The 57,671-nt window shown below is 46.6% G+C and carries 47 protein-coding genes and 1 pseudogene; 20 read left to right on the top strand and 28 right to left on the bottom strand.

Annotated elements, in window-relative coordinates:
* Window positions 1–272: 272 nt before the first annotated feature.
* The gene (locus tag QZW47_RS20935) at window positions 273–497 is read left to right on the top strand and encodes a hypothetical protein (RefSeq protein WP_293130775.1); all 225 of its coding nucleotides are present in this window, start codon (window positions 273–275) and stop codon (window positions 495–497) included.
* 48 nt (window positions 498–545) lie between these two features.
* Here QZW47_RS20935 and QZW47_RS20930 read toward each other — a convergent pair whose 3' ends face one another.
* The 9 genes from QZW47_RS20930 to QZW47_RS20890 all read right to left on the bottom strand — a co-directional run bounded on the left by QZW47_RS20930 (window position 546) and on the right by QZW47_RS20890 (window position 13,247).
* A complete protein-coding gene (locus QZW47_RS20930) occupies window positions 546–1,628 on the bottom strand; it encodes an AI-2E family transporter (RefSeq protein ID WP_293130773.1) in 1,083 nt (360 codons plus the stop codon).
* A 365-nt stretch (window positions 1,629–1,993) separates the two neighbouring features.
* Entirely contained in the window at window positions 1,994–3,052 is a 1,059-nt protein-coding gene (locus tag QZW47_RS20925) for a D-alanine--D-alanine ligase family protein (protein WP_293130770.1), read from the bottom strand.
* Between the two features lie 138 nt (window positions 3,053–3,190).
* Window positions 3,191–3,616, bottom strand: a complete 426-nt coding sequence (locus QZW47_RS20920) for a hypothetical protein (protein ID WP_293130767.1) — start codon at window positions 3,614–3,616, stop codon at window positions 3,191–3,193.
* A 396-nt stretch (window positions 3,617–4,012) separates the two neighbouring features.
* Window positions 4,013–5,365, bottom strand: a complete 1,353-nt coding sequence (gene miaB / locus QZW47_RS20915; RefSeq protein ID WP_293130764.1) for a tRNA (N6-isopentenyl adenosine(37)-C2)-methylthiotransferase MiaB — start codon at window positions 5,363–5,365, stop codon at window positions 4,013–4,015.
* Window positions 5,366–5,977: 612 nt separating this feature from the next.
* Entirely contained in the window at window positions 5,978–7,129 is a 1,152-nt protein-coding gene (locus QZW47_RS20910; RefSeq protein WP_293130761.1) for a DNA cytosine methyltransferase, read from the bottom strand.
* Between the two features lie 138 nt (window positions 7,130–7,267).
* A complete protein-coding gene (locus QZW47_RS20905) occupies window positions 7,268–7,696 on the bottom strand; it encodes a hypothetical protein (protein ID WP_293130758.1) in 429 nt (142 codons plus the stop codon).
* A 172-nt stretch (window positions 7,697–7,868) separates the two neighbouring features.
* Complete coding sequence (locus QZW47_RS20900) at window positions 7,869–9,872, bottom strand: FHA domain-containing protein (protein WP_293130755.1); 2,004 nt, start codon at window positions 9,870–9,872, stop codon at window positions 7,869–7,871.
* Between the two features lie 470 nt (window positions 9,873–10,342).
* A complete protein-coding gene (locus QZW47_RS20895) occupies window positions 10,343–12,631 on the bottom strand; it encodes a CHAT domain-containing tetratricopeptide repeat protein (protein WP_293130752.1) in 2,289 nt (762 codons plus the stop codon).
* A 91-nt stretch (window positions 12,632–12,722) separates the two neighbouring features.
* Window positions 12,723–13,247: an FHA domain-containing protein gene (locus QZW47_RS20890; RefSeq protein WP_293130749.1), complete on the bottom strand. Its 525-nt coding sequence runs from the start codon at window positions 13,245–13,247 to the stop codon at window positions 12,723–12,725.
* 461 nt (window positions 13,248–13,708) lie between these two features.
* Here QZW47_RS20890 and QZW47_RS20885 point away from each other — a divergent pair, with 461 nt between their 5' ends.
* Entirely contained in the window at window positions 13,709–13,936 is a 228-nt protein-coding gene (locus QZW47_RS20885; RefSeq protein WP_293130746.1) for a hypothetical protein, read from the top strand.
* On the opposite strand, the gene QZW47_RS20880 is transcribed toward QZW47_RS20885, so the two are convergent.
* Complete coding sequence (locus QZW47_RS20880; protein WP_293130743.1) at window positions 13,933–14,163, bottom strand: KGG domain-containing protein; 231 nt, start codon at window positions 14,161–14,163, stop codon at window positions 13,933–13,935. The genes QZW47_RS20885 and QZW47_RS20880 overlap by 4 nt on opposite strands.
* A 456-nt stretch (window positions 14,164–14,619) precedes the next feature.
* Window positions 14,620–15,273 carry a deoxyribonuclease V gene (gene nfi / locus QZW47_RS20875; protein WP_293130740.1) on the bottom strand — a complete coding sequence of 218 codons (654 nt, stop codon included), beginning with the start codon at window positions 15,271–15,273 and terminating at the stop codon, window positions 14,620–14,622.
* Window positions 15,274–16,060: 787 nt separating this feature from the next.
* Between nfi and QZW47_RS20870 the strand changes: the two genes are divergently transcribed.
* From QZW47_RS20870 to QZW47_RS20860, 3 genes are all read left to right on the top strand, one after another.
* A complete protein-coding gene (locus tag QZW47_RS20870; RefSeq protein WP_293130737.1) occupies window positions 16,061–16,894 on the top strand; it encodes a prohibitin family protein in 834 nt (277 codons plus the stop codon).
* Between the two features lie 270 nt (window positions 16,895–17,164).
* Complete coding sequence (locus QZW47_RS20865) at window positions 17,165–20,170, top strand: EAL domain-containing protein (protein ID WP_293130734.1); 3,006 nt, start codon at window positions 17,165–17,167, stop codon at window positions 20,168–20,170.
* Window positions 20,171–20,458: 288 nt separating this feature from the next.
* Window positions 20,459–21,208: a Uma2 family endonuclease gene (locus QZW47_RS20860; RefSeq protein WP_293130731.1), complete on the top strand. Its 750-nt coding sequence runs from the start codon at window positions 20,459–20,461 to the stop codon at window positions 21,206–21,208.
* A 59-nt stretch (window positions 21,209–21,267) separates the two neighbouring features.
* Here QZW47_RS20860 and QZW47_RS20855 read toward each other — a convergent pair whose 3' ends face one another.
* Genes QZW47_RS20855 through QZW47_RS20845 form a run of 3 tightly spaced genes read right to left on the bottom strand, consistent with a single transcriptional unit; the run spans window position 21,268 to window position 25,311 of the window.
* Window positions 21,268–22,752, bottom strand: a complete 1,485-nt coding sequence (locus tag QZW47_RS20855; RefSeq protein ID WP_293130729.1) for a DUF1802 family protein — start codon at window positions 22,750–22,752, stop codon at window positions 21,268–21,270.
* Between the two features lies 1 nt (window position 22,753).
* Entirely contained in the window at window positions 22,754–24,574 is a 1,821-nt protein-coding gene (locus QZW47_RS20850; protein WP_293130726.1) for a hypothetical protein, read from the bottom strand.
* 17 nt (window positions 24,575–24,591) lie between these two features.
* A complete protein-coding gene (locus tag QZW47_RS20845; protein WP_293130723.1) occupies window positions 24,592–25,311 on the bottom strand; it encodes a hypothetical protein in 720 nt (239 codons plus the stop codon).
* 419 nt (window positions 25,312–25,730) lie between these two features.
* Here QZW47_RS20845 and QZW47_RS20840 point away from each other — a divergent pair, with 419 nt between their 5' ends.
* Window positions 25,731–26,210, top strand: a complete 480-nt coding sequence (locus QZW47_RS20840) for a rhodanese-like domain-containing protein (protein WP_293130720.1) — start codon at window positions 25,731–25,733, stop codon at window positions 26,208–26,210.
* Between the two features lie 183 nt (window positions 26,211–26,393).
* Here QZW47_RS20840 and QZW47_RS20835 read toward each other — a convergent pair whose 3' ends face one another.
* From QZW47_RS20835 to QZW47_RS20815, 5 genes are all read right to left on the bottom strand, one after another.
* Window positions 26,394–26,816, bottom strand: a complete 423-nt coding sequence (locus QZW47_RS20835; protein WP_293130717.1) for an NUDIX domain-containing protein — start codon at window positions 26,814–26,816, stop codon at window positions 26,394–26,396.
* A gap of 184 nt (window positions 26,817–27,000) precedes the next feature.
* Complete coding sequence (locus QZW47_RS20830; RefSeq protein WP_293130714.1) at window positions 27,001–27,732, bottom strand: peptidase; 732 nt, start codon at window positions 27,730–27,732, stop codon at window positions 27,001–27,003.
* A gap of 111 nt (window positions 27,733–27,843) precedes the next feature.
* Entirely contained in the window at window positions 27,844–28,083 is a 240-nt protein-coding gene (gene secG, locus QZW47_RS20825; RefSeq protein ID WP_293130711.1) for a preprotein translocase subunit SecG, read from the bottom strand.
* 328 nt (window positions 28,084–28,411) lie between these two features.
* Complete coding sequence (gene gpmI / locus QZW47_RS20820; protein ID WP_293130708.1) at window positions 28,412–30,010, bottom strand: 2,3-bisphosphoglycerate-independent phosphoglycerate mutase; 1,599 nt, start codon at window positions 30,008–30,010, stop codon at window positions 28,412–28,414.
* 433 nt (window positions 30,011–30,443) lie between these two features.
* The gene (locus QZW47_RS20815) at window positions 30,444–31,094 is read right to left on the bottom strand and encodes a retropepsin-like aspartic protease (RefSeq protein WP_293130705.1); all 651 of its coding nucleotides are present in this window, start codon (window positions 31,092–31,094) and stop codon (window positions 30,444–30,446) included.
* Between the two features lie 224 nt (window positions 31,095–31,318).
* Between QZW47_RS20815 and QZW47_RS20810 the strand changes: the two genes are divergently transcribed.
* The 5 genes from QZW47_RS20810 to cax all read left to right on the top strand — a co-directional run bounded on the left by QZW47_RS20810 (window position 31,319) and on the right by cax (window position 36,419).
* Complete coding sequence (locus QZW47_RS20810; RefSeq protein ID WP_293130702.1) at window positions 31,319–32,854, top strand: hypothetical protein; 1,536 nt, start codon at window positions 31,319–31,321, stop codon at window positions 32,852–32,854.
* A 44-nt stretch (window positions 32,855–32,898) separates the two neighbouring features.
* Window positions 32,899–33,636 carry an MORN motif-containing protein gene (locus tag QZW47_RS20805; RefSeq protein ID WP_293130699.1) on the top strand — a complete coding sequence of 246 codons (738 nt, stop codon included), beginning with the start codon at window positions 32,899–32,901 and terminating at the stop codon, window positions 33,634–33,636.
* Between the two features lie 48 nt (window positions 33,637–33,684).
* On the top strand, window positions 33,685–34,308 hold the full coding sequence (locus tag QZW47_RS20800; protein ID WP_293130697.1) for a DUF6391 domain-containing protein: 624 nt from the start codon (window positions 33,685–33,687) through the stop codon (window positions 34,306–34,308).
* 332 nt (window positions 34,309–34,640) lie between these two features.
* Window positions 34,641–35,099 (top strand): hypothetical protein, encoded by a 459-nt coding sequence (locus tag QZW47_RS20795; protein WP_293130695.1) that lies wholly within the window; start codon window positions 34,641–34,643, stop codon window positions 35,097–35,099.
* A 228-nt stretch (window positions 35,100–35,327) separates the two neighbouring features.
* Complete coding sequence (gene cax / locus QZW47_RS20790; protein ID WP_293130692.1) at window positions 35,328–36,419, top strand: calcium/proton exchanger; 1,092 nt, start codon at window positions 35,328–35,330, stop codon at window positions 36,417–36,419.
* Between the two features lie 490 nt (window positions 36,420–36,909).
* On the opposite strand, the gene QZW47_RS20785 is transcribed toward cax, so the two are convergent.
* Entirely contained in the window at window positions 36,910–38,571 is a 1,662-nt protein-coding gene (locus tag QZW47_RS20785; protein WP_293130690.1) for a DUF655 domain-containing protein, read from the bottom strand.
* A 191-nt stretch (window positions 38,572–38,762) separates the two neighbouring features.
* On the opposite strand from QZW47_RS20785, the gene QZW47_RS20780 reads away from it, so the two are divergent.
* Both QZW47_RS20780 and QZW47_RS20775 read left to right on the top strand, forming a co-directional pair.
* A complete protein-coding gene (locus tag QZW47_RS20780) occupies window positions 38,763–39,167 on the top strand; it encodes a hypothetical protein (protein WP_293130688.1) in 405 nt (134 codons plus the stop codon).
* 96 nt (window positions 39,168–39,263) lie between these two features.
* Window positions 39,264–40,454 carry a cysteine desulfurase family protein gene (locus tag QZW47_RS20775; protein ID WP_293130686.1) on the top strand — a complete coding sequence of 397 codons (1,191 nt, stop codon included), beginning with the start codon at window positions 39,264–39,266 and terminating at the stop codon, window positions 40,452–40,454.
* Here QZW47_RS20775 and QZW47_RS20770 read toward each other — a convergent pair.
* Window positions 40,451–40,651 carry a hypothetical protein gene (locus QZW47_RS20770; protein WP_293130684.1) on the bottom strand — a complete coding sequence of 67 codons (201 nt, stop codon included), beginning with the start codon at window positions 40,649–40,651 and terminating at the stop codon, window positions 40,451–40,453. The two genes, QZW47_RS20775 and QZW47_RS20770, sit on opposite strands and share 4 nt — an antisense overlap.
* An 84-nt stretch (window positions 40,652–40,735) precedes the next feature.
* On the opposite strand from QZW47_RS20770, the gene QZW47_RS20765 reads away from it, so the two are divergent.
* A complete protein-coding gene (locus QZW47_RS20765; protein ID WP_293130682.1) occupies window positions 40,736–41,752 on the top strand; it encodes a tetratricopeptide repeat protein in 1,017 nt (338 codons plus the stop codon).
* 65 nt (window positions 41,753–41,817) lie between these two features.
* Here QZW47_RS20765 and QZW47_RS20760 read toward each other — a convergent pair whose 3' ends face one another.
* Entirely contained in the window at window positions 41,818–42,036 is a 219-nt protein-coding gene (locus QZW47_RS20760) for a hypothetical protein (RefSeq protein WP_293130680.1), read from the bottom strand.
* A gap of 84 nt (window positions 42,037–42,120) precedes the next feature.
* Between QZW47_RS20760 and QZW47_RS20755 the strand changes: the two genes are divergently transcribed.
* From QZW47_RS20755 to QZW47_RS20745, 3 genes are all read left to right on the top strand, one after another.
* A complete protein-coding gene (locus QZW47_RS20755; RefSeq protein ID WP_293130678.1) occupies window positions 42,121–45,351 on the top strand; it encodes a CHAT domain-containing protein in 3,231 nt (1,076 codons plus the stop codon).
* Window positions 45,352–45,639: 288 nt separating this feature from the next.
* On the top strand, window positions 45,640–45,993 hold the full coding sequence (locus QZW47_RS20750; protein ID WP_293130676.1) for a hypothetical protein: 354 nt from the start codon (window positions 45,640–45,642) through the stop codon (window positions 45,991–45,993).
* Window positions 45,980–47,470: a hypothetical protein gene (locus QZW47_RS20745; protein WP_293130674.1), complete on the top strand. Its 1,491-nt coding sequence runs from the start codon at window positions 45,980–45,982 to the stop codon at window positions 47,468–47,470. The genes QZW47_RS20750 and QZW47_RS20745 overlap by 14 nt, the downstream gene beginning before the upstream one ends.
* Window positions 47,471–47,585: 115 nt before the next feature.
* On the opposite strand, the gene thiL is transcribed toward QZW47_RS20745, so the two are convergent.
* From thiL to QZW47_RS20725, 4 genes are all read right to left on the bottom strand, one after another.
* Window positions 47,586–48,833 (bottom strand): thiamine-phosphate kinase, encoded by a 1,248-nt coding sequence (gene thiL, locus QZW47_RS20740; protein ID WP_293130673.1) that lies wholly within the window; start codon window positions 48,831–48,833, stop codon window positions 47,586–47,588.
* A 442-nt stretch (window positions 48,834–49,275) separates the two neighbouring features.
* Window positions 49,276–50,997: a DUF3466 family protein gene (locus tag QZW47_RS20735; RefSeq protein WP_293130671.1), complete on the bottom strand. Its 1,722-nt coding sequence runs from the start codon at window positions 50,995–50,997 to the stop codon at window positions 49,276–49,278.
* Window positions 50,998–51,151: 154 nt separating this feature from the next.
* Entirely contained in the window at window positions 51,152–51,466 is a 315-nt protein-coding gene (locus tag QZW47_RS20730; protein ID WP_293130669.1) for a hypothetical protein, read from the bottom strand.
* Between the two features lie 460 nt (window positions 51,467–51,926).
* Window positions 51,927–53,051 carry a peptidylprolyl isomerase gene (locus QZW47_RS20725; RefSeq protein WP_293130667.1) on the bottom strand — a complete coding sequence of 375 codons (1,125 nt, stop codon included), beginning with the start codon at window positions 53,049–53,051 and terminating at the stop codon, window positions 51,927–51,929.
* Between the two features lie 376 nt (window positions 53,052–53,427).
* Between QZW47_RS20725 and efp the strand changes: the two genes are divergently transcribed.
* From efp to QZW47_RS20710, 3 genes are all read left to right on the top strand, one after another.
* The gene (gene efp / locus QZW47_RS20720) at window positions 53,428–53,985 is read left to right on the top strand and encodes an elongation factor P (RefSeq protein WP_293130665.1); all 558 of its coding nucleotides are present in this window, start codon (window positions 53,428–53,430) and stop codon (window positions 53,983–53,985) included.
* Window positions 53,986–54,181: 196 nt separating this feature from the next.
* Window positions 54,182–54,742 (top strand): acetyl-CoA carboxylase biotin carboxyl carrier protein, encoded by a 561-nt coding sequence (accB, locus tag QZW47_RS20715; RefSeq protein ID WP_293130663.1) that lies wholly within the window; start codon window positions 54,182–54,184, stop codon window positions 54,740–54,742.
* Between the two features lie 30 nt (window positions 54,743–54,772).
* Window positions 54,773–55,165 (top strand): metalloregulator ArsR/SmtB family transcription factor, encoded by a 393-nt coding sequence (locus QZW47_RS20710; protein ID WP_293130661.1) that lies wholly within the window; start codon window positions 54,773–54,775, stop codon window positions 55,163–55,165.
* Between the two features lie 870 nt (window positions 55,166–56,035).
* On the opposite strand, the gene QZW47_RS20705 is transcribed toward QZW47_RS20710, so the two are convergent.
* The gene (locus QZW47_RS20705) at window positions 56,036–56,821 is read right to left on the bottom strand and encodes a GerMN domain-containing protein (RefSeq protein ID WP_293130659.1); all 786 of its coding nucleotides are present in this window, start codon (window positions 56,819–56,821) and stop codon (window positions 56,036–56,038) included.
* Between the two features lie 600 nt (window positions 56,822–57,421).
* Window positions 57,422–57,671 (bottom strand): annotated as a pseudogene (locus QZW47_RS20700) (photosystem II q(b) protein); the annotation flags it as partial.

Here is a 57,671-nt window from a genome sequence, read left to right as displayed (position 1 = left end):
GATAATATAAACTACGTCAGGCTCCCCGGATATTCCGCATTTCCACGCTCAATTTTCACAGCATGGACATCCCGACTCCACAACCCCACCTTCAGCCTGATTTTTCGCCTCACCAGCAGCAGTCCCAAGCTGTAGCGATCGAGCGTGTAAAAACGAATTTTGGCGCCACGAGAACTCCCGCACCAAGGAAAAATCTAACGAAGATTACATGATAGAAATATCTGGTACTATTAGCATCGCCTGCTCTGAAACCTCAATCAGAGTCATCTACTATGAATTTTAATTTTGGCAAGTCTTTTGTAGCAACTGCCCTCGCCCTCGGTGCACTGTTATCCGGCATTGTAGGCACTGCGGGAATGCCAGCAGCAGAAGCCGCTACCAGCAAACCCGCAACTAAGACAGTAGAAGCCGCTAGCACTAAGCCCAGAGCTAAAGTAGCAACCAAAAAACCTGTAAAGCCTAGAGCTAAAGTAGCTGCTAAAGCTAAGTCCAAGTAGACACAAAAAACTCCGTTTAAATCTGAGATTTAAACGGAGTTGACAATTTTATAATTCAGCCGGTTCAATGGAACTAATAGCATCCATTTCCATCGACTTGTTCTTGGAAGTTTCCCAAGTATCAACAGTATTTTTAATAAAACCAGCCATCGGTACAGCAACTAACAAACCTGCTATTCCCGCCACCTTCACCCCAATTAACAGCGACACTAAAATCCACACGGGATTGAGACCGATAAAACCCCCTAACAATCGAGGAGCCACCCCGCTTTCAATTACTTGCTCGATGACTGTAGCGACAGCTAAAAGCGTGACTCCGAGCCAAAAATTGTTTAATGTGATCAGCAAACTGACAACGCAAATGCTGAAAGGCGCTCCGAAGGGAATCATTGTCATTACCCCCACACCCAAACCGAACAGCAATCCGAAAGGAACTCGCAAAATTAAAAAAGCCACAGTCATTGACAATCCCATTAAACCGGCCAAAGTTGCTTGGCCGACGAAGTAGTTGTGGAAGCTTCGCGCTAGCAACTGCCGCAATTGCAGGCTCAGTTTGGAGGGAAACCACTTAAACAATCCTTCCCACAGCCGATCGCCGTGCAAGAGCAAGTAAAATGTCAGGACTATGGTGAGCAGAAAATTCACCAGACTGTCGGCCGCACCCAAGCCAAATTTGAGAATTTCACCCGTGAGAGACTGCAATTGAGTTGAAAGTCGATCGCTCAATTGCGTAGTCAAACCGCTAACATCAATGGGGAGACGGCGATTTTCCGCCCACTTGTGGAATGCTTCAATCTGCTCTGTACCAGAAACTATCCAACTCGGTAGTCGCGTGGCGAGTTCAGTAATTTGGTTCAACAGAATCGGAGCCAGAGTGACACCCAAAACCACCAAGATCAGCAAAGTTAAGAATAATACCGCCAACACCGCGCGATCGCGCTTCAAACCGTATCTGCGGAGAAAGCGTACTGGATAATCTAGCAAAAAAGAGAACACTGTCGCGACTACCAAAACGGTAATCAGCGCGCGAAAATATTCAAATACTAGGAGGGCTAACCAGCAGTTGAGTACCGCTAGAGGAAATAACAGTCCGTAAGTCCACCAAGGCGGCAGTTTAGTCAAACGTCTCATCTAAGTTAACCCACTTAAAACTTGAGATGCCAGATATAAGATTGAGGCTGCTATTTGCCCTTCTGGGCTCCCGATTATACGGTGCATTTAATTATACCTGTTTCAAAAACAAGGCAAATCTAGGTCAGCTCCCAACGCCCTGGCTAAGTCAGTCATCCCCAATCGCAAATCTCAAATCTGAAATCGAAAATGGTCTGATACCAGGCTGCTAAAAAGTCCCAGTTGCTCTACCAGCAGGAGAAATAAGGCTGCTGGCAGGCAGTACCTGCCACAACCATGTTATATCGTTTCCGCTGGTATGGATATATTACCTGCGGAATAACTTATTTTTTGCCCTTGGACGCAAACAGTTAGCGGCTGCTGATTCAAGCTTTTTCCCCGTGTCGTTCCACAGCTAATTGAATTAAACGGTCTGCTAATTCCGGAAAAGAAATACCGTCATGCGCCCACATTTGGGGATACATACTGGTAGCTGTAAAGCCGGGGAAAGTGTTGATTTCGTTAATCAAAACTTCTCCAGTTGATTCAACGTAGAAAAAGTCTACTCGCCCTAAACCTGCTGCATCAATAGCCAAAAATGCTCGCACAGCCATTTCTTGGATTTGGGAGACGATCGCACTGCTGACTTGTGCCGGAATAGAACATTCGGATTGTCCCTGAGTATATTTAGTTTCGTAGTCGTAGAAATCGCTTTGAAAACTAATTTCTCCCACCGTTGAAGCTTTCGGGTTGTCGTTGCCCAAAACCGCACATTCTAACTCTCTAGCAACCACACCCGCTTCCACAATGATCCGCCTGTCGTAGCTGGCGGCGCTGTCGAGAGCGGCTTCTAACTCAGCGCGCGATCGAGCTTTAGAAATGCCCACAGACGAACCTAAATTCGCTGGCTTAATAAAGCAAGGATAGCCCAACTCGGCTTCAATTTTGTCGCACAGTTTGGGAAAAATGCAAGGATTCGACCAGATTTCAGAACGGTTGACAGCGATGTATTTTACCTGCGGCAAACCTGCTTGAGCAAAAGCCATTTTCATCACAATTTTATCCATTCCCAGGGCCGAACCCAAAACCCCAGAACCGACAAAAGGAACTTGCAATAATTTCAGTAACCCTTGCACAGTACCGTCTTCGCCGTTGGGGCCGTGCAAAACTGGGAACCAAACATCTACTCCATTAAAATTAGGAAACTGCCAAGCTTCTCCTGTTTGCGACTCTATTTCCAGGGGTTTTCCTGTTGCTAAAACTTGTTGCGGTGTCGCGCCCGACAGCCAGCGGCCGTCTTTTTGGATGTAAAACGGCAGAACTTCGTATTTAGAGGCATTTTCGTCAGCAGCAAGGGCGCGGGCGATCGCCCGCGCGGAACTAATCGAGACTTCATGTTCGCCCGATCGCCCCCCGAACAGCAGCCCGATCCGCATCTTCGTCATTTTTCAATACTCCCGGTACTTTTTGACAAATATACACGCAGTTAGCGCAGCTACAACAGGAAGTATCCGACACCAAACCAGAATTGGCGATCGACAAACAAGCTCGAAAACCGCCACAACTAACGCATCAGATCGGGGCTACTGGGGCTGGATTGGTTTCACAAAACTGCTCTTAGCCGGAACAAAACAATTACTCGGCCCGCCATTACCCTCAGTTTTTTCAATAAAAAACCAAGGTTGATGTTGCGAATCGTACAAAACCCCCAATCCGCTGGGGCCGAGATAGATTTCAAAATTCTGCCCCGGTTTCAAAGTACCAACCACAGGCCAACTAGCAATATTTAAATTAATCTTGCTTCCCGGGTCTTCTATTTCCTCAATAGAATGCGGGCCCATGCGACAGTTGAGACCGTTGGGGTCAGTATCTACCACTTCCCAATATAGGTGGGAGGTTCTGGAATACTCTCCGCGATCGTTTGGCTGCGGCAATTCAGCTTGCTCATCTATTAACCCAGTTGTTTGGGGAATTGACTGTTGTGTATCGAAGTCAGAACTTTCTGTCATGGATTTAAACACTCTTTTGTTAATAAAAATTGTATCGAATTTAACCGCCAACCACAAACCTCAGATCGCCTCCAGCAACTTATACGCAATGCGTCAAGGTTCGTAGTGAGGACTTTAGTCCGCATCCATCCAAGACTCAAATCCCCACTAAAAACTAATCAGTAAAGGTTCGTAGTGAGGACTTTAGTCCGCATCCATCCAAGACTAAAATCCCGACTAAAAACTAATCAGTAAAGGTTCGTAGTGAGGACTTTAGTCCGCATCCATCCCAGACTAAAATCCCGACTAAAAACTAATCAGTAAAGGTTCGTAGTGAGGACTTTAGTCCGCATCCATCCAAGACTAAAATCCCGACTAAAAACTAATCTCGAACTGTCAACTGCCAACTGTCAACTGTCAACTGTCAACTGAAACCATTTCTCCAGTCAAACTAAAAGCGCGAATATCAGTAATTTTAACACGCACAATTTTTCCTGCCAATTGTGCAATATCGCCCTTAAAAAATGTCAGGCGATTGCCGCGAGTGCGCCCCATCACCTGAGTTGGATCTTTCAGATTTTGGACTTCCACCAAAACCTCCTCAGTGCGATCGAAATAGCGCTGCGATCGCTCCATAGCGGTTGTCGTCACCACATGATTGATGCGTTGCAGGCGATCGGCCTTCACCTCCTCACTCAACTGATTTTCCCACAAAGCAGCAGGCGTCCCCGGGCGAGGCGAATAAGCAGCAGTATTCACCAAATCAAAACCCACATCTTCGATCAACTTCAAAGTCTTCTCAAACTGAGCCTCCGTTTCCCCCGGGAAACCCACAATCGCATCAGCCGTAATCGAAGCATCCGGCATATAACGGCGAATCATATCCACAATTCGCAGATATTTCTCCTGAGTATAACCCCGAGACATCGCCTTCAAAATCTCATTATCACCCGACTGAAAAGGCACATGAAAATGTTCGCAAACCTGCGGTAACTCCGCACAAGCCTTAATCAATCGTTCATTAAAATAGCGCGGGTGGCTAGTAGCAAACCGCAGGCGATCGACACCAGGAACATCCCGCAAAAAATAAAGCAAATCAGTCAAAGTATGCTGATTGCTGCCATCCGGTTTTGTCCCCGGCAAATCGCGCCCGTAAGCATCAATATTCTGCCCCAACAAAGTCACTTCCTTGTAACCTTGACGGCCCAAATCCTCCATTTCAGCGCGAATAGCCTCCGGCATTCGTGACTGTTCAACCCCGCGAACATTCGGCACAACACAATAAGTGCAGCGTTCGTTGCAGCCATAAATTACATTTACCCAAGCAGTCACCTTGCTGTCGCGGCGAGGCTTAGTAATATCCTCCATAATCTCCACAGCTTCCGTCGCTACAACTTGATTTCCCTGAAAAACTTGTTCCAGCAAATCTTCAAGTCGGTTAGCGTGTTGCGGGCCCATTACTAAATCTAATTCCGGCACTCTACGCAACAGCGCTTCACCTTCCTGCTGCGCCACGCATCCAGCTACAACCAAAGTCAAACCAGGTTCTTGGCGCTTGCGATGAGCTTGCCTTCCGAGGTTAGAATAAACTCTTTGTTCAGCATTGTCGCGAATCGTGCAAGTATTGTAGAGAATCAAACTAGCGTCATTCGGGTCTTCCGAGAATTCAAAGCCCATATTTTCCAGAATGCCAGCCATCCGTTCCGAATCGGCTTTATTCATCTGGCATCCGAAAGTAGTGATGTGATAGCGGCGGGGTTTAACGGTCATGGCGAATTGCAGGAAAATAAAAAATCTAGGTTTTCAACCTTATGGCGTATTATATAATAAATTTTAACCTTTTCACCAATCTGTAGGGTGTGTGAGGCGCGGCGATTAACTTGCGTCACTGAAAATCAATCTTAAACCGTGCCTCACGCACCAAAAATATAATTACTCAACCACAATATTGTGTCTTCAAAAATACAATATTGTGGTTGAGCCACAGCCTGGGAAGCCAAATAATGAACTCCATTACCACAGTTTTAAACATATATTTTTATTAATTAATTTAAAAAACAACTTTCACCAACCTGTAGGGTGCGTGAAGAGTGGAAATTAATACCATGGCTAAAAATTATTGCTACAATAATAATATATTTTGGGGTTTGTTTACAACACCTAGAAGCTGGTGGTGCGTCGCTATGAGATTGTCGATTTTGATGTAGAGATTTATCGCAGGCGACACACCCTACGCCTCAACCGTTGGTGAATTTTTATTTGGCTCAGTTTATTTGAAAAAGGCATTCCACCAATCTGTATGGTGTGTGAGGCGCGGCGATTAACTTGCGTCACAGACAATCAATCTTAAACCGCGCCTCACGCACCAAAAATATAATTAACTCAACGACCATATTGTCTATGCAAAAATATAAAAATTGTTTGAGCAATACCTTTAGATGCCAAATAAGGAACTCCATTACCCACAGTTTTAAACATATTAGTCAGTGTCATATTATTCGGCAGCGCAAACTCTTTTGGTAGTGACTGGATAGCTAGTGCTTCTGCAACCGAAAGCCTGCGAACTTTGTAAGGATGCAAGTGAACTTCGTTATTCCCATAACAAGCAGTCGGCGAATACCGCCAGCGGTGCAAACGCTTAAAAGATTTTTTTGAATCATCTCCTTCATCGACCTCTGCAAACCTTTTAATACCTGCTCTAGGTTGAAAATAATGTTCAGCATTGGGATGATTGAGAACATCATTTTTTTGGAACCAAAACTCAACTGTTAATTCTGGAGTAATGCCATCGGGACAAGGCAAGAAACCATCTTGTACAAAAGCATTTCTTTTAGACCAAGGATGACAAAAAACGTCTGATTTAGGATGTAATAGCTGGGTTTCCCAGGGAAATAAACTTTCAGGTAACATTGGGCTAGTTTTATCTATGGAAATACCCAGATTTGTGACAAGATTTTTGCTAAAGCCAATCAAAATAATTCGGTCTCTATCTTGTGGGACGCCGTATTCGATCGCATTTATTAAACGTTCCACAAAAAAATATCCCGCATCAGCCAACTTATGCTTGAGTTCGTCATAAAAAGCTTTATGCTTTTTTGTTCTCCACAAACCTTTGACATTTTCAAACAAAAAGAAATCCGGCTGCTGTTGACAAATCAATTCAATGTACGAAGCTGAAAGTTTGCCTTTATCTCCTTCCTGACCTCGGTTTTTGCCGCCAATAGAAAAGTCAGGACAAGGCGGCCCCGCGATAAATCCCACAATATCGTGATGCTGGCGGGCATCCTGCATTAATTCCCGCAGCCGAGAAGCTGGTTTTCCCCCTACAAGTTGAGTGATATCTGCTTCCTCTGCTTCGCAGTATCCATATTCTGGTAACGGCAAATTCAGACACTGCCGAGAGTAGCGGTATGCTTGCATGAAAGGTGGGAAAATTTCATTGACATACGCTACATTAAAGCCGCTTAATTCAAAACCGAGGTCGAGGAATCCTGAACCGGAAAAAAAGGAGAATATACAGGGAGAACGGTACATTGAATGATGCCAGGAATTTTAAACTAAAGTTATTATAAATTGTTTGCGGTACACAATGCACACTTTCTTTGCATACTTTATATCATTTATTAAAAGCATTAGCCTTGCGCCGGACACTCCACCGTGCCGTTTCCCTACTTAAAACCATTGGCCGCCTCGGAAACGCCAGTAGGGAAAGAAAATCCGCATCAGTGTTTGTGATGCCAGATAAATAGTCAGCCACACTAAACTGTAATGTAATGCAAAAGCTCCCACGTCAAAATCTTCTGTCGGTATCCCGGGCAAACCGATAATTTCAATCAAAAATAACATAAATAGTGCTTCCCAAATCCCGGCGATTAATTGAAAGGCACCGGGCCAATCTCGATCCCAGCGAAACTGCTGGATGTAAATATATAAGACATCCCAAGCGATGCCAAAAATTGCTACATATCCTAAAATCCAGAAAAATATTGCCCCGGATTTCGAGGTAATTAAACCCATGAAAAAGGGGATGGTTACTAAAACGCCTATGGTTGCAAATAATAGTAACCGAGTTTGCCAGCGACCATATAAGGTAGGAGTCATTCGATTTTAGATTTTGGATTTTAGATTTTAAATTGGGGATTTTGGATTTTGAATTGGGGACTTAGGATTTAGGATTTGGGGTTGTAGATAGAAGCGGAAGTTATAAGATTTTGAGGACTTTAGTCCTCACTACGAACGAATTTTATCGCTCTTTTCTTCTTCCTTGTTGAAATTAGCCGGGAGATTTATTTAAAATCCACTTTAACCATTGCACGAACGATCGCCAAATGCTCAATTTCCCAACACCCGGAGCTCCATTGGCTGCCAGACTTTCAACGGAACGCAGGGCCGCGTATTGCAAGCCCAAAAAGCTGTCTACGGGCGCGTAAGGCCCCCCCAAAGTAATCGCGCCCGCCGTGTACACCCGCCCTTCTCCATTGTTGGGGGAAGCATTGCGTAATTCGGGCACTTCAAAATCGTTGTTAACGCTCAAACGCCCCAAATTATTGAGGGGGAGATTGTATTGAATTACCAAATCCTCTAGGAGAGGGCTGGTTTTTACCTTAGCGTCCAAACCCGTAGCGTCAATGATAAAATCAGCTTCTAGCTTAATTTGCCCCTTGAGTTCCTTCTCCCGAATGTAAGTCACCGTGCGGTTTTGACTGTCGCGCTCGACTCGCTCGACTTCGCCGAAGGTGATTTGATACCATCCTTGACTTAAACCTTGTTTGACAATCCGCCGCCAGTCGCTGCGCTGGGCGGTGGTAGTACCGCCCCAGTCTGCTAGCAACTGCGGGCGCAATTCCGGTTTTGCTGTTTCCAAAAGTGCGCGCAGTTCCCCGCCCCAGCAGGCTTTGGGCCAGTTGAAAGGTTGAAATTCATAGTGATTTTCGACGTTTCTCTGAGCCCGATCGAATTTGTTACCTTGGGGTTTGGGCGATCGCATCAAATGCAATACTTGAATGTTGGCATTTCGCTGTCGCGCTTCATAAATTCGCTGCACCACCCGCGAAGCTACAATTCCCCGCCCTCTAATTAACACGGTGCCGCCCCTGGCCTCCAATTTTTCATAAACGCCGTCGTGGCTTTCGTAAGCGTTGACAACTGACTCAAAATCCTGGGTTGTTTCGCGGTAGGCTTGCAAGTCGGGCAAAAATTGAATGGCGGGATAGCCGGTGGCTAAGTGTACGTATTTGGCGATTAAAAAAGCTCGATCGCGCTCGTTGGCATTCGATCGAGAATACGCGATCGCGTACCTGCCGTCATCTGTCTGGCGAATCGCCCGCACTCTCCCGTAGCGAAACATCTGATTCCACCCGATACGCACAGTTTCCCTGTCAATCGAATCAAACACATTGTCGGCGTGCGGCGTATAGGTTTCGGCAAAAGTCGGTTCGGCAAATACCTGCCACATCAACTTCAGCGATATTCCCAGTCGCCCTTTGAGCAATTCTTGCCAAGCTTCCCGCAGAGCGTAGGGAGGCCAGCCCCAAATGTTGTCCGGACACGAGTCAGAATTCGATCGCAGGCGCTCTCGCAGCGGAATTTGAGAATTCAGGCACAAACGGCGGTAGCGCGCGTAGGGCTGCTCTTCCATACCCAAAACCGCAATTCGATCGGCTTTCACGCCGCAAATTCTCAGCAAATCCACCCAAATCAAGCTGCCCAAACCGCCGCCAACAGCAGCCCAATCAACTTCTTCTGCAACAGGGAATCCCATAGATTGGAGCGATCGCATTGTCACTTGATTTGCCTGCAAAAATGCGATCGGCGGAAATTCTTCCCTACTATTTGTTTGAGGAAGCGACACAATTTGCGGCCCCAACGCGGGGTCTGGCCCATTGGTTTGCGGGTTAAAGAAAATGTGAGAATTCACAGATGGGCTTTCTGTGGAATTAACAGTAAATGAAATGGCGATCGTGTAGGGGCCGATTTGTAGCATATCGCCGTTGGCCAGCACGCATCGGGTTTGGCGGGTGCCGTTGACAAAAGTACCGTTACGGCTGCCCGTGTCAGTGACTACAATCTTGTCGCCTTCGGTGGCAATCACAGCATGAAACCGAGAAACTTGACTGCTTTTGAGGGGAATTCGAGAAACTCGTCGCCCGTCGATCGTGGCGGGCATACCTTCAAAAATTCGTCCCAAAGCAATCGGCAATTCGAGTATCGGAGAGCGACAATCCCCCGTCTTTGTATCTTTCCAAGTCAGTCGCAGGTGCAAGGTTTGAGGATTCATGTCAGTTGTCAGTTGTCAGTTGTCATTAGTTATTAGTTATTAGTTATTAGTTATTAGTTATTAGTTATTAGTCATTTGTTATTTGTCATTAGTCATTTGTCAGCTCGCGCGAAGAGCGTAGTCGAAGGGTATTCATTTTTTATTTGTCATTTTTTATTTGTCATTTTTTATTTGTCATCAGGAATAAGGAATAAAAGCAATGATTTGAGCAACTAAGAACATCCTAAGCGTCGGGCGTGGCTGTTAGATAGGTTATTCGATTTAACGATTTTATGCAGCATCCCGATTTTGTCAAAAGCGTTTTTAATGTGAAAGTATTTTCCTCGTTAAATTGCGAAAAACTCGCCAATTGCTGATACCAGTCCCCAAAAACGATGCAACTTTAAGGATGCAACTTTAGGGAAGCTCCAAACCATTATGCAGTAAGTCATTCCCAATCTAAAATCTAAAATCTAAAATCTAAAATCCTATTAATCTGATTCTCCCATTAGAGTAAATGCCGCCCAGTTGCTAGAGTTAGGATATTCCTTCGCCACTGTGAGCATGGCTTGGCCCAGTGCTTGCGCCTTGTCGGGATTTGCCTGCATTTGGCGATAAAACTCCATCATTAACAAACTGGTAGGCTCATCTGGAACATACCAAAGCGAGACAACAACACTCGTAGCACCCGCAGTCATCAGAGATCGAGACAATCCCATCACGCCGTCGCCAGTAATCCTACCTCTACCAGTATTGCAGGCACTCAGTACCACTAATTCAGCTTGCAGTCGCAAATCTATGATTTCGCTGTCCGTCAGCAAACCGTCATCCGTTGGAGATGCAGCCAGGGCGATCGCCCCCGGTACTTGATTCTCTGTCAATTCATTGAGCAAGCCGTGAGTTGCCAAGTGAATAATTTTAGCATCCAGCATCAGTTGCTTAACCAAGGTTTCAGTCGCTTGTTTGCCAATTAGGGGTTTGGTGTTGAGAATTTGCGCGATCGCGATCGCTTCTGTTTCCGATCCCGGAAGTGGCGCTAACTGCCGCGGCGGATGGCCAATCAAAGGCATTTCTGGATTTCCTACTATCAATATGTCTTTTTCTGGCGACGGTAATTGATTGTTTTCTCGCCTGCGCTGTCTCAGTGTTCGAGTTAACTGCAATATTTGAATTGCTGGCGCTGTCAAAATAGTATGTTTGGTGATTAAATATTTTCCCTCTGCATCTTGCAAAGCAGGAAAGGGAACCAAAAACAGAGATTGATGGGGAATAAAAATAATTTTTGCTTTGGGATTTGCCGGCAATACATCAGCAATCGGTTCAATCAACAGTCGATACATTTGCTGCAAACAATTTTTACCCCGACAGCGAGTAGAAGTGCTGTTAGTAGCGTTAGTTTCTGCGCCCGCAGCTTCGCGGGTGCCGCGCACGAACTCTGTCAGAATAGTCTCAGATTGTGGTGTTCCCCTATCAACAGCAGCCGCAACTCTCGTCACTTCAGAAATTTCTCCCAAACCTGCATCTATATTAGCGAAGTTGCTGCGGCGAAAAACCATCTTACCAGTAGGCTGAATCACCCAAATATATAATTCGCGACTGCTAATTACAGAATACTCAATTAATGTCGCATTTTGTGCTTTCGCAATTTCCTTGATTTGACTGACAGTCGGCGGTTCAACATTTAGTTGATTCTGGAGATTTTCCGACTGCTTTTTAGTTAATAACTCTACAAAAGCTCTCGCCCTTCCCCGTTCGGCAATTTCTAGGGCGCGATCGGTTTTCTGCTGAGCAACTAAGGCTGTTTGCAGAAAACCATAGGTATCCACTTGCTTGTCAAAATTGCTAACGCGATCGGCGTCAATCATGCCCACTCGCAGCGCATCCCAAATGGCGATCGCCTCCAAGAGGATTTTTTCTGCTCGATCGTACTTACCCAAAAGATTGTAAACTAGACCGATATTGTTGAGAATTGTCCCTTCAATTCCTCGATCGCCCGCGGCTTTGGCAGCAATCAAAGCTTGCTGGTAATACTCCAAAGCTTTAGGATACTTTTGCTGATTTTCATAAACAAAGCCCAGGTTGTTGAGGATAACACTTTCACCAATTTTATTGCCGGCATTTTGAGCCATGACCAAAGCTTCTTCGTAGAGCTTGACAGCTTGAGAATCTAAATTTAACCTTCTGTAAACTCCCGCCAGATTGCTGAGAGAATTTTCCCATCTCTCAAGCTCTCCTAATTCCCTGTAAATGGCTATAGCTTGCTCGTAATTTTTTAAAGCTTGGGCATATTGACCCAAACTGCCGTAAACTGACGCCGTGCCGTTGAGGGTGATGCCTTCTCCTTTTTTGTCGCCTATTTTTTGGCGAATAGCTAAAGCTTGTTTGTAATAAATTAAAGCTTTTTCGTAGTCTTCTAAACGGTCGTAAACTGTGGCGATGCTATTTAAAGTTCGACCTGCACCTGCGCGATCGCCGATTTGCTGGTAAACTTCTAAAAGTTCTTGAAATGTTTCTAAAGCTTCTCGATATTTACGCTGATTTAACTGCTTAACACCCAGTTCATTTAATAGGAATGCTTGCATTTTTAAGTTGGGCGCAGTTGGTGCTTGTGCCTGAGCCGATGGGATGTCACGATAAATTTTATTCACAGCTAAAGGAGCAGTAAAAAAAAATAACGCCGCAGCAACAGCCCAACGCGCGCGGCTAGCAGTTTTGCAGGTGCGATACAGCCGTTGTTTTTGGGTAAATATGAATTTTTTTACCCCCATAATTTTGTTCATTAGCCATCACTCTTAATCAACCTGAAACTATTGTTTTTACTGCTGGTTGTTGGTGCCTTTTTTCTGAGTCTTTTTGCTAATCAGTAAATTTTTATAGTACCACGCTCGCGGCCGCTGCCAGAGAAGTGCCGCACCACGGACACCCCGCACTCAACTCCGCGTAAGGCGAAATTCGGCTGCACTTGGGACACTGCAAACCGTAGGCTGAAGGCTGCGTCGGCGGGGAAGAACTTTCAGCAGCAGGCGCCGAAAGCAAAACAGTCAGGGGGCTCGCCACCGCAGCCGCCAATACTTCCACCACCTCGATTTCTACCTGGCCTAAATGAATGCGGCTTCCCGAATTCAATTTTGCTTCTCCTTGGGCGATAATTTTTCCGTCTAGCAGGGGCGGGTTGCTGGGGCGCAAATTTCGCACAGCATACTCCTGCAATTCTTGATTAAAAAATATTTCGACGTGCAGCCCAGATACGCTCGAATCGGAAAATACTACATCGCACTTCGCCGGATCTCGCCCGAGTCTCAGGGTACCGGGATTTTTGGTCGGCTGTCCGTGTTGAATCGTTCGAGTTTGACGTACCCCAGCCTCTGTCCATGCTAAAGTGAGCTGGTTTGTCATGATGCTATAGTTTGCTGAAAATATAAAAAAATCTTAACTGATTTAAATCTAGGACTCAATATTTGGGGACAGTCTTTGAGACTTGCATTGTCTGAGTCCTTTTTCTAAAGTAGTGTTATACAATCACCCCCCCCAACCCCCCCGATGCTTTGGGGGGGCTAAGAGTTCATCTCTAGCAAATCTTTATAAAATTGGTATGAGTCCTTTTAATCAAATTTCCCAGGCTGCTACGATCGACCTCCCACAACCAAAAATTGTGGATGGGCGCTTTCGGAGTCCCTGCTAATTATTGTCGCCATCCCAGTCTAATGTTATTTGTAGGAGAAAATATTTGCAGCATCCCAACAAAAAAGCCCCGAAATAGGGGCTTTTTTAGCTCGGGTTCGCTTGTTGTTGAGGGGCACCATCGCGCTTCCAGCTTTTGTTTCCCGCAGTATCATTGACCGAGTGCAGCTTGGTTAATGATTTTTGCCAGCAATTGCTCAAAACTTATTGCTGGGCGGTTTTCTGGCGTTGTGCAGCGAGGGGTGCGCTGGCGATCGCATTTTTGGGAAGTGGGGCGCTCTATCTCGCTGATTGCGCCACTTAGCTCGCCCCACCTCCTCAAACCGGATCGCCTGCTACTGCTGAGTCTCCATCTGCAACGATCGGGCTATCTTTCGTTGCAGCCAAAGCGTCAAGAGACTTAGGCTTCGCTTTTGCGGCTTTTGCGGCCACCTTCGCGACCAATTTGAGCCATGTGTTCGCGATTTCTGCTGACAGCTTCGCCACCTTTTTGACCAGCTTCTCTGGCTTCTTCAGGGGTGAATTCGTGTGCAGTTCCTTTCTCGTGCGCTGCTTTTCCGCCTTTGCTAGCAATTGCGCGCTGTTTTTCGGCGTCCATAGAAGCGAATCCGCGTTTGCTTTTCTCAGCCATGACTGTCTCCTTGTTTGTTTTGTGATTTTTTAGCTCGATCGCCCCTTCGCCTCCCACTGTCGTGGGTACTCCCAGTTAGTGGTGAGATATCAGACGGTAAATTATGAAACGTCATCTGACGAGTATAAACTTTTAGTTTAAGTCGCAGCCTGAATGTTTGATAATTTACAAATGTGAACTAAAAATAGTTCACGCCCGGGCACTCTCCGTTAGAGCCGCCAATGTTTAAGCAGGTTGCTGTCTTTCAATCATTCTATAAATCCCCCAACTTTTATACCTCTTTCTCAGGTACAGTCATTCTTTATTTCGCTGGAAGGATGGAACCGAAAGCTGATTGGCGATACACTCAGAAGATTTTTCGACTCGACGGTGACACCTCAAAAATTCAAAGTCTAAAGAGGGATGCTTTTTTGTCTTTTTACTTTTCATTTTTTTGATGTCTTCCGGGCTTGCCAATTATCCTGATGTTAGGTGATCTGCCGATCGAGTTGTTTCTGGCAAGCGATATCTCGGCGCGCTGTGCAGGACGTACTCGATCGCCGTTATCAAGTTTACCTTATGACCGATCGATACATAAATCGGTTTGATCCCTGTTTGCGTCCTTAGTGCTGCTCCTACGGTTGATCCCTCGTGCAGCAAGGGCTGCCAACTGCCCCGCTCGAACCCTACTTCTGAATGTTCTCCGATAAATCTAGTTTTGGCAACTCCGATCGTTGCAATTCCTGTCAAAACTCCCAAGTGGCACGCAAGACCGAACCTGCGGGGATGGGCTAGTCCTTGACCGTCGCACAAGATCAAGTCTGGTCTCAAACTGATTTTTTCTAAAGCGTCGAGGACTGCCGGCACTTCTCGAAAAGACAGGAAACCGGGAAGGTAAGGAAAAGCTGTCGGACTGCGAACCACAGCCTGCTGCTGTAATTGCAAGTCGGGAAAGCTCAGAACTGTTACAGCCGCCAACGATACGTTGTCTGCGCTGTCGTAGCCGACATCTACGCCTGCGATATACCGAACTGTCCCCAGTTGATTTTCGGTAATTACCTCTGACCGGAGCTGTTCTTGAATGGCGATCGCCTCTTCAATTGTCTGCGGCCAAGGGTGTCGCTGCAACATTAGATATCTTTATTGAACCGTTCTCATCTTACCTTAGCTTATTTTGTGGCATTTTTAATCTCGGATTTTTATTGTTTGTCGCTATAAATTCACCACAGGTGCAACGAGTCTTTTTTTATACTTGGGAGGCGTGAGTAAGGCTTGCCGAGACCCACGCTCTAGAATTGACAGTTGACAGCTTGCGCGCTCGCGAAGTCGAAGAGTTGACAGCTTGCGCGCTCGCGAAGTCGAAGAGTTGACAGCTTGCGCGCTCGCGAAGTCGAAGAGTTGACAGCATTCAGTTGACTGAAGGAAAAAGGAAGAAGCCCTTCGGCTGCGCGAGCGGATCAAAAGAAGGAAGAAGGAAAAGCAGTTCGGTAATTAATACGGTTTATAAAAAATGTTGCTATAGAACAATTATTGGGTTTGTTTGATTGCTTCAATGTGTAAGGAATGAAAATTTAATAACTTGCACAAGTTTGTGGGGTGGGCGGGCTCTGGCGCCCACCCCACAATGACAATTAAAATTGTAAGTTATTTAATTTGCGATCCTAAGGTGCGTCGCTATTAGATTTTCGATCGCATTTAGAGATTGTCGATGTATCCGCATCTTACAGATACTGTTGCGGTCTAACTGGAATTGTAGACTTTTTACAGTTCAGAGGCTCTGGTACCATCAAAGTATATGACTTTTCTGAAAACAATCAATGAATTTATGAATTGTTGCACCATTAACATCAAGCTATCATCTTGGATAAGACTGCAAGAAAAACTCACATTCCGTAACATAAAATAGCTGAATTAACATATGAAAACCAAGAATAGTGTTCGCTACAACCTCGCTCTTTATACCGTCGGCGGCATCGTCTTCATCATCGCCGCCTTAATTTTAAAACCTTTTGCCATAGTCGGCGCCGGGAAGCGCGGCGTGATGATGCGCTTCGGCAAAGTTGATAACGCGATTTTAGATGAAGGCATCCACCCGATACTGCCGATCGTCACTTCTGTCAAAACCCTGACCGTTCGGGTGCAAAAAACAGACCTCAAAGCAGATGCAGCATCCAAAGACTTGCAAAAAGTTAGTACAGACTTGGCAATTAACTGGAACATAGACCCCGCCAAAGTCAAGCAAGTCTTCCAGCAAGTAGGAGACGAAGAAGAAATTGTTAATAGCATTCTCAGTCCGGCAATTTCCGAAGTCCTCAAAGCAGCAACTTCAAAAAAAACAGCAGAAGAAATTATTACTCAACGCACACAACTCAAAACAGAAATTGATAACTCTCTCAAAAATCGCTTGGCACCTTACGGGGTGATAGTCCGAGATGTATCCTTGGTGAACTTTGGGTTTTCTCCAGAATTTAGTAAAGCCATCGAAGCCAAACAGATAGCAGAACAAGAAGCCAAACAAGCAGAATTTACAGTCAAAAAAGCCACCCAAGATGCTCAAGCCGAAGTTAATCGGGCTAAGGGACAAGCAGAACCTGGGCGGTTGCAGCGGCAAACTTTAACTCCCGAACTTTTGCAGCAGCAAGCAATTAAAAAATGGAACGGTCAGTTTCCGACAGTAATGGGCGGCAATGGGGCTCTACCGTTGATTAATATTACGCCTCCTGCGGGTCAAGCTGCGACTCCTGGTAAATAAGCTGCTGTGCATCTTGATTGACGGAGCGCGAGGATTCGGGAACAGGGCGAGAGGGCGAGAGGGTGATAGGGCGAGAGGGTTTTTCACTGCGACAGTTAAGATGCGCTGTTTGTAAATGCCCCGGGAGCAAGGGTAGAAAATACGACTAACAACTAAGGCGAAATCCGGCTTAGTTACAGGTCAAGATACAATGTACGTTCGCAAGTCCTGAAAAACGTTAAAGTAAGAAACAACTCGGAAATTGCAAAGGTTTGCTTGAAAGTTTGGCTGATGGGAAATCGGGATAACCAGTCAATTTCTAATTTAGGTGAAGTGGGGGGTATCGGCGGCCATACGGCCTCAGAAGCACTGTGGCTGCGCGATCGAGCTTTGGCTGCTACTACTAGCGGTATTGTCATTGCTGACGCCAGCGCACCCGACTGTCCCATAATTTATTGCAATCCGGCCTTTGAACGGATTACAGGGTACTGCGCCCGTGAAATCTTGGGCCGCAACTGCCGATTTTTGCAAGGCCCCGATACGGATCGCGCTACGGTAGCTAAAATCCGCGACGCCTTGCGCGAAGGTCTAGCATTGCAGGTGACCATCAAAAATTACCGCAAAGATGGTACTCCTTTTTGGAACAAATTGTCGCTATCTCCCCTGCGAGACGACAGCGGTAATTTGACTCACTTCGTCGGAACTCAGTCGGATTTATCCGAACGCATCGAAGTGCAGGAAGCTTTGCAGCAAGCTAACGACCAACTGCAAACGATTTTGGAAGCAGTTCCGGGCATAGTATCTTGGATTAGCTCGGATTTGCGCTATTTGGGTGTCAACCGCCACTTAGCCAAACTTCACGGTTTGTCGCCGTCGGCCTTTGTCGGTCAAGATATCGGTTTTCTGGGCGCGAGCTCGGATTTTTACTCTTTTGTGGTGGAGTTTTTTGCCGGCGACGCTACAGAAACGGTTAAAGAACTCAGCGCTAAGGTGAAAACTGACGGCGGACAGTCGGCGGGACACTATTTGATTGTGGCTCAAAAGTACGATCGGGGTAACGCCGCTTGTCTGGTAGGGATTGACATTACCGAGCGCAAACGGGCAGAAGAAGCTCTGGTGCTGACTCGCAAGGCGGTGGAAAGTTCGAGCGACGCGATCGGCATTAGCGATGCCAACGGCACTCACATCTATCAAAATCCAGCGTTTTCTCAGCTATTTGAGTGGGAAACCGCAGAGGAATTTAAACTCGCTGGAGGTATACTGGCTGTTGTTGCTGACCCCGCAGTCGCCAGGGAGGTGCTCGATACGATCGCCCGCGGTTATTCTTGGTGTGGTGAAATTACCAACCGCACCAAAAGCGGCCAGATTTTGCAAGTGCTGCTGCGCGCCGATGCGATTAAAGATAGCACGGGGAAAATAGTCGGTCAGATTTACATGAATACCGACATTACCGATCGCAAGCGCACAGAACAAGAACTGCGCCAAAGCGAAAAGCGTTTTCGCTCGCTGATTGAAAATGCTAGAGACATTATTGTAATTCTCGACGAGAAAGGCTTTTGCCGCTATGTATCTCCTTCCTTGGAGCGGATTTTAGGCTACCCGACGGGGGAAGTGCTCGGCCGCTCTGTATTTGACTGGATTCACCCCGATGAATTGCCGATGGTGGAGCAAGTTTTCAACGGTGTTATCCAAATGCCGAGAGTTGGGCTGGGATTGGCGGAATACCGAGTGCGGCACAAGGACGGTTTCTGGTGCGTGTTGGAAGCAGTGGCGACTAATTTGCTCTCAGAACCTTCGGTGCGGGGAATTGTTGTCAACTGTCACGACGTGACTGAGCGCAAGGTGGCGGAAGACCAATTGTTGCACGATGCTTTGCACGACGCGCTGACGGAATTGCCGAATCGGGCTTTGTTGACTGACAGGTTAGGCCAAGCTTTTGCGCGCGTCCAACGGCATCAGAGCTATCAATTTGCGGTGCTGTTTCTCGATTTGGACAGGTTTAAGGTGATTAATGACAGCCAGGGACACCGCACGGGCGATCGGCTGTTGGTGGCGATCGCTCGCCGTCTCTTGACTTGTTTGCGCCCGGGGGATACGACGGCGCGTCTGGGCGGAGATGAGTTTGTGATTTTGTTGGAAGAAATTCAAGGTGTTGATGAGGCGATCGCCCAAGCCAAGCAAATTCTGAAGGCGATCGAACGACCGCTTTATTTAGAAGGTCATAAAGTTTTAATTACTGCTAGCATCGGCATTGCTTTGAGCACTGACAAATATCAGTGGCCGGGAGATATTTTGCGCGATGCTGATATTGCAATGTATCGAGCAAAAGCTCTCGGTAAAGCTCGTTACGAAGTGTTTACAAGTTCGATGCACACTCGGGCTGTGGCTTTGATGAACTTGGAAAACGATTTGCGGCAGTCGATTGAAGAACTGAATTTGACATATTCGATCGTGGATTTTGCAGGCGGGGTGGCGGGCGAAAACTCCCCATTCTGCGAAATAGACTGGAAGCTGGAGCGTCCGAAATCACAATTTGCTCCTCCTACATTGGAATGTCCTTTTACTGTTTATTATCAGCCGATAGTTTGTTTGAAAAGCGGCTCGGTTATCGGATTTGAAGCGCTGGTGCGCTGGCTGCACCCAGAACGCGGTTTAGTTTCGCCGATGGAATTTATTGCGATGGCGGAAGAAACAGGCTTAATTATGCCTTTGGGTTTGTGGGTTTTGAACGAAAGCTGCCGCCAAATTATTCAGTGGCGGAGTTTGAATTTACCAGTGGGAAATTCGCGGCTGACAGTCGCAGTCAATCTTTCCGGGAGGCAGTTTTCGGAGCCGGAGTCGATCGAGCAAATTAAGCAAGTTTTGCAGGAAACTGGTGTTGACGCTCGCTGTTTGAAGTTAGAGATTACCGAAAGTGTGGTGATGGAAGATGGCGAAGCCGCGGCGGCGATGCTTTCGCAGTTGAGAGAGTTGGGAATTGAGCTGTGTATTGATGATTTTGGTACAGGTTATTCGTCTCTGAGTTATTTGCACAAATTCCCAATTAACATTTTGAAAGTCGATCGCTCTTTTGTCAGTCGCATCGGAGCAGCGGGAGAAAATTTGGAAATCGTGCGGGCGATCGTCATGCTGGCGCGCAGTTTGGGGATGGAGGTAGTCGCAGAAGGTGTCGAAACCGCCGTGCAATTGGCTCAAATGCGGGCGATCGGCTGCGAGTACGGTCAGGGGTACTTTTTCTCTAGACCTCTCGACAGCGAGGCTGCTACGGCCTTGTTGAGGATCTCGCCCAAATGGTGAACCCAACCAAATATTTATAGCATTTTTCAAAACAGATGCCACAGAATTCGTAGGGTGCGTCGCTCGAAAAATCTCTGGGATTAAACTGACAATATTATAGCGACGCACCTTACACATGGGATTGACGAAATACACCCAACTCTTGTTTGGCAGTAAAATTTTTTTATAAATGATATTGTTTTGGGAAAATAATCTCGCTGAGGGCGATCGGCATTTTCTGAACCAATACCTTGAGTGTTAAGATTAGAGTTGAGTAGAATAGCAAACTATCGAGATAGGTAAAAAAATATGTCTCAATCTGTTGTGCCAGCAATCGAAGAAAAACAGCTCGATACTTCGCCCACATTGACCTTTGAAGAATACAAAGTTTATCAGAGCAAGGACGACGTAAAATATGAATTGTACAAAGGCAAATTAATACCAATGGCAACGGCTAGCGCATTACATACAAGCATCTGCGAATTTTGGGTTTATAAATTACAGCGTTATCTAGCTGAACACAATCTAGATGTAGTAGTAAAAACTTCTGTAGGAGTCAGAACAGAAGATGCGACATCCCGAATTCCTGATGTCGTCGTCTGCACAGAAAGTTTGTGGCAACAAGCTTTAGCCAGACCCGGTTCCGGCATCCTTGACTTTGATGAAACACCGTTATTAGTAATAGAAGTTGTCAGTCAAGATCGGCGGGCAGATTATATAACTAAACGAGTAGAGTACGAACTAGCTAACGTGCCGGAATATGTGATTGTTGACCCGGCGCAAAACAGACAGCGAGTACGAGTTGCGGCATTTCCAGAAGGTGAAGAGAGTTATGCACAGGTAGATTACTTGCCTGGTGAGGAAATGGTATCTGTAGTATTTCCCAATCTGAGATTATCAGTGAGTGAAATATTATGTCCGCCATTGGTGGAAGGGTTGATTAAGGAAGAACAAGCTCGATTGCAGGAACTTGGACAGCAAGCTGCAACGGAACGTCAACGCGCTGAAAGATTGGCGGCGAGGTTGCGAGAGTTGGGTGTAGATCCTGATTCTGTCTAGGAGATTAGATGAAGTACGCGGGGCGAAGCTATCCCCTAGGGAATCGCCCTTGACGCATCTCAATCATCGATCGGCAAATCGCGCAGGAAATAAAAGCGATCGCCCTCCGCATCACTTCCCTTTTCTCGCCCTAAATAACCCGTCAGCGGTGAAGCAAGTTCGACTGTAACTTCATGCAATTGTTTTCGACTTAACAAAGGTTGAGGCGGATTTGAGTAGGCATAAACGCCGTAGAGTTCGCTAAATCCCACATTTTGAGATTGGGTTTTTTCCAAATAATCTTTCACAAGTTGCACTAAGTGCGATCGCACTTTAAGATTTTCCCAAACTCGCTCAAGATAACGATTCACTTTAACATCAGCCTCTGCACCAAACGGCTCTTTCTGCAAACAATGTTTTAAGTCTAATAAATTAATCGAACCTGGATATTTAGCTTTTAATTCAACAAGTTTTTGCAATGTTTCAGGGCGCAGGACATTCATCTGGTTTCCGATCGCAGTTTTGTTAGCGTGTCTGTTTAACTCACCAGCGGCCATAATTATCTTAATACAGGAGTTGTATTGTTCCTGAAGGTGCTTGTGTCCTAACTTGATAAGTTGGGCTGGCGTTCCATCAGCGACAGTTTCACTTTTGGTAGCTTTGCATTCTCCCACTACTTGATAGGGAGTTTCACAGTAGAAATCTAATCCGCCAGCGCCTCCGGTTGATTCTGGATCGAGACTGGCTTCTGGTTTGTGGTTAGAATTTCCGAAACCTAGCTCGATCAGACTTTTGCGGACTAATTTTTCAAAGCCATTACCGTCGCTAGAGTTGCCGATTTGTGAAATTGTTTCGATCCAACCTAAATCGGGGTATGATTGTGTTGTTGGTGATTTTTCTGACCAACCGAGAAACATTTTGAGTTCATGGTTGAGCTGATTAGCAGCTAAATTGCTACTACAAATTTGGTCAACTTGCAACTGCAAAGCTTCTAAATTTTTATAAGGATAGACCTCTCCAGCCACCAAGAGAGCTTTACGCTTATAAAAACTAGCTTCAGAAATCACCGGAGTATCACTCTCGCTGTTCATTGCCATCACATCCTCAAACTGTGGCCGATAGAAGGCTCCTGAGTCTGTTTTTACATTGACTAAGCAAGGATGAGACAGGCGATAAACTCGTAAAATCAATAGCTTGAGAACTTGGTATTGTTCAAAAATATGTTCTAAAGCTTCCAAGTTCCAAACCGTTGAGTTTGCAATTCGATCTAGAAGGTACTTTTGCTGTGAATTAATCCGCCAATGATATTCACAACGCGCCCATGCTTTGACCTGGATAGGATATGTTTGAATTTCAGCAAATGCACTTTCAGCCTTCCTCAAATATTGAGGCTGATAGTATTGATCGAGCCTAAGATCATCAGGAAGGTGTTGGCTGGGATAGAGCCAGACTACCTCACCTTCTCTGATATGCTGCCTGAATGGCACAGCAATTAGCCTGCCTAATGTGAGCAGTTCAACATCACAAGCCGGTAATTGAATACCCTTAATGATTTCAAGATTCATATTAAGTAGGAGCGCTTAGAATTTCACAAAGTAGTAGATTTTCACCAGCCAGGTTTAATTCTTTAACAAATTCGATCACCTCCTGCTTAGTAAACCCGTAGTTCTCAGCCTCTTCATAAATTTGATGAAGTGCTGCTAAAGGCTTGATCTCATCCTTTTTTAGAACAACAACTTCACCTCCTTGTTGCTGTACAAGTTTATTTTCAAGCTGTTTGCCTTTCTTCCAACTGAGAGGAACAGGTGTTGAGCGAACTAAGCAACCACGAGTAATGTTATGTTTTGTATATTTCAGGAGTCTTTCCATTACTGCATTGAATGTCCTGCCAGTCTGAGTTTCAGAAACTCGTACTCCAATTTTTACTACTTTTTGTTGCAGTGAATCGTAGCCATCAACAATCAAATGTAGATCGTGACCAGTCTGCTTAATATGTGTGACCGAAGTAATTATTACATTTTCGGTTCCACCATTAGGAATCATTCGCATTGTACAGGCAATAATAGTAGCTAACTGCTCATCGTTTTTATCTGGCACTGAAACTCGAATCAAGAGTTCTTTATAAGCAGCAACAAACTCTTGCCGTTTATTGTCAAGCGGGTCTATTATTGCAGTCAATGGATCTACAATTTCCATTGAATCAAATTTTTCAGCACACCATTTCATTAAGTCTCGTACACCAGCAGCTCTACTTGCAATCCCGCTGATTTCAGTAGCATCGAAAGGATATAAATTCTGGTAATCATCATAATTTAGATTGTTTTTGCTGTGAAACCAACATAGCCTCAATTTAACAAGCTCTAACATCTGATCGGCAGTAGGTGGGTTTGTAGCTACAGACCATTGACCTACACGATCGGGTATACCACTTCCCATTAGTTCAATTTCCCTCCATGTATCGCTAATAACGCAACAGAGGAGAAGTACATTGCTACATTGAAAGTAAATTCTATCTATGCAGCTAGCTACTATTTGAGCTGCGCTATCTCCGCAGTCATTACCAACACTAACTTGATCTAATTGATCGAAACAAATCAATACTGGTCGTGATGAAACTCCAGCAAGCTTACATATCTGCTCTATGAACCAAATAGATTTTGAATCTTGTTCTTGCTGCGAAAACTCTGGTAAACCTCTTTGCCTGGTTTCAGGATGATCGATGCCTTGAATCCAAGCCATACCGATTTGAGCAATTGGAGCAGTTTTAAATAGGAGAAATAAAACTGCTCTCAAAAAATTAAAGTCAAGGTCATGTTGATATTCTAAGATTGCTTCAATTACCTCATCAATAAATTGAAAGCGTTGCTCTTGGTTGAGATTTTGGATGAGGTATTTCCTTAATTCTTCAGGATGATTGCATTTTTCAAGATAGGGCTGGTATTTTTCTTCAAATTCAGTTCCCCTAAGAGTCGCAATCATAGACGCAGCAAGTTGCTGCCATTGCGTTACTCCTCTGACATCCTGGTGCTTAAAGCTGAGTGAAAGATGGAACCGCACATGGGAGTCAATTCGACTAGCGTTAGTAAATTGAGGAATGTAGGCAAATACAGCTCCACCATCACGCTCAATAGTTTTCCATATCCGGTGAATTGTATGACTTTTGCCTGTGCCTCTATCACCTCTGATTGCAATCCCGATTTTATCAGAATATTTTTGGCGGACTTCAGAAATTGCTTTATAGATTGTTGTGTCAACCTGTTGGTTTAGATCCGCGAGATTAGTCACGACTTCACCCCAAACCTCATTCGCGCTGACGATGGGTTTCAATCTGAAAGGATTGGGCTGTTGCTTGCGTGCTTCTTCAAAGAGTGTATATGGATCTGTCATTGTTTTCTGTCTCAATCTCAAGATGGTTTGCTAGCGAAAAATAAAAGACCTCTTACGTCGTCACTGATCGAGTCTCGTTTTTGTTCATCAGTTGCTCCACGAGCCTCTCCACTTTGGAGATAAAATAAACGATCGCCCTGCATCTGCATAATCAAGTCTTGGAAATCCTCCCGGCTAACCCGTTCTCCTAGCTCACGGCGCAGATGCCAGATCGGGACCAGTCCGCTGTAGTTGTAGCCTTTGTCCAATTTCTCAAAGAGGGCAAGGGCTTGGGACTTAAAATTGTCATAGGAGTCGATCGCCCCTCCATCCTTTTTCCCCGTCTCCACAGCAACACTCGCCGCACCATCCTGATGCCGAATCCACTTCAGCAAAGCATTTCCTAGCCGAGTACCGATTTGAGAACCATCAAACTCAAACAGAGAATCACTACTTTTCAAGCCCTGCGTTAAAACCTCTTTCCCCTTCGCGCTCAACTCCACCCGCGTCACCCGATTTACCAGCGAATACTCAATCGCCCCAGCTTCCTGCAACTGCGCGAGCACTTCCAGATACCTCTGACTCGTCTCATTAGTGCGGACAATTCGCTTAGTCAAATCCCCCTTTTTTACCGCAATCTGACTGCCGCCCAAATCCCACAAATTCAGCAATACCCGAACTTTCGCCTTCGCATCCCAAACCGCTTGCTCTTGAGGTGTCAAAGTTTTAGACACCGCAATTTCATTTTTCTCAGACATATGTATACCTTTAAATACCTATTGTTAGTATCAAATCTTACCAGAAATTCTTCTGAAAAACATCTAGACTTCTGAGGACAATAGCGCGCGAGGCCGCGCACAATCCATGCAAATTTGATTTTAAAATAATTGGGATTGACTAAAATGTGATTTTTTGATACAATAACTGCCCAGACGATCGCGCTTCAAAATATCCACAGTCAATCAGAGCGATCGTACATTTCAATCAAAACAATCGGCATCCAAGCCGGCTACAGCTTAGCAACCTCAACAAAAATAGCGATCGCAACCGCAGTCAACCACCAGCAATTCAACTTAACTGCGACTTTAGTTCAATACCGGATTCTGCCTTTAGAAAGACGCATCCAACCTACACATTTCGTTACATTGCAATCAAAGCATTAAACACAAGTTTACCCATGAAAACTATTCCCGACCAAATTGCAGACATCAAACAAAAACTACCAGATTTAACTCCCACCCCACCCGGATTAAAAGCCCAAGTATCCAGCCACGACCTCAAATCCCGTTTAGACTGGGGCGAACCCGGACTCACAATCATCGACGCCCGCGATTTTGAAAGCTTCGACAAAAGTCGCATTACCGGCGCCGCACCGATGCCAATGGACGAATTAGTAGAGCGCGCCAAATCCAGCCTAGAGCCCGAACGCGACATCTACATCTACGGCGAAACCGACGCACAAACAGCAGAAGCGGCCAATCTGCTGCGCGCAGCAGGCTTTAGAAAAGTAGCCGAACTAAAAGGCGGAATTCCTGCTTGGAAAGCCATCGACGGCCCCATCGACGGCGCTGTCGAACACGGTAATCCCGGCCCCGATGCCTACAACGTTTTCGCTCGCCTGAAACATCACGCCAAAGCACAAAAAATCAACAAATAACCTGAAATTGGTGGCAAAATTCGCCAACAAAATCTAACACTTAAAAAACCCGGTATCGCAAAAGTTACCGGGTTTCTTAATGACCCCAGAAAATAGGTTCGTAGTGAGGACTTCAGTCCGCATCAAAATCAGAGGACTGAAGTCCTCACTACGAACCTAGAAAATAGTTTTCTAGTGAGGACTTCAGTCCTTCCTCCCATCTAAAAATGCCTTAACCTCCCCGAACATACGACGGTTGGCCTCAAAAGTAATCAACTTAATAGCTTCCTCACCAGAAACCCAAGCAGAATTTTGAACTTCCTCCACTTGCAAAACCACATCCATCGAACTGACAAAGCCTAAAAAATAAGTCACAGTTTTGTCAATCGGCTCCCCATCCTGAACAAAAGAATAGTGTTCCGTAAAACTCGGCTCATCCAGCATTTCAAAATCCGATATACCAGTTTCCTCCGCAAATTCCCGCCTAGCCGTTTCCGCTGGAGATTCCCCTGGATTCGGATGACCTTTCGGAAACGCCCAATGTCCAGCTTGATGTTGAATCAACAAAAACAAGCTATCAGAGCCATTTCCCAAAATAGGCACAATCCCAAAACATTCATCTTTCATTATTAGTCTATTTCCTATTAATTATTGTGTTATGGAGCGACACTTGGGACAGTTTCGGGGCATACTCATGGGTGGAAAGAAACCCGGTTTCTACGAAATTTTGCGTCTAGGAACGAGAAATATACGAAGAAACCGGGTTTCTGAGGCTGCGTGCGTGCATCAGAAACTATATTACAAACCAAAATTACAATTCCCAGCCCAAACGAGTTGGCTGCTGATAAATCCGCTTCAAAGTATTAACATCCCTCGCAGAAATAGCCGGAGGATTCCGCACCTGAGAGAAATAAAGCACATCAGTTTCCAGCAAACTGTGGCCCCAAATTCCCAAGGCGTGTCCCAACTCGTGGCGCGCCGTCGCTGGAACATATTTACCCACTTGATTCGGATTCAAATAAACCGAAAATCGATGAGATAAAACAGTTTTATCCCCATCCACGCGGGCGTACAACTCATAGGTGGATTCCCCAGAGCGCGATCGCAAAAGCCCTTGACGCAAAGGCGGAGCCTGACATAAAATTCTAATATCAGCTCCCTCGGAACTATCCACCACTTGCAAAGGCAAATAAACCGCCCATTCCCGCACCACACCCAACACAGCCCCCACCCATTCTTCAGACTTTTTAGCATCAACCGGACGCTCAACATAAACCAGAATCGGGAACTTAGACCACAGCAAATGACCGACTTTCGGTTCTTTAACTCGATCGAAATAATCACCGCTAGCCGTTGAATCTTGCCAATTAGCCAGCGTTGGCGGCAAAGCACGAACCTGGGGAGCGGGCCAATTATTCGCCAGAGGAGCAAGACTCACCGCCGCAGCATTCACCTGAGTTAAAATTATCAGGCTAAAACAACATAAAGCCAATCCCGCACTTGCGAGCAATCGCAGCTTTCTCGTAACTTTCCACAACCGCATTTTTATGACCGCAGATACATAAAAATAAACGCAGATTAATTCAGATTATATCAACTTCATCTGCCTGTATCTGCGTTTATCTGGCTAAATCTGTGGTTAAAAATTCTAATCTTATAACTTAGGAGTCAGCCAACCAGCACTCAAAATTATAGTCAAACCCATAAACACAATAGACAGACCCCAAGTAATTCGATTCAGACTCGTTTCTGCACTCTTGGCGCTGGTAAATAATTGAGCTTGTCCGCCAATCCCTCCAATGCCATCACCTTTAGGACTGTGCAGCAACACAAAAACTACCAGCCCTAAAGCAGATAAAGACCAGATAACTTGTAACACAGAAACAATATTCATAATTTGGGGTAATTGGTAATTAGTAATCGGTGATTGATTATCATATCAAATTCGGTCGATCGCACACAACCTCGCTTGCGGAGACAGCACAGCCTTTGCGAAAGTGTCAACAATCGCCTGGAAACCTTGAGAAATCTCGCTTTTACCCGAGGCCTGATCCCCCCTAGCCCCCCTTCTTAAGGGGGGAACCGGAGTTTTCTCAAAGTCCCCCTTCTTAAGGGGGATTTAGGGGGATCTAGACTTGGATACAAACCAGAGATACAAAGGTTTTGAGCCTTAATTTGACACCTCTGGGCACGGCGCCTAAGTCCCTACCAGCCCAGACTTGCTACAGCCGCACCCGCACCGGAGTGCGATTGGTGCGAACTTCAAAATTAGCCGGTTCAATCATAGACTTTCCCGTCATCTCTGGCGGCTGAGGCAACCTCAACAGCTCCAGAATCGTCGGCGCCACATCAGCCAAACAGCCGTCCGCCCTCAGAGCAACATCAGTACCGTGACCCGGAATCTTCAGACCTTCGCCTTCTACCAGAATAAACGGCACCGGATTAGTAGTGTGAGCCGTCCAAGGATTTCCGTTCTCGTCGAACATCAGCTCAGCATTTCCGTGGTCAGCAATAATAATTGCCGTTCCCCCAGCTTTGGAAATCCCGGCTAACAGGTGCCCCAAACATTTATCCACAGTTTGAACCGCAATTACAGTCGCATCAACCATCCCCGTATGGCCGACCATATCGGGGTTAGCGTAGTTAAGCACCACAAACGAATAAATCCCCTTGGACAAAGCCGCCAGCGCCACATCCGTCACCTCAGCGGCCGACATTTCTGGCGCCTCATCGTAAGTCGCCACCATCGGGCTCTGCACCAACTCGCGGTCTTCGCCCTCATAAGGCTCTTCCAGACCCCCATTAAAAAAATAAGTCACGTGAGCGTACTTTTCAGTTTCCGCCGTCCGCAACTGTCGCAAACCGTGCGCCGAAATCACCTCGCCCAGAATATTGTTCAAATTCTGAGGTTGAAAAGCCACCTTTACCGACAGTTTCGGGTCGTACTGAGTAAAAGTCCCAAAGGCCAGCGGCTCAATTAACTGCCGTTCAAACCCTTTAAAATCTGGCGATACAAAGACCTGAGTCAATTCTCTAGCCCTGTCGGGGCGAAAATTGAAGAAAATCATCCCGTCTCCCGGTGCCACCGCTCCCGGGGCAATCCGAGTCGGAATTGCAAACTCGTCGGTCACTCCTTCAGCATAAGACGCCTGCAACACATCAACTGCCGATCGACCGTCAGGCGCTCCCTCAGTCGTCATCACCTCGTAAGCGCGGCGCACCCGATCCCAGCGCTTGTCTCTGTCCATGGCGTAATAGCGGCCGCTGATGGTAGCAATCCGACCAACTCCTACCTGTTTGATATAACTTTCTATTTTGCCGAGAGCTTCCACACCTTCTTTCGGAGTAGTATCGCGCCCGTCTGTAATCGCGTGGAGGCAAACATCAGAAATTCCCTGTGCTGAAGCTAGCTTCAGCAAACCCAAAATGTGACTGAGGTGCGAGTGCACCCCGCCCTCGGAACAAAGACCAGTCAGGTGCAACTTGCCGCCCCGACTGCGTACTTCCTGGCAAAGCTGAACTAGGGCCGGGTTGTCGAGCAAAGAACCGTCTTCTACCGCATCCGAGATCCTCACCAACTCTTGAGGCACCACCCGGCCCGCGCCCAGATTCAAGTGACCTACCTCCGAGTTGCCCATTTGCCCGTCCGGAAGTCCTACCGCCCGCCCCGATGTGTTAATCAGAGTTCTGGGATAAGCTGCCCACAGACTGTCCATTACGGGCGTCTTCGCTAAGGCGATCGCATTTCCGTCTTTTGCTTCACGATAACCCCAGCCGTCTAGAATAATCAGCACTACAGGAGATACAGACGTTTGTGCCATGCGAATACCTTATTTACAATAATTAATTTCTCGATCGTCATGATGTCCGATTTTGCACCACATCTTCCGCTCATCAGTTTACAGATTTTTGACGTTCCGGCCCCACTTGCACCAACCAAAATTTGCGATCGCCGCAGCATTTCGAGCGCTAATTTCGACCCGACGAGGGGCGAATTGTCTAATTGATTGCCTTGCCTTGAACAACCGTGAATTTTTGTCGGAGACAGTTACGGATCTCACCAACAGCGATCGTGCTTTTGCGCCAGGATTTTTCGGGATTGTTCAACGCTCGACTGCTCTTGAAACAATCAAAACCATACCATACTCGGTGGCGTTTTGCTAGTCAATCGAGAAATAAATTAAACAATCTTGACCGGGCTGCCAATAGCTTTACAGGATGCGAACCCACATTGGTTTCCGCATCGGCTCACTCTCAGCGAACGTAAAACTCTACAACATCTTTTTTGATTTTTATATCGTAATTGCCAAAGAAATCGTGACCGAGCAGACCAATTTCCATTTGTTTCGAAATTGCCACTTCGACATTTTGGATCGCAGCACCCCCAACCCGAATCGATCGCACCAGCCCGATCGGAAACTCAACAACGCTACCGTCAGCGATCCCCGCTCTCCCGGTGCCAACTTGCCTGACTCCGAGCGCAGTAGCCATCCGCTGAGTAATCAAAGTGCCGCTCGCCCCGGTATCGACAATCATCTCAAAAGTCTTGTTGCCGTTAAATACCACATCAATCACCGGCGTCCCGCCAGCGCGGCGTTTGATTTTAGCTTGAAATACCTTTTGATTTCCCCCAGAAGCCGGTTGATTCACCGGCGGTTGGGTACCGGGATTTGACGGGCCGCGGCGAAACTGAGAGTACCTGTTGGTGGTTGGAGTTGGAGAGCCTGTAAAAGCGCGATCGAGCTGTGGGAAACTCACATCGGACACCAATGCCATCACTTTAGTTTCGGGCTGATGCGAATCAGAATCCACATTGGAGCTTGCCACGGAGCCAACTGCCGTCAAAACTGCCGCCGAAACAATGCCCGATCGCCAAATTCGCTTCAAAATCACTTTTGCCACCATAACAATACCCTTATTGATTCAATATTTTGAACAACCACTGCCCTTGATATCCTAACCTGCTCCCGAAAACCCAGCCTCGGCTCCAACATCAGAACCTCGGGAAAACTTGGCAATTTAAAAGCGATCGCATACCATCAAACAGTGGTAAAACTGAAAAACGGCAAATAGCAACTGCAATTGCCATTTCGATCAATTAAAAGTCAGGCGTTTGGGGACGATCGGCAATGCGTAAATTTTTATATTTTGCAACTATAGGAATCCTGGCTTTCTCGATCGGGGGATGCGGCGGGGACGGGGGCGGCGACACGGCCAGTCCCACTCCCACTCCTAGTATCAGTCCCGGTACAACATCAGCATCACCGGGCGCCGCAGCTCCCGGAACTCCAGGAGCCGCGGCCAGTCCCACTCCGGCAGCTCAAACATTCCCCTCCCCGGTAGTAGCGGCCCAGCCTCCCGGCTTAATCCGATCGACAAACCCCGACGAACGCGCCAGACAAGCTCAAACAGACATCGAGGCCAAAAAGACATCAGCGGGATCTCCTTCAAACGGCGCGGCGGCAATTCCACAGACCGCGATCCCCGGCAAAGCCAGCGACCCATTCTCAGTCCTTCCCCCTCAACCCCTCAGAACAGACGGCAGCGGGGCCGGCAGCGAACTCCCCAACCTGCCAGTCCGACAGGTGCCAAATCTGCCCAAGCTACCGGACGAAAAAAACCCGCCTCAGTGGACGCCAGTACCGCGACCGAGAAGGGGCCCTGGCGGCATCACAATTGCCGAACTTCCCAAACCCCAAAGCCCAGCGCAGGTATCGAGCCTGCCCAATTTGCCGTTAACCTCCATACCCCCCCAATGGCGGCCACCAATTTCAGCGCGTCCTCAGGCAGCCCCCGGACGCCCCGGATCCAGACCAGGACGCCCCGGATCCAGACCAGCCGGCTCCCCAGACATCGCAGGAGTTCCGGCCTCAATACCCGGACTGCCTTCTCTACCGGGCATCACAACAGGCGCAGCCCCAGGCTCCGGCACGAGACCGGCACGCCCGGGAGCCAGACCTGCCGGCTCCCCAACTGTCGGAGGCTCTCCCGCATCAATACCTGGAGTGCCCTCTGTACCGGGTTTCCCAACAGGCGCCACCCCAGGCCAACCAGCCCGACGAGGGCGCCCGGGAGCTAGACCTGCCGGCTCCCCAACTGTCGCTGGAGCTCCGGCATCATCTATACCGGGAGTTCCCTCTATACCGGGCTTCCCCAAAGGCACCACAGCCAGCCCATCAGCGACAGCGGCACGCCCATCAGCGACAGCGGCACGCCCATCAGCGACAGCGGCACGCCCATCACCGACAGCGGCACGCCCCCCCGGCCCCCCCAAACCTCCCACAATTCCCAACATCGCCACCAGGGAACTGCCCGGCCTGCCCAAGCTGCCAGAATTAACGGCCCCGCCCTCCTGGCAAGATCCGAACCCACCACCACCCCCAGCGCCGCCACCACCACCCCCTTCGACAGACAATGCCAAAGGAGTTGAAGTTAGTGGCGTAGTCCGAGTTGGTAATGACATACTGGTAATTGTGAAAGCACCCAACGAGCCAACAAGTCGGTATATCAAGGTAGGACAGCGGATTGCCAGCGGGCAGGTGCTGATCAAACGGGTTGATTTCAAATCAGGAGCCGACCCGGTTGTGGTTCTAGAAGAAAACGGTGTAGAGGTTTCTAAAATGGTGGGAGAAAAATCTCCCCGAGTTGCCCAGAACCCAATTTGATGCAAAATTTAGCTCAATCCTTAGAAAGAAAATTGAGAACCGTCATGCTTCGCTCAATTAAAAAATTCGGAATCTTGATGTTGGTTAGTTCGGGGGTAGGATGCCTCTGTCTGGCTGCCAACACTCAGTCGTCACTGGCGGCCCCAGCAGCAGAACAAAAGCGCCCTCCAGCTTGTGAAGGCTCTCCGCCCAACGGTCGAGTCAGATGCAACTACGAGAATGGCGACAATTATGAAGGAAATTTCGTTAACGGCCGACCTCAGGGACAAGGAGTATACGTATACTCCAAGGGCGATCGCTACGAAGGAGAGTTTCGTAACGGCGTGCCCAACGGTCAAGGCACATTCTTGTTCGCCAACGATGACCGCATGGTGGGAGAGTTCCGCAACGGTCTGATCGTTAGGGGAGAAGCTATTTTTGCTACGGGCGATCGCTACAGGGGAACATTTGAAATTGTTCAACAAGTTGGCGGTGGGGCTTCTAGCAGCCAGCCGCACGGTCAAGGACAATTTATCTTTGCTAGCGGCGATCGCTACGCCGGACAGTTTTTCGCAGGAAACCCGTTTGGTCGAGGAGTTTTTACCCGATCGGACGGCACGCGCTGCGACGGTCAGTTTTTCAATGAAAAGCTAGACGGCAAAGGTAATTGCAGCTTCCCCAACGGCATTCGCTACGAAGGCGAATTGCGTAAGGGACTGCCCCACGGCAGAGGCATAATTACAGATGCTAAAGGCAGACGGTTTTCTGGAGAGTTTCGCGCAGGCAAACGCGTTCAACCGTGAATCTAACCTCTAAAATTTAAAATCTGACATTTGTGGAGGCGTTTTGACATGACGACCAATGCTGCTTCGAGTTCTTCGCGCGCCAGCGAATTTCCTTTTGACTTTGCCCCGCAGCGTCATCAAGATGCTGACTTGTTGCGACAACTCGATTTTGTTCCCGGTTTGAAGGAAATCTTGACTTTGCGCCAAGTTCATGCGTTGGAACACGCTACGGTTTGGGTACTCAGCCAATCAGGCGGTACGCCGACAGCAAGAGCCGACAATCAGTTATTGGGCGGGATGTCCACAGACCAAGGATTTTATCTGTACGGCCGCGTCAACATTACACAGTTGCGCCATGCAGTCGAGTTGGCATTGCAGCGGATTGCCAGCGGAGAGTGGGATTTAGCCGTACATCCCCGCTGCGGCACCAATTTGTCGGTGGCAATGCTGCTGACTGCTGGTCTTGCTGTCGGCATCAATTTAGCTCTGCCTAAGGGGCCGATCCTGCAACTTTTGGGCTTGGGTGCCGCAGCGGCGACAGCAGCTCAGTTAGCTCCCGATCTGGGGGCTCTGGCCCAGCGCTACGTGACAACTGCTATTCCGTTTAATTTGAGTATTGTTGATATTTCTGTCAGTCACGACTTTTGGGGACGGGAAGCTCATTTTGTGCGCGTGCGTTGGGTTGAATAGCTGTTGCTAGAAGCGAGTGGGAGACAATGGCACAAGGAAGGAGCAGGAGATAGGGAAATGAGAAAAATCTTATTTATTCCTTCTTCCTTCCTTCCTTATTTTTTGATTTTTCATGATTAGACAAATGTGAAAAAGTCTTGCTACAGTGATTACTTATATACAAATTATCCGTCTGTAGCATAACTCCCCGCCGGACACGGCATTGCCGTTTCCCTACAGGCGATCGCCTCTAATTTTTATGTGGCAATATTTTTGATAATCGTATTATTTATTCTTTCTGCGTTTCATTAGTGATTTTAAGTCAGAAACATCTCACATCATCCAACAAAATAATGTCCAAACTAGCGATCGACAAAACCTGGATAGCAAGCCTACTGGCTGTCACCTTAGCCGTAGCAGGTAGCAGCTTTTTACCTTTTACCCAGAATGCGAGTTTGGCTGGCGAAATTGCCCAAACTAACGAACCAGAAAGAGTTCCAGACGGTAAGATGGTTCCCGTTAATGGCAAAGCCAATGTGAGATTAACGAATAAAACGAACGATCGACTATATTATCAAGTAGTGGGACAAACTAACCGTCGCAGCTTAGCCGAAAATTCAACAGTCTCGCTGCAAGCACTGACACTACCTGCCTCAATTGTATTTAGGCGACAAGATGGTGCATTATTGAAAGCGAGCTTGAAACCTGTTGGTGAAGGAACAGTGGAAGTAAGATTAGACGAGACAACTGATTTAGATTTGGATAAAAGATCCCTAAGCATTCGCAATGATGGTGCACTGTTTCTCAGATAGGATGTACGGTTGAAACCGTGTCTATAAAAACTTTCGTCCACTCCGATAGGTGTAAAGAATATCGCGTAATTTTAATCGTCTTGTCTTCAACCCACGGAGGTGCGTGAGTGTTTGTATAGACGCGATTTTAAGCGCCCGGTCTTCTGAGGCCAAGCGTATTGATGTAAAATCAAATTGGCGATCGCCCTGACAACTCGACCTTACCTTGATTACACCATCCGAGTCCCTATGTCAATCAAAAAAATTCTTTCCATAGCGCTGCTAATTTTTATCCCCATTTCCATCGCCGCCGAGCATTTGCACTGGGGATCCCTCACAGTTTTCATCACATCCGCCTTAGGCATTATACCTCTGGCGATTTGGTTGAGCACAGCGACAGAAGAAGTGGCGATCGTCACAGGGCCATCCATCGGCGGGTTATTAAATGCAGTCTTCGGCAATGCTACGGAATTAATTATCGCCATAGTTGCTCTCAAAGCGGGCTTAATTGACATTGTGAAAGCCAGCATCACCGGCACAATTATCAGCAACTTACTCTTAGTCATGGGATTTTCCATGTTGCTAGGAGGAATCCGCTACAAAGAACAAGAATTCAAGCCAATTATCGCGCGAGTCAACGGTTCCACCATGACTCTGGCAGTGATTGCGATTCTGCTGCCAACAATGGTAATTTACACATCAAATGGAGTCGAACCCTCAGCCATTCAGAATCTTTCGTTAATAACTGCGATCGTCCTAATTGCAGTTTACGCCCTAACACTGCTATTTTCCTTAAAAACTCACAGCTATCTTTACGAAGTTGGCATACTAGAGTTAGAAGATGCTGAAAATACCGATGAATCTACTGCACACAAACCGAATTTGTGGCTGTGGCTAGGTGTGCTAGTTGCTTCAACAGTGGCAGTTGCTTTTGAATCAGAAATTTTCGTGGGTGTTGTCGAAGAAACTACCAAAGGATTGGGATTGACGCCATTGTTTACAGGCGTAATTCTGTTGCCGATTGTGGGTGGCGCGGCGGAATACGTAACGGCGGTGGGAGTTGCACTAAAAAACAATATGGATTTGTCGGTTTCTGTGGCGATGGGTTCGAGTTTGTTAGTTGCTTTGTTGGTAGCGCCAGTGTTGGTGATTATCGGTATTGTGATTCATCAGCCGATGGATTTGAACTTTAATCCGTTTGAAGTGGTTGCAGTTGCGATTGCGGTGACAATTGCTAATCTTATTAGTCTCGATGGGCGCTCTAATTGGCTGGAAGGAGTGCTGCTTTTAGCAACATACATTGTGTTGGCCGCAGCATTTTATTTTCACCCCATTACTTAAACCAGGTTTGTAGTGAGGACTTTAGTCCGCATAAAATATGTTTGTAGTGAGGACGAAAAGCCTTGCAGGTTTGTAGTGAGGACTTTAGTCCGCATAAAATATGTTTGTAGTGAGGACTAAAAGCCTTGCAGGTTTGTAGTGAGGACTTTAGTCCGCATAAAATATGTTTGTAAGTAGGTAGGTGCAAATAAACCAAAGTATGTAACAAAAGGTAAAGGAATCGCAACCGCTGCGATTGCTTCGCTTCACTTCGTTTCGCTCGCAATGACAACTTATGTTTTTTTGCACTCATCTACTTAGTGAGGACGAAAAGCCTTGCTGCTGATTTGCTAAAAAAAGGACTGAAGTCCTTACTACGAACCTTGGGAAGGAAGGACTGAAGTCCTCACTACGAACGAAAGAAGAAGGACTGAAGTCCTCACTACGAACCTAATTACGAATGAAAGAAGAAGGACTGAAGTCCTCACTACGAACCTAATTACGAACCTAATTACCATGTTACTCGATCGCGCCATTTGTCTACAGTCTTGTTTCCGACTCCGGGCAATCTTTCGACATCTTCCCAAGACTCAAAAGGCTGCTTTTCTCGCGCTGCAATGATTTTTTCGGCTAACTTCGGGCCAACCCCGGGCAAAGTTTCTAATTCTTCCTGAGTTGCTGTATTCAAATTAACTAACTTTTTAGCGGCTGTTTGAGGTTTAGGATTCGCAGATTTTGATGCTGCTTGTACTGATTCGCACTCTTTTTTTCTAGCGTCAATTTTCTGTTTGATGCGGGCGGGAATTCCCAGGATTGCACCTTTGTACAGCCGATCGAACTCTCGCTCAAAATGGGCCGCAATTACCGGGCTGTCGATCGCCAATAACGTCTCATCATTCCCGTGATTTGCAGCCTCAGTCCAATTGTGAGAACCTGCAATCACTGTTTTGCCGTCGATCACGCCGAATTTGTGGTGCAGGCGATCGCCCATTGGTAACAGTGGCACTCCCACCGTAGTCAACGGCTTTCTCCACGGGCGATTGTCAGATTCCAACCGGCAATCTTGCATCAAAGTGGCCCCCATCATGTCTAAACCTTCGCTGTAAGGGCGATAAATGAAATTTGAGTCAATCAAAGCTCGCACCGCTACACCGCGCCTAGATTCAAGTTCTAGGGTATTTGACAACCGCTGCGCCGAAAATACAAAGAGTGCTAAATTAACAGATTGTTTTGCCTTTACTAAAGTTCGATTTATCAAACTATTAACGCTTTGTTCCCAAGGTAAAGTCGCACTCGTCGGCGAAAATTGTACCGCCACAGTTGCATCGCCAATTTTCAATTTTTGGACTGAACGAACTGGCTTTTTGATGCCAAACTTGCTATCCGGTTTGCCTCCGGGCCCGTCGCCCCACATAATGTTAAATTCTTGAGTAAATATTTGCGCTAATTGAGAACTCTCAATTTTCAGCAAATTATTCGCATTGCCGCGACTGGCTGCTGTCTTGAAATCGCCGTGGATATCGCTGGTGGTAAAATTAGCCGAAGTTACGATGACTGTTTTGCTATCAATTACTACAAATTTGTGGTGCATCAAACCGCTGCCTTTACTTCCATCAGCAGTATCATCAATTACAGGAATTCCCGCATCCTTGACAATTACCAAAGCATCATTTTGCTTGATTTCTTCCGGGCTTAATTTGCCGTCTTTGTTGGTATCGGCGAGTTGCAAAAATTCGGTGTAGCGATCGCGCTCTCGATCGGGCAATTTCGCCAACTCCTGGGCTGTATAATCGCTCCAAGGACGACTGTAGAGATGTTCGACAATTAATCTGACTTTAATTCCCGATCGCGCGCGATCGGCCAAAACCCTCGCAATACCCGGCAGCCGAAACTCCTGAACCGCTACATCTACCGTCGATCCAGCACTCTTGACTGCCTCGGCGATTAACTTTTCTAAATCGTCTCCAGCCCTAGTTTGCTGGCGGTAAGGCTCTGTATAACTCGAAGTGAGGGACTGATTGAAGTATACTTGCAACAAGGGGTCTTGAGGCAGCGGAGCCAAACTGGGAGGTAAATTCTGCACGTCCTGCTTTGCTTGTCCGCAGGCCGTAAGGGCGATCGCCAGCAGTCCAGCACAACATACACCGGATAAATTATAATAAAGTACATTCACAAAATTTTAAATTTTATTGAGGTCATCGGTCTATTCAGAGTTCAAAGATATTCGGTCAAGTAAAGTTAGAACATATTAAATTTATGAAAGGGAATAGATTTTGCGTCTTGTAGAACTGCCGCGATGCCGGAAGCATCACTGGTAGGGTAGCAGCATTCAGGGGCGTGGGTCAAACCCGATACTGATGCTTTATGGCTAAAAGAAAAACAATTTTTGATTGCGGTCACAAAGGATATGGTAAAGCGTGCCATCGCTGCACGCAAGAGTTGATCGCGCAGCAGCAATATGTGGAATTGCTGGCAGAAAAACAAACCAAAAAACAAGAGAAGGAGGCATCATTTGCTAGAGATGCGATCGATCTCAGAGGTCTGCCCGACCATGTAGTTACTAAAGCTCGCGCTATTATAGCAGCTTTGGGCGAAAATAAGAATTACAGAGATTTCGGTGGCAAACGTCTCCGTCACAACCGTTGGATTGTGAGTATTCCTGTAACACGCAACTACAGAATGCTTTGTGAAGATTGCGGCACTTTCTTAATTCCACAAAAAGTTTTGTCCCACGAAGACTACAACGTTTGTAAGCCGGGAAGTCATTAGTCATTGGGCATTGGGCATTGGGCATTGGGCATTGGGCATTGGTCATTGGTCATTGGTCATTAGTCATTGGTCATTAGTTATTCGTTCTTTAAAATCATGCAAATTTACCTCGACTATAGCGCGACGACACCTACACGCCCAGAAGCAATTGAAGCTATGCAAAAAGCCCTGACTCAACATTGGGGAAATCCTTCTAGCTTGCACGAGTGGGGACAAAGGGCCGCGACTGCTTTAGAATTAGCTAGAATGCAGGTTGCTAGCTTGATCAATGCACTACCGGAATCGATGATTTTTACTTCGGGCGGCACGGAAGCGGACAATTTAGCAATTATGGGTGTTGCTCGTCTTTATACAAAGCCACAACATATCATTATTTCCAGTGTAGAGCATTCCGCCGTATCAGAACCGGTGCGACAACTCGAAGCATTGGGATGGGAAGTAACGCGATTACCAGTCGATAAATATGGGCGAATTCATCCTTTGGATTTGCAAGCATCATTACGATCGCATACAGTGTTAATTTCCATCATCTACGGACAAAGCGAAGTTGGTACACTGCAACCAATAGAAGCATTATCGCGAATTGCGCGCGATCGCAATATTCTGTTTCATACCGATGCAGTGCAAGTTGCCGGCAAATTACCCATAGACGTGCAGAAACTCCCCGTAGACTTGCTTTCCCTCTCCAGTCACAAACTTTACGGGCCGCAAGGTGCAGGCGCGCTGTACGTGCGTCCAGGACTAGAATTAGTACCAATGTTCGGCGGGGGTGGACAAGAGTTGAAACTGCGTTCAGGGACGCAAGCACTGCCCGCAATCGTGGGTTTTGGAGTGGCGGCGGAGTTGGCTTTGCAGGAGATGGATGTGGAAACGCCTAGGTTGATTGGATTGCGCGATCGACTTTTTGACGGATTAGCCGACATACCTAGTTTAGTCGCAACGGGCGATCGATATTACCGACTGCCGCACCACACCAGTTTTTGCCTCGTCTCCCCATCCTGTCGCCCTTACCAAAAGAGAGACACAGAGATAATTACAGGCAAAACTATGGTGAGACAGCTAAATTTAGCCGGAATTGGCATTAGTTCCGGTGCGGCTTGTAGCAGCGGCAAACTCACCCCCAGTCCGATATTATTGGCAATGGGATATGACGAAACTAACGCCGTTGGTGGCATTCGCTTGACACTGGGACGCGAAACAACCGAAGCTGATATTGATTGGACGGTAATTGCGATCGGACAAATATTGGATAGATTAATGCCCAAGGTAGCATTGTGTCCGGGTTAGGACTGCACGCACAATCTCAGAAACCGGGTTTTTTCCAATATCTTCGCCTCGAATCGAATATCATCGCAAAAACCCGGTTTCTCGCCACCCACGCACAATCTCAGAAACCGGGTTTTTTCCAATATCTTCACCTCTAATCGAATATCATCGTAAAAACCCGGTTTCTCGGCACCCACGCACAATTCATCTGCGTCCATCCGCGTACATCCGCCAACATCTGCGGTTCAAAAAAAACCCAACCATGATAAAATAAACCCGAGATTATTCACAACACCCCAACAATGGAAGAAAACCGCGCCCAAGCCTACCTCCAACTAATTCACACCCTGCTGAATTGCCCCAACGGATCGGAACCGCAGATATTACAAGATAACTCAGAATTGTTAGATGTCGGATTTCTCGAAACTTGCGAGTTAGTAGCAGAAACTATGGCACAGCAAGGAGGACAAAACGGCGCTAACTTCCTGCGAGATTTGATAACTCAGCTATCACAATTAATCGATACAGGCGATAACCCCGATGGCGAAAATCCCCAAGAATATGCCAACTTTATCCTAGAATTATTGCAAGCAGAAGATGGTAGCAATAGCAATCCAGCCGTAATTCACCCGATGCTAGCTGAACGGCAACATCTCCTCAATGAGCATTTTGCAGAGATTTTAGAGCAAGTAATCCAGAGGTTAATTGCTGGCGAAAATGCCCAAACTATCGACTCAATTATCAGCCTCGTCGAAGACTTGACGATTAATATTAGTAACTTTGCTGGTGGGGATAGAGCGAATAATATTGAAATTGCCATTGCTGCTTATCAAATTGTTTTGAACAATCGGCAGCCGGGAAGCGAAAAATTTGCTCAAACTCAAAACAACATCGCTGCTGCCTATATTACCAGAATCAAAGGTTCGCGGGCTGAAAATGTGGAACTAGCTATCGCCTTTTACGGCGCTGCTTTAACAGTCTATACCCTTGAGGCTTTCCCCGAAGATTGGGCGATGGCTCAAAATAACTTAGCTGCTGCTTACGCCAACAGAATCGAGGGTTCGCGGGCGGAAAATATCGATCGCGCGATCGCCTTTTTTGAAGCTGCTTTAACAATTCGTACTCGCGATCAGTTTCCTGAAGATTGGGCCATGATTCAATATAACCTAGGTAATGCCTATAATGACAGAATCGAAGGTTCGCGGGATGAAAATCTTGCAAAGGCGCGATCGTTTTTTGCAGCAGCTTTAACAGTATATACCCGTGAGGATTTCCCTGAATATTGGGCAATGATTCAAAAGAAGCTAGCTAATGCCTAAAGTCAGGCAGCCTTAACAATCCCAGAAACCGGGTTTTTTCCGATATCTTCGCCTCGCATCCAAAATCATCGCAAAAACCCGGTTTCTCGCCCCCACACACAATCCCAGAAACCGGGTTTTTTCCCATATCTTCGCCTCGCATCCAAAATTATCGCAAAAACCCGGTTTCTCGCCCCCACACACAATCCCAGAAACCGGGTTTTTTCCCATATCTTCGCCTCGCATCCAAAATCATCGCAAAAACCCGGTTTCTCGCCACCCACCCATAATTCATCTGCGTCCATCCGCGTACATCCGCCAACATCTGCGGTTCAAAACCAACCCCAACCATGATAAAATAAACCCAATGTTATTCAAAACTCCCCACAATGGAAGAACAGCGCGATCGACTCAACTCCGAAAGTGAAAATCCCCAAGAATATCTAAAATTCATCCTAGAATTATTGCAAGCAGAACAAGATAGCAATAGCGATATTAAAGTAATTTATCCCATACTCGCTCAAAGAGAACATCTCCTCAATGCCCGTTTTGCCGATATTTTACAGCAAGTAGCCAAGAGATTAATTGCCCAAAATCCAGAAGCAATTAGCTCAGTTGTCGCCATTATTGAAAATTTAAGTATTCATATTAGTGGCTTTCTCCGTGGTAGTAGAGGAAATAATATTGAAATTGCCATAACTGGTTATCAAATAGTTTTAAATAATAGAGAACCGGGAAGCGAAAAATTTTCTCAAACTCAAAATAACCTAGCTATTGCCTACAAAAACAGGATAAACGGTTCGCGGGCCGAAAATCTGGAACGGGCGATCGGCTTTTATCAGGCTGCTTTAACTGTCTATACCCTTGAGGATTTCCCTGAAAATTGGGCAGGGACTCAAAATAACCTAGCTAATGCCTACAGTGACAGGATAAACGGTTCGCGGGCCGAAAATCTGGAACAGGCGATCGGCTTTTATGAGGCTGCTTTAACTGTCTATACCCTTGAGGATTTCCCTGAAGATTGGGCAATGACTCAAAATAACCTAGCTAATGCCTACAGTTACAGGATAAACGGTTCGCGGGCCGAAAATCTGGAACGGGCGATCGGCTTTTATCAGGCTGCTTTAACTGTCCGTACCTTTGAGGATTTCCCTGAAGATTGGGCAATGACTCAAAATAACCTAGCTACTGCCTACAGTGACAGGATAATCGGTTCGCGGGCCGAAAATCTGGAACGGGCGATCGGCTTTTGTCAGGCTGCTTTAACAGTCTATACCCTTGAGGATTTCCCTGAAGATCGGGCAATGACTCAATATAACCTAGCTATTGCTTACAGTGAGAGGATAATCGGTTCGCGGGCCGAAAATCTGGAACGGGCGATCGGCTTTTGTCAGGCTGCTTTAACTGTCCGTACCTTTGAGGATTTCCCTGAAAAATGGGCAGAGACTCAAAATAACCTAGCTGCTACGTACTATTCCAGGATAAACGGTTCGCGGGCCGAAAATCTGGAACGGGCAATCGGCTTTTATCAGGCTGCTTTAACTGTCTATACCCTTGAGGATTTCCCTGAATATTGGGCAATGACTCAAAATAACCTAGCTAATGCCTACAGTGGCAGGATAATCGGTTCGCGGGCCGAAAATCTGGAACGGGCGATCGGCTTTTCTAAGGCTGCTTTAACTGTCCGTACCTTTGAGGATTTCCCTGAATATTGGGCAATGACTCAATATAACCTAGCTGCTGCGTACAGTTACAGGATAATCGGTTCGCGGGCCGAAAATCTGGAACGGGCGATCGGCTTTTCTAAGGCTGCTTTAACTGTCCGTACCTTTGAGAAATTACCATTAAATAATGTAGAAACCTTAAATAACCTGGGCTGGGCTTATCTGGCAAAACTAGACAATATTAACCCAGAAAAACCAGAAGACACAAACCAAAAAGCAGCAACTCTCCAAAGTGCCTACGATACCTTTAAAAAAGCCATAATCGGAGCCGGAAAACTGCGGAATCTGGAATCGCAAAATGAAATCAAACAAAAACATGACTTGGAGTGGGATAAACTCTACCAAGGCATGGTGCAAGTATGTCTCGATCGCGCCAGCAACCAAGAAGCACTCGAATATGCCGAAGCCAACAAAGCCCGCAACCTTGCAGAATTAATCGCCCAAAGACAGGAAACCCCCAAAACCCTAGCACCCATCACCTTCAGCGAAATCACCCAACTTCTCACCCCCAACACCGCCATCATTGAGTGGTACATCACCGACGCAGAAATCATCACCTTTGTAGTCACTTACCCCAACGTGCTGACAGTATATCGCAATCGTCAATGCGATGAATTAATCGACTTAGTTAATGAATACCGGGCCGCCTACAAAACCAGCAAAACCGACTGGCAAAAACAACTCGCCACCGGGCTCCAGCGCCTCGCCGACATCCTCCAAATCACCACAATTCTGCCGCCATCAACTACCAGCCTAATCCTAATTCCCCACTGGTTGCTGCACCTGTTCCCCCTCCACGCCCTACCCCTAACAGACGGCGAATTCTTATTAGATAAATACCTCGAAGGCATTCAATACGCCCCCAGTTGCCAACTCCTGCAACAGATTACCACCTACCCAAATTTCGACCAACTCTTCGCCCTGCAAAACCCCACCTCCGATCTGCGCTACGCCGACTTAGAAGTAGCCAGCATCGCCCCCAAATTCGCGATTAGTCAAATACTCCCCGGCGACGAAGCGAGTAAAACAAATCTCCTAGAAAAGTATCTAGATCAGTTAGAAAACGCCCACTGCGCGCACTTTTCCTGTCACGGCTCCTTCAATCCCGACGATCCGCTAAAATCCTTTTTAATCTTGTCAGGCGGCATCGTAGGAGAAGAACCCCCCCAGCCCCCCTTGGTAAGGGGGGAGCAAGAGGAAGAAGTTATCAAAGTCCCCCTTCTTAAGGGGGATTTAGGGGGATCGAATTTAGGTGAGCAAGAAGAAGAAGTTATCAAAGTCCCCCTTCTTAAGGGGGATTTAGGGGGATCGAATTTAGGTGAGCAAGAAGAAGAAGAAGTTATCAAAGTCCCCCTTCTTAAGGGGGATTTAGGGGGATCGAATTTAGGGGGATCGGATTTAGATGAATCGGATCGTTACGTAGAATGGCGCGCCGGCAAAACAGCCGACATCAACAAATGCCTAACATTAGCCGACATCTTGCTACTGAAACTCAAACATTGCCGCCTAGTCGTGCTTTCCGCCTGCGAAACCGCGCTCATCGACACCGAAAACCGCTCCGATTATATCGGATTACCAACAGGATTTCTCCACGCCGGGGCAATGGGAACCCTAGCCAGTCTTTGGGCTGTCAACGACCTCTCCACCGCCTTAATCATGGTAAAATTCTATGAATTGCTCAAACCCGGAGTTAGCATCGGTAAAGCCCTCCACGATACCCAGCGCTGGTTTAAGTCTGCCGCGACTCCAGATTTGGTATCATGGGTAAACGAATCGGATAGTTTCGATGCAGAGCAGAAAAAACAGATCGTCAAGGAATTAAAAGGCTACAATGATGACGAACAACCCTATGGCGATGTTTATCATTGGGGAGCGTTTTGTGCGATCGGTTTATAATGTGAATGTGTCAATATTGTAGGGGCAGGTTAACCAACCATCTCCGATCAAAACCAGAGATTCTATAAACCCGCCCCAGCCTACAATATGACGCACAATCTATTTGTACAATGTCAACTGTCAACTGTCAACTGTCAATCGACATACACTAAAATTAGTAGGGTGCGTCAGTTGCGAAAACCCTAATTTTTATTGCTAGCCTTAAAACTGACGCACCTTACAACTTGATAGAAGTGTAACACTTGCCTAATTTCTAATTCCAACAACATCCATTTGCGAGGTAAAATCATGAATGAAGTCGATATCTTATCCCAAATCTACAACGCCATTACCACCGCCCCCGCAATTCTTACTCCCCCTTTCATCGAAAAATTGCTCGCCGAAGTCCTCCCCTTAGCAGAATCTGGCGCTGATAATGATACTGTAGAAGATGCTATCAATAAACTATACAAAGAGTTTAGAGATATCAGAGATGCGATTAAATGTCTGACCAGAAAAAACTTAGATGATGTCGAAGCAGAAATCACACCGGGTTATGAAACGGTAAAAAATGAATATCCCGATATCGAAAAGCTAGAAGGAAATTTGAAAAAACGTATTAAAGCAGCCTCAAATATCTCTCCTGCTGATGCTAAAAATTGACCATCCCCAAGTCTACATCTACAGCTACCAACTCAGCCAAAAAAGCAGCAAAACAGCAGCTAATTATATCTGGACTTGGGCGAATAGTCTTTGGCAACATTTCAGCCCCGAAAAAGAGCTAATCTTTTCCCAAGCTAACCTCGGTTATCCCCTGACTAGAGTCAAGAAATTCTCGCATTCCAATCAGATTGATGGTTCCTTTAAGTTTTGCCGTCTGGATGATAGCGAAGGAATTTTAGCGAGAATTGGTAGCCCAGAAACCGATGAAAATAAAAACCTAGAAACCACACAATTACAACAATTCAATGAGAACAATCTCCTGGTTGCTGATAATTATGAAGATTGGCTGGGACAGACTATTTTTATCACTTACAAATCCCAAACCTATCAAAATCCAACTAAACAATACCTCGGCCAAGTTGCGGATGACTGTTTAAAGAATCTCTTCCCACAAGCATCTGTGCGTCCAAGTTTTTGTCGCAATACAGAGTTACTGGATTCTCCAATTTTTGAATATAGTTCGCCCAAAAGTCAACTGCAAGTCTTTGTTTATTTGGTTGATGATGAGATTGAGGAAAAATTAGGACAGATTCTGCAACCTTTGTTTGAATTATTTTATCACCGCCACAAAATCACCAAAGCTTTTCTTGATAGTCGCATAAATCACACTCTACTGAAGCAGGAATATGCTAAGATTGATGGGACGATCGCCAGCTTAGAAACAAGAATTGCCGAAGTAACTCAGCTTGGACAGCCAAATAATCCTGACAACCCGAAAAATGTTGATATCGATGAGTCTTTAGTATATCTCAAAAGCCAACTCAAAGAGCTACTGCTAGAAAGCTTGACTTATCAAAGACTTTTAGAATGTTTGGAAGATTTTAACAATACGATAAACATTCACGTTTACAATTATCAAGAAAAGCTGTCTCAAATCGGTAACAAGTGGGAAATCCCCACAGAAGATTTAACAACATTAACAACATTCAAGTTCTTTGTTGACAGAAATTGTCCGTATTTTCAAAGACAAATTCAGGGTGATTTAGGCTATTTCAAACATGGCACAGATTTGATTAAAATTGCGGTAGACTTGGTAGCGGGGATTGTAGATATTGAACAAGCAGAAATCGATCGCTCTTTGGAAAGAACAATTCAAATACTCGGTACTGGCTTAGGGGCTGGAGGCATTGTGGTGTCTGCGGTTTCAGCTTATGTAGAAAGAGACATCGTGTTCAGAATACCTCAAAAAGGGGATGTGCTGCATCCCGCTATAGTTAGTCTGGTGTGGAGTCTGTTGGCTGTGCTCGTGGTTTCTGGATTCGTGGCCTGGATTAATGGCGCATGGAAGATTAAGGGTAATTTTAGATGGTTTCGGCGTCAGTCTGAACCTCCGAGATTGCCGGATTCCCAAAGTGCACCAGTTAATGATAGTTTACGGCAGGCGGCAGAAGTACGATCGCCCACCGAACAAGAATAAAACTCAACAATTACCCATTAAGGCCAAAGAAACCGGGTTTTTTCCTGAATCTGTGCGCCAGAATTAAGGATTTTCGTAAAAACCCGGTTTCTGACTCCGCCGCCTAAGAGAGAATTTAGAAGTGTTGAAATCCTCGATCGATCTCCAATGCCACATCAGGGCAAATTCCAGTGCTATCAGTCAACCAAATATCCGTGCTATCAGTAGTGATTCCGACGATCGCACAACCATCACCGATTTGTTCGACAAATAGTTTAGCACGGTCGATCGGCAAAAACAACACTAACTCAAAATCCTCGCCACCGTACAACGCCCAATCCAGAGCCTTCTCGGTTGAGACGATTTCGTTTAAAATAGGTGGAATTGGTATTTTCGTGCGATCGACTTTTGCACCAACACCGCTAGCCCGACAAACTTGAACAATCGCATCAGCTAAACCATCGCTGCTATCCATTCCGGCGAGAGTAATTGGGGAATTCACCCCCCCCGGCCCCCCCTTGCTAAGGGGGGGAGAAGGAGAATTCGACTCTTGTTTCTCACCCTCCATCAGGGGTTCAATTTCTAACTCTTGCTTCCCCCCCTTAGCAAGGGGGGGACTGAGGGGGGGTTCAATTTCTAACTCTTGCTTCCCCCCCTTAGCAAGGGGGGGACTGAGGGGGGGTTCAATTTCTAACTCTTGCTTCCCCCCCTTAGCAAGGGGGGGACTGAGGGGGGGTTCCATCGCACCCGCAGCATCTAAAATTTCCCACAAAATGGGCAAAACATCAAGCCTCGGTTTAGGCCGCTGATGAGCGAGAATGAGAAAATCTCGATCGCCCTTTTCCAGATTCTGCCCGAATTCTGGATTCAACAATAATTCTAATCCCGCGCGGGACGCTCCGTGAAACCCAGTCGCCACAATCGCCCAATTCGATCGCGCCTTTGACCGACAAATGGTACGATTTTCCTCAACCTGGCCAAAAGCCGTAATCGCCACACTCACCACGGGCGATCGCACCACATCCCCACCGACGATCGGCGTATGATACACTTCCAAACAAGCCGTCATCCCCCGATAAAACTCTTCCACCCAATCCACAGCAGTATCCGCCGCCACAGCGAGGCCTACCGTCACCGCCAGAGGTCTTGCACCCATCGCGGCCAGATCCGACAAATTCGCCGCCGCCGCCCGCCATCCTGCGTAATAAGGGCCTGTGGTGCGATCGCTAAAATGCACTCCATCCACCAACATATCCGTTGTCACCGCCAGAGATTGGTGAGGATTTGTTGGAAGTACCGCGCAATCATCCCCGACAATTTCGGCGGGGCAGAATTTTTGTAGTATTCTTAAAAGACCTTGTTCTCCGATATCTTTAATCAGCATAGTATAGAGAATTTTTTATTAATTTGATACTATTATATTTGATTTTATCTACTATTGTTTATGATTGTTTTGGAATTATTTAACCGCAGAGACCGCAGAGGGCGCAGAGGAAGAGAAAACACACATGAATAATTTCGATATCAAGGAATTTGGTATGATTCAACCTAAATAAATAGAATACAAAAAAACCGACTTTTTAAACAAGTCGGGATTATATAGCAGTTGACAGTTGACAGTTGACAGTTGACAGTTGCATAACGGGCATCAAACCATTGATGCAGTTCTAATTTCTTAGTCCGCGGAGGCGGACTTTGTTCGTGTAGAAGCGATTTCAATCGCCGAATCATTTCTAATTTCTTAGTCCGCGGAGGCGGACTTTGTTCGTGTAGAAGCGATTTCAATCGCCGATCCAATCGCGGACTTTGTTTGACAATCGCCGATTTCAATCGCCGATTTCAATCGCCGATCCAATCGCTGCTAATTTCCGTTTCCGCTTGAGCACCAGCCCAGCAAAAAAAGCAGCAGAAGTTACGATACCCGCAATTTCGGAAGGTTCAGGAACAGCTTCAGCAGAATCAGCCCGCATCTTAAACGAAAACTTATCGCGATTAGATTCCAACTTAATCGGAAAAGCTAAAGGATTTTTTGGATCAATTGCTGCATCGATACCAGCGACGCGAAATTCCGAGACACCGTAACCGAGTAAAGCCACAAAATCTACCACTTCATTAGGCTTGAATTTGCCGATTTCTCTGCCGCCAACTACGACGCTAAACAATTCGTCAGCATCAATGCCGCTGGGTAAACCGAGGATTTTTGTGAATAGCGAGGGTTCGGTGGGATTGGGAGTAAATGCGATCGGGCTTTTGTCAATAATACACCCGTCACCAGTTCCGCCGCTGCTAGCATTCGCCACAGCATCGCCTATTTTGAAAGTAAAACCAGCAGCCGTGGGCGGATCGAACCATTTACGGCTGACAACATTATTAAAAGTGTGCCAACCATCCTCAAAACTATCAGGTAATAAAGGATTTCGCTGAGAACTACCGCAGATTGGGTTGAGGAGAAAAGCATGACTTTGCCCCGTTGCACGGTTAATGCCCTGTCCCACAATTTGACCGCTATCGTTAATGCCACTTACTTGTTGCAAAAACCAACCAGAGTCCTGATCAATCAGACTATTGAGGTCAGCCATTTCGCCATCTTCCCAGATGAAAGCATGATTTGCCCCGCCATTGCCACTAACCGTATCAAAACCTGCTACTTGTCCTTTGTTGTTAATGGCGATCGCAGCACTCATATTACCACCAAGAGTACCGAGGTCTAAAATTTCACCGTTTGACCACAAAGTAGCGTGACTTTGCCGAGTCGCACTATTTGACGAATAGCCGATCGCCTGCCCAGAATCATTGATATCATAAGCAATGCTGCCGTTATATCCTGGAAGGGTTCCCAAGTCAATCATGTTGCCATTTTCCCACTGGAAAGCATGAGTTACATGGAGAGCAAGACCAGAATAACCAACTACTTGACCTTGATTGTTGATACCCATGGCTCCTCCATTGAAACCAAGAGTACCCAGATCAATCATCTCGCCATTTTGCCACAAAAAGGGATTAAATTTTTCTGTGGTAGTGTTAAACTTACCAACTATTTGTCCTGCATCATTGATGTCACTGGCTGAACTGCTGATACCACCAAAATAACCGAGGTCTGTCCTTTGACCGTTTTCCCACACGTAGGCATTATCCGTCCAATTTTCACTCAGATAGCGACCCACCACTTGACCGGAACTATTCATTTGGTAAGCCCAAGTGGTGTCTTTGATTTCAGTTATCTGACCGTTGTCCCACACCCCAGCAACACCATTACTAACTAGGACTTGTCCGGAATTGGCTATACCGTAGGCATTTGTTTGGCCGAGGTCGGTAATGGCATAGGAAGCGAAACCAGTATGGAGACTGGCGGCACTTACAGGTTCAACCGCGCTAAATCCTAAGACGGTGAAAGCAGTCAAGGACAGACAGCTTTGTACAAAACCGCTCCAGTCCGTTTGTTCCAGCCTTTTTTTTAATTTTTGCATATCCTGCACCTCAGATTTTGGCAGAGAACAAGTTCCCTGTTTATCTATCTGAGAGTCGATCGACTTTTTACGCACAGACACTCAATTTGTTACAAAACTTTACCTTAAGCTTTGGATCTGCCACACTTGAGGGAAAATTAACTCTCAACCCTTCTCTTTCGCAAGCAACCTGTCAACCGCAACGACCAGCGATCGGGATCTTCTGTCAATTGTCCACTGTCAATTGTCCACTGCTTCACCATTCCTTACCAGAACTGGGCGGCAAGCGCAACCTCGGAAATCGATAAAAAGTATCGCCGTCATCATCTACCTCTAAAACAGCCGAAAAAATCTTAACTTGTCGATTTAAATACTGCTGGGCAACTTCAGCTTCAACCCTGGCGCTAGCAGCCAATTGAATCAGCGAAACCTGACTATTTTGAGTTTCCAACAATTGATAAAAAGCCTCATCTAAGAGTTTATTTTGCTTACTTTCATTCAGATTGTTTACAACCAACAATCCGGTAAACCCACCCAAACCAATTACTAATAAAAACTCTAAAATTGCCATAGGAGCATTCAATTTTATAAATGTAATAACAACCTTCAGTATGTGGCAACAATCACCTGCATTAAATTTTAACTAATCTGATTAATGCTTTGGGCCTGCCTCCGTAGGCGAAAATTTGTGTGGCAGCGACTGCAATCCCCGTCTACATTTATAGCCTTTATCAAAAAGGTGAGGTACAGGTTGAGATTTTAGATTTTAGATTTTAGATTTTAGATTGGGGGATTGAGGGATTGAGAGAGCGAGCAGGCTAATACCTCACATGAGTGAGAACTGCTATATGCTTGTTGCTTCTAGCCCGCAGAGGCGGGCTAAATTTTGTTTGGCGGGCAATTGCAATCGCCATTTTTTTGGTTTTTGTTTGTTCTAGCCCGCAGAAGCAGGCTTTTTCAGACAAGCAGCGGTGGGAATCGCCGTGATTGTTTGTGAACTCGGAAACTCAGCGATTGCGATCGCCCGATGCTCAAACTTGAGGTGGCACCAAATTTTCCTTACCTTTAATCACCTTAGCAGAGACAATCTTGTCTCCCTGCTTCAGTTGCTCTAAAACCTCTTTTCCTTCAACCACGTAACCAAAAACAGCATACCTACCGTCCAACAAATTTAAGCCAGCGGGGGTAAGTTCGGGTTCAAACAAGAAAAAGAAAAACTGAGAAGAACCGCTGTCTGGTTCAGCTTCGGCGCGGGCCATGGCGACAGTACCGAAAGCCGAAAAAGGCAAAACAGGCTCGTCGCGATAGCGTCCCGCATCTTCTAGAGTAATCCCGTAAACAGGCTGTTTTTCATCTCTAACCAGCACTTCCAGAGGCACACTGCGGTATTTGCCAGTACCGGGGTCAATAAAGCCCTCTTCCTTGCCTTCGGGGTCTCCGGTTTGCAAAACGTAGGATTCTTCCGATCGAATAAATGGTAAACCATCATAAAAACCTCGATCGACCAAATCCACAAAATTACCAGCAGTTACCGGGGCGCTGTAGCCGTCAAGCACCAGAGTAATTGTTCCCTTTTCGGTTTCCACAGCCACAGTAGCGCGACCTTTGAGTTGAGGCAGATTAGCATACTTGGCGGGCACTTCAAACGGAAACTCCGTCACCATTAACTCTTCGATTTCGCCTACCGAACCGAGGATTTTGGCTTTCAAGTCAATCACTTTTTCCCTGTCTTTAGCCTCAACAGCCTTTTCCAGTTCGGCGACTCCCTCCTTGACTCGCACGACTAGCGCCTCAGCGGACGGCTGTTTCGCATCGGGAACACTCGCTAAAATGTCAGACTCCCGCAAGTTGAGAATCCTCGAAGCCTTGCTGACATCGCTGCTGATGGGCCCCCAACGTTTAGAACGGATGTGGTTGCCAATGTCTTCGAGACTGATTTGCAATTCTCGCACAGTCTGATTGTCAAGAGGTAGAGCGTAGCGCAGCAGTGCGCGGCCGTCGGTAATCGCATTCCCAGCAGGCATACTGCTGCTGGGGCGTTTGGCATGGGAGACTGCACTGAAACTCAGGGAGAGCGCGAACAGCAGGACTGCTAAAGCGAGGGTTTTGACCCAACGCTTGCACGTCTCGATCGACAAATTGTACGAATGCAACATAACTTTAACTTTTATTGCCTCTATTATCTTCCCACAGCACGGGATCGCCTTCTATTGCTTGCCTCCGCTGTCAAACTTCGTTTCCCAGACAGCTTTTTAGCTTGGACTACAGCACTTGCTCCCTTTGAACGGTAAAATAAGTTGCCAATTGCTTTTTGATGCCGTCAGCTAGACTGCGGCTTTAAGCTGACGGACGCTCAAAAACGGATACCATTCCCCGACTCCTGTCGTGGAGAGATCGAACATTTTAGAGTTTAGTTCCAGCTCCCAGATTCATCTGTGGAGTACATCTTAAATCTAAAATGCCAAATCTAAAATCGACTGACTGTAGTTCCCCCGTGCCCCCGCGGCGACGGGATTGCCCGCAAAAATTTATATGATTTCCAGTAACGACTTTCGGACAGGTGTTTCAATTGAATGGAATAACGGCGTGTGGCGGGTTATCGAATTCCTCCACGTCAAGCCAGGAAAAGGCTCAGCTTTTGTGCGGACAAAATTAAAAAATGTCCAAACCGGAAACGTGGTAGAACAAACTTTCCGGGCCGGCGAGACTATGCCTCAAGCCAATCTCGAAAAGAACGTGATGCAGCATACCTATAAAGAGGGCGATCGGTTCGTCTTTATGGATATGGAAACTTACGAGGAAAGTACCCTCACTGCCAAGCAAATAGGCGATCGCGTCAAATACCTCAATGAAGGGATGGAAGTCAGCATTCTGCGCTGGAACGAGCAAATCATGGAAGTGGAACTGCCCAACTCTGTTGTCTTGGAAGTGAAACAAACCGATCCCGGAGTCAAAGGAGATACTGCCACCGGTGGCAGCAAACCCGCGATCGTCTCCACCGGAGCTCAAGTTATGGTGCCTCTGTTTATTTCCATTGGAGAACGGATTCGGATTGATACTCGTGAAGACAAGTACCTCGGCCGAGAGTAGCAACGATGGAGGACAAGGGAGTTGTAAGCTGTCAGTGGTCTGCTGCGAGTTCTGAGTTCAACACCTCAAAATTCCACTGTCACTCATTGCTTACCAACTCTCCCTTTCCCTCCCAACTCGGTGGAGTATCCTAGCTTCGCCGGATTTTCAATTCTCAATTTTCTACGCTCAATTCTCAATTACCCTTGAATCTGCTGTGCAACTAGACTTAAACCAGCTTTGCGAACTGCTCACTGTTTTGGACAAAACAGGCATTTCGGAACTGACGTTAAAAAGTGGGGAGCTTGAACTTACTGTTCGCAAAGGCATTCTAGCCGAACCAGGCAATGCTGCTGCGCTCTCTGCTACCGCAGCACCGACGAGTGTCGCTCCGATCGCCTTGGAGGCTGTTGCTAGCCCCACTGCGGCGCCACCTCCTGCTGCGGCCCAAAATTTAGCCGCGGCTGGAACCCAGCCCCCTGCTGCTGCGCCTGCTGCGGTGCCTGCTGCGGTGCCTGCTCCTGTCGATACCAAATGGGTGCCAATTATCTCGCCGATGGTAGGAACCTTTTATCGCGCTGCTGCTCCCGATGAGCCGCCTTTTGTGAATGTGGGCGATCGTATCAGCGTCAGCCAGACAGTCTGCATTATCGAAGCGATGAAGCTGATGAACGAGATTGATGCTGATGAAGTGTCGGGTCAAGTGATGGAAATTTTAGTGCAAAATGGCCAACCTGTCGAATACGGTCAAGTTTTAATGCGAATTAATCCGGATTGAAGCATTACTTTATTGTTATGGACAGAATAAATGCTAATATTTCGAGATCACTTCTCTCCGGTGAGTTTGATGCAGTCATCCCAGCCTGTCCCGCAAGAGGTTGTGCAACAAGTTGCTGAATATTTCAGTATTCTGAGCGAGCCAATGCGTTTACGAATTTTGAACTTGCTTCGCGACGGCGAAAAATGCGTGCAAGAGTTGGTGGAAGCTACCCAAACCAGTCAAGCCAATGTTTCTAAGCACCTAAAACTTATGCTCCAAGCTGGCATCCTCACTCGCCGGAGTGAAGGGACTTCAGCTTATTATAAGGTGCAAGACGAGTTAATTTTCGAGCTGTGTACTATGGTGTGCGATCGGCTAGCCAGCCGCATCGAACAGCAAGCCCTCAACTTTCGGGCATTTAGCCTGACTGTCAAGCCTTGAAAATTAGTCATTAATCCCCAGTCCTGGGTACCCAGCCATCAGTTATATCAAATCCGGTAACAACGGAATTATACCCTGCAAGCGAGCGGGAAGCTTGGCTTTGCGATCCGAAGCGAGCGGTACGCTCGCACTGCACTCCAAAAAATATTATTCCGATACAAAGGTCAACAATATCATCGGAATCTCCTAGAAACACCGTGGCTGTTAGTGATCTGAGGTATAGGAGGCGAGTCAGGAGTCTCACCCCAACCCAAACCAATTACGCAACTTTGACAAAGCCGAATTCTGGGCACTCAGAGAGTTGTTCCCGCTGAGCAAAAACCTCTACAATATCGGTGTTTACATTGTTCGCCAATACTTTTTTGAGCAACGCAAAAACTTGCGCTATCTTACTTTTAACCGCATCTCTGAAAACCTTCTCAGGCAAGGGTTTCACTTTAAAATACTTGTAAATTAATGAGGCTTTTAGTAATTTTTCACGGGAGCGAGAACTCCCGTGAAAAGTAAGGAGTAAAGAGTCACATTTAATTAATGCTGACGCAGAAGGTACGGAGAATATCGGACGTAAAAGCTAGCAGAATAGTTTTACCCTTCGACTTAGCTCAGGGCAAGCCAGACTATCTAGATCCTGCGAAAGCACAGCCGTTACGAATCAAAGTCTACCGAGGCTTTATTTTCTTAAGAATCCCCGTTCGTTTTACGGCGGGGAGTGTCAACAGTTATCAGTTATCAGTTATAAATTGCTAATTTCAGCATTCTGACTAATGACAACTGACCAATGACAACTGACCAATGACTACTGACAACTGACAACTGACAACTGACAACTGACAACTGACAACTGACCAATGACAAATGACTAATCAAAAGTTAGCGCACAGGAAAATTTTTGTCAAAAATTTGGCGGGTACTCGGCTGAGCCACTTCCAAACCTTCGCCACCCAAAAGTTCTAAAGGCTTGCCTTCCACCGAAATCCAAACCTTGGTATTCGGTTTTAAACTCGTAGCCGTATAGATAACTTGCCCTAACCGACTCGTCATCGAAGTGCTGCCTCCCCCCGAAGTAAATTCGGAAGACAAATCCACATAAACTCCATCATTTTTGACACTCAAACTGCGGAGTTTTGTCCCCTTAGGAATTTCACTAGATACAGTTCCATCCTTGGGCCCTGCCAACAAACTGTTAAAAGCAGCTTGTAAAGTTGCCTCAGGCTTGTCAGCTTGTGCGATAGCTACTTTCGTAGGAACTCCCTGAAATTTGCCGTTGGCATCTTTAACCCAGTAGACTTGGACTGTCTGGCCTGCATTCTGGGGCAGAGGCTTTGGCTGCGGCGACTTGGGCGCTAGAGCCTGTGGCGCCAGAACCTGCGGCGTCTGAATCTGCGGCGCAGGCGTCTGTACCTGCGGCGCAGGCGTCTGAGCCGTAGGCCCTTGCACCCGAGTTGGCAGGGGTACGGGGATAATTACAGCAGGGGATTGGGCAGGACTTGGAGACAGCGCCGGAGCGGTTGTCGGAGCGGCAGAGTTCGTGTCTGTGGAGGTTGGCGAACGGTTCGCCGTCCACCAAGCAATGCCCCCTCCAGTCACTAAAGCCAACCCGCAAACACCGGCAATGACTGCTGTGGGGACGCGGCGTACTTCTTGTCCATCTTTCATAATACAAATTCTCCTTACAGATAGAGTGCTTGGGACGGTGAGGAGCGACTCCCGATCGGCTACATTTGTCTATGGTGAGATTCTGGAATTGATACAATTGCACTACTGCTAGCGAACACTCTACGGCAAGTCCAACATATCCTGAACCCGATTATGGGAACCCTACACCATGATATGAGATTTCGTGTGGGAGTGTGTCGCATTGTATCTCGATCGACTTAGTGGCTATATTCTATAGTAGTCATAAAAAATTCAAGGATGGAATAAACTTCGGCAACCAAGCACGCGATCGGGATTTAAGTAGATGAGCCCGAAAAAACATCTACAGCCATTGCCAGTGAAACGAAGCAATTCGATGAAGCTGGCGATTACAGGAATACACATTATGTTACGAACGGTAAGATTTATTTGCGCTTACCTACTCAAAAAAATTAACTGATTTAACGGAGTGATGCTGCTCGAAAAAGCCAGAAAGATGAAGGTAGCAGATTTAACCCACATAACGGATAGAAGCAAGAATAAATGAGATTAAATTCTATTTTCCCAAACAAAAAGCGCCCCTATTTCTAGGAGCGCTTTTTGTCAATCAAGAGTTAAAAATTAACCGTTGATAGAAGGAGCAACCAAAGCCACAGGAGTTGTTTCGCCAGCGGCCAAGTCGAGTGGGAAGTTGTGAGCGTTGCGCTCGTGCATTACTTCCATACCCAAGTTAGCGCGATTGATGACATCAGCCCAGGTGTTGATGACGCGACCTTGTGAGTCGATAATCGATTGGTTGAAGTTGAAACCGTTCAAGTTGAATGCCATTGTGGAAATACCCAAAGCGGTAAACCAAATGCCAACTACTGGC

Origin of the sequence: Microcoleus sp. bin38.metabat.b11b12b14.051 (assembly GCF_013299165.1) — a bacterium.
Taxonomy (GTDB): Bacteria; Cyanobacteriota; Cyanobacteriia; order Cyanobacteriales; family Microcoleaceae; genus Microcoleus.
The sequence above is the reverse complement of the archived record's forward strand: the minus strand, read 5'-3'. Positions and strand labels throughout refer to the sequence as shown.

Coding starts and splice junctions, on each gene's coding strand:
- QZW47_RS20850 (WP_293130726.1), bottom strand. CDS start 24,574: ATGACAGATCCATATACACTCTTTGAAGAAGCACGCAAGCAACAGCCC.
- QZW47_RS20840 (WP_293130720.1), top strand. CDS start 25,731: ATGAAAACTATTCCCGACCAAATTGCAGACATCAAACAAAAACTACCA.
- QZW47_RS20865 (WP_293130734.1), top strand. CDS start 17,165: ATGGGAAATCGGGATAACCAGTCAATTTCTAATTTAGGTGAAGTGGGG.
- QZW47_RS20775 (WP_293130686.1), top strand. CDS start 39,264: ATGCAAATTTACCTCGACTATAGCGCGACGACACCTACACGCCCAGAA.
- QZW47_RS20710 (WP_293130661.1), top strand. CDS start 54,773: ATGCTAATATTTCGAGATCACTTCTCTCCGGTGAGTTTGATGCAGTCA.
- QZW47_RS20895 (WP_293130752.1), bottom strand. CDS start 12,631: ATGAACAAAATTATGGGGGTAAAAAAATTCATATTTACCCAAAAACAA.
- QZW47_RS20885 (WP_293130746.1), top strand. CDS start 13,709: ATGATTTTTGCCAGCAATTGCTCAAAACTTATTGCTGGGCGGTTTTCT.
- QZW47_RS20745 (WP_293130674.1), top strand. CDS start 45,980: ATGCTAAAAATTGACCATCCCCAAGTCTACATCTACAGCTACCAACTC.
- QZW47_RS20760 (WP_293130680.1), bottom strand. CDS start 42,036: ATGGACGCAGATGAATTATGGGTGGGTGGCGAGAAACCGGGTTTTTGC.
- QZW47_RS20905 (WP_293130758.1), bottom strand. CDS start 7,696: ATGACTCCTACCTTATATGGTCGCTGGCAAACTCGGTTACTATTATTT.
- QZW47_RS20925 (WP_293130770.1), bottom strand. CDS start 3,052: ATGACGAAGATGCGGATCGGGCTGCTGTTCGGGGGGCGATCGGGCGAA.
- QZW47_RS20810 (WP_293130702.1), top strand. CDS start 31,319: ATGCGTAAATTTTTATATTTTGCAACTATAGGAATCCTGGCTTTCTCG.
- efp (WP_293130665.1), top strand. CDS start 53,428: ATGATTTCCAGTAACGACTTTCGGACAGGTGTTTCAATTGAATGGAAT.
- QZW47_RS20830 (WP_293130714.1), bottom strand. CDS start 27,732: ATGCGGTTGTGGAAAGTTACGAGAAAGCTGCGATTGCTCGCAAGTGCG.
- QZW47_RS20860 (WP_293130731.1), top strand. CDS start 20,459: ATGTCTCAATCTGTTGTGCCAGCAATCGAAGAAAAACAGCTCGATACT.
- QZW47_RS20795 (WP_293130695.1), top strand. CDS start 34,641: ATGTCCAAACTAGCGATCGACAAAACCTGGATAGCAAGCCTACTGGCT.
- QZW47_RS20705 (WP_293130659.1), bottom strand. CDS start 56,821: ATGAAAGATGGACAAGAAGTACGCCGCGTCCCCACAGCAGTCATTGCC.
- QZW47_RS20910 (WP_293130761.1), bottom strand. CDS start 7,129: ATGTACCGTTCTCCCTGTATATTCTCCTTTTTTTCCGGTTCAGGATTC.
- QZW47_RS20815 (WP_293130705.1), bottom strand. CDS start 31,094: ATGGTGGCAAAAGTGATTTTGAAGCGAATTTGGCGATCGGGCATTGTT.
- QZW47_RS20930 (WP_293130773.1), bottom strand. CDS start 1,628: ATGAGACGTTTGACTAAACTGCCGCCTTGGTGGACTTACGGACTGTTA.
- QZW47_RS20765 (WP_293130682.1), top strand. CDS start 40,736: ATGGAAGAAAACCGCGCCCAAGCCTACCTCCAACTAATTCACACCCTG.
- thiL (WP_293130673.1), bottom strand. CDS start 48,833: ATGCTGATTAAAGATATCGGAGAACAAGGTCTTTTAAGAATACTACAA.
- QZW47_RS20805 (WP_293130699.1), top strand. CDS start 32,899: ATGCTTCGCTCAATTAAAAAATTCGGAATCTTGATGTTGGTTAGTTCG.
- QZW47_RS20880 (WP_293130743.1), bottom strand. CDS start 14,163: ATGGCTGAGAAAAGCAAACGCGGATTCGCTTCTATGGACGCCGAAAAA.
- QZW47_RS20835 (WP_293130717.1), bottom strand. CDS start 26,816: ATGAAAGATGAATGTTTTGGGATTGTGCCTATTTTGGGAAATGGCTCT.
- QZW47_RS20750 (WP_293130676.1), top strand. CDS start 45,640: ATGAATGAAGTCGATATCTTATCCCAAATCTACAACGCCATTACCACC.
- secG (WP_293130711.1), bottom strand. CDS start 28,083: ATGAATATTGTTTCTGTGTTACAAGTTATCTGGTCTTTATCTGCTTTA.
- cax (WP_293130692.1), top strand. CDS start 35,328: ATGTCAATCAAAAAAATTCTTTCCATAGCGCTGCTAATTTTTATCCCC.
- QZW47_RS20780 (WP_293130688.1), top strand. CDS start 38,763: ATGGCTAAAAGAAAAACAATTTTTGATTGCGGTCACAAAGGATATGGT.
- QZW47_RS20935 (WP_293130775.1), top strand. CDS start 273: ATGAATTTTAATTTTGGCAAGTCTTTTGTAGCAACTGCCCTCGCCCTC.
- QZW47_RS20870 (WP_293130737.1), top strand. CDS start 16,061: ATGAAAACCAAGAATAGTGTTCGCTACAACCTCGCTCTTTATACCGTC.
- miaB (WP_293130764.1), bottom strand. CDS start 5,365: ATGACCGTTAAACCCCGCCGCTATCACATCACTACTTTCGGATGCCAG.
- QZW47_RS20800 (WP_293130697.1), top strand. CDS start 33,685: ATGACGACCAATGCTGCTTCGAGTTCTTCGCGCGCCAGCGAATTTCCT.
- QZW47_RS20855 (WP_293130729.1), bottom strand. CDS start 22,752: ATGAATCTTGAAATCATTAAGGGTATTCAATTACCGGCTTGTGATGTT.
- QZW47_RS20755 (WP_293130678.1), top strand. CDS start 42,121: ATGGAAGAACAGCGCGATCGACTCAACTCCGAAAGTGAAAATCCCCAA.
- QZW47_RS20730 (WP_293130669.1), bottom strand. CDS start 51,466: ATGGCAATTTTAGAGTTTTTATTAGTAATTGGTTTGGGTGGGTTTACC.
- QZW47_RS20920 (WP_293130767.1), bottom strand. CDS start 3,616: ATGACAGAAAGTTCTGACTTCGATACACAACAGTCAATTCCCCAAACA.
- QZW47_RS20725 (WP_293130667.1), bottom strand. CDS start 53,051: ATGTTGCATTCGTACAATTTGTCGATCGAGACGTGCAAGCGTTGGGTC.
- QZW47_RS20770 (WP_293130684.1), bottom strand. CDS start 40,651: ATGGACGCAGATGAATTGTGCGTGGGTGCCGAGAAACCGGGTTTTTAC.
- QZW47_RS20900 (WP_293130755.1), bottom strand. CDS start 9,872: ATGAATCCTCAAACCTTGCACCTGCGACTGACTTGGAAAGATACAAAG.
- QZW47_RS20890 (WP_293130749.1), bottom strand. CDS start 13,247: ATGACAAACCAGCTCACTTTAGCATGGACAGAGGCTGGGGTACGTCAA.
- QZW47_RS20845 (WP_293130723.1), bottom strand. CDS start 25,311: ATGTCTGAGAAAAATGAAATTGCGGTGTCTAAAACTTTGACACCTCAA.
- nfi (WP_293130740.1), bottom strand. CDS start 15,273: ATGTTGCAGCGACACCCTTGGCCGCAGACAATTGAAGAGGCGATCGCC.
- gpmI (WP_293130708.1), bottom strand. CDS start 30,010: ATGGCACAAACGTCTGTATCTCCTGTAGTGCTGATTATTCTAGACGGC.